We start from the raw sequence: 42,488 nt of genomic DNA, 5'->3' as shown, positions 1-42,488 counted from the left end.
GAAGCCACAAGCGGCAGAAGTTTGAAAGCCACACCCGATGCCCCTGGGTGGGCCAACCATACGCAGGGCTCGCCCTGTCCCGCAGAACAACGTAGGGAATGTTGAGCGCACCGGCAGGCGGCAGAGGCACCTTGCAACAAGGCGCCGGTCGGAGGTTAGGGACGTACGGGTTCCCGAGTTCACGGAGCGCGTGAGCGCGACCAGCGGGGCCCAGGTGCCGACTGGCGCCTGGTCACCGAACCGAGCTCAGTGGCATGACCCTGTAGTACGTCGGCACTGTGATCACCGCGACCGTGACGTGCATCAGGAGCAGCGCCACCACACCGGTCACCTCGCCCTCGCCGAACTGGAAAAAGTCCGGCACGAAGGACAACACGACGACCGACGGGACGAGTCGGCGGAGCAGCCGTTCGGGATCGGGGGAGAACCTGCGGACGAGGGTCCACCCGACGGATCCTCCCAGCACTCCCAGCGCGGTCAGAGAGACGTACGACGAGGGCTCCAACGGGCCGAAGTCGTCCGGTGCACCGAGCGCGTGCGCCAGTACGGCGATCAACGCGTTCACCAGAGAGGACAGCAGGAAGGCGACGAACACACCTCCCGCCACCGTGATCGGACCCCGACGGGAGGGGAGCGTCTCAGAGACACGGGACATGGCAACTCCAAACGGATGCGAGGGACATTGGTCAGTTCTTGGGGCTACTGGTGGCATTCACTTGTTGAAAGAGACGGCGACGTCGACGCCGTCACGCCTGCCGGCTGCACGCCGTGTCGTAGCCACGAGGTAGTGGACGGCAACGGCGAAAACCAGCAGCGCGGTCCAGTCGTTCAGGCGCAGGCCGAGGATGTGGTGGGCCTCGTCCACCCGCAGGTACTCGATCCAGAAGCGACCTGCGCTGTACGCGGCGGCGTACAGCGCGAACGCCCGCCCCCGGTCGAGACGGAAACGGCGATCCGCCCACAGGATCAGGGCGACCACGCCGAGACACCACAACGACTCGTACAGGAACGCCGGGTGATAAGTGGCCAGGTTCGGGGTGTCCTCAGGCCGGTGCGCGGGGTCGATCTCCAGGGCCCAGGGGAGGGCGGTGGCCCGCCCGTAGAGCTCCTGGTTGAACCAGTTGCCCCAGCGGCCGATGGCCTGCCCCAGTGCGATGCCGGGAGCGACGGCGTCGGCGTACGCGGACAGCGGTACGCCGCTACGGCGGCAGCCGATCCAGGCGCCGACGGCACCACCGGCGACGGCGCCCCAGATACCGATACCGCCGTCCCAGATGAACAGGGCGCTGGCCGGATCACCACCCTTGCCGAAGTACGGCTCGCTGGAGGTGATCACGTGGTAGAGGCGGGCGCCGACCACGCCGAAGGGGACCGCCCACAGAGCGACGTCCGTCACGACGGTCCTCTCTCCGCCGCGTGCGGCCCATCGACGGCCACCCAGCCACACGGCGGCTGCGATGCCGAGGATCAGCATGAGTGAGTAGCCGCGCAGCGGCAGCGGGCCCAGGTGGACCTCACTGACGGACGGGCTGGGAATGAAGGCCAGGGTCACGGGTAGTTCCTCACAAGGGGCGGTGGAACAGCAGGCCGTCGGCTGTGGGGCCGATCGTCGCCGCCCGCGCCCTTCCCGCACATCGACCGATCGACGCGTCCTTCGTCCACCGATCGGTGAACCCGCCCCGCTGGTCGGCTGATTCTGCCGCTACGCGGCTGCACCTACTCTGTAGGCCATGGCACTGCAACAGGCGTGGGACCGGCAGCGGTGGAAGAGCATGGGGCAGCACGCCTTCTTCGTCACCGTGCTCGCCCTGTCCGTGCCGGGTGCGCTGGCCGGGGCGAACATGACGACCGGCGCCGCGCTGTCGCGGATCGGCCCGGCAGTGGGGCTCGCCCTTTGGTATGCGTATTGGATCGCGCTGCGCGGTGGCGCCGACCGCCCGCCGCTGCCCTACCTCGTCGGGGCCTTGTCCGGGTGGGCGGTCATGGCCACGGTGGACCCCGCGTTCCTCCCGGTCGCCATGGCGGTACTGAGCCCGTACTGGCTGCGGCGGGCCTGGTGGTCGGCCGGCGGGGTGCTGGTGCTGGGCGCCGCCTGGTCGTGGCAGAGCCTCACCACGGACGGCTCCGTCGACGTGCGGGCGCTCACGGGATGCGTACTTGGTACCGCCGTGGCGGTCACGATCACCTGCTACGTCGCGACCCTCGATCACGAGAGTCACAAGCGGCAGCGGCTCCTCGACGAGCTCACCGCCACCCAGGCCGAACGCGCGGCAGCGGAACGCCAGGCGGGCACCCTGGCCGAACGCCAGCGCCTGGCCCGCGAGGTCCACGACACGCTCACCCAGGGGTTCGCCTCCATCGCCATGCTGCTGGACGCCGCACGCGACGACCTGCCACTCGACTCCCCTGCGGCCCGCCGCGTCGAGCATGCCATGCGCACGGCCCGGGACAACCTCGCAGAGAGCCGCCGCCTAGTGCACGCTCTGCGCCCGGCGCCACTGGACCGCACGCACCTGGCAGAGGCGGTCCGTGAACTCACCGCCCTGCTCGCGGAGGAGACCGGCACCGAGGCCTACACGGTTGTGACCGGCCGCCCGGCCGCCCTGCCTCCCAGTACCGAGGGCGAGTTGCTGCGGGTCGTGCAGGAGGCACTGACCAACGCCCGGCGGCACGCCCGCGCGATGAGTGTCTCGGTCACGCTGTCGTACCTCGGCGACGTCCTGGCGATCGACATCCAGGACGACGGCACCGGGTTCGCACCCGTTGCCCGGCATACGGGCGTTGGCCTGATCACCATGCGGGAGCGCATTGCCGCTTTGCACGGCACGTTCGCGGTCGAAAGCTCCCCGGGCGAGGGTACGACCGTCGCCGTCACGGTGCCACTCCCGGTCGAGCCTTCCGCCTCCGACCCCTCAGCCGTGTCGGGCACCGAGCGGATGGCCCCGGCGTCATGAGGACGTCGGCCGGTCCCACGATCCGAGTCCTCCTCGCCGACGACCACCCCGTGGTCCGTGACGGGCTTGCCGCCATGCTCTCCACCCAGCCCGATCTCACGGTCGTCGGCGAAGCCGCCACCGGCGCCGAGGCACTGCGCCAGACCGCCTCACTCGCACCCGACGTCGTGCTGATGGACCTGCAGATGCCCGGCATGGACGGCACGACCGCGACCGCCGCCATCCGTGCCGCCCACCCCGAGGTGCGGGTACTCGTCCTGACCACCTACGACACGGACGCCGACATCACTGCCGCCGTCGACGCCGGCGCAGTCGGCTACCTGCTCAAGGACACCGGACGACACGAGCTCTGCGAGGCCGTTCGGACCGCGGCTCGGGGAGGCGCCGCACTGTCGCCCACGGTGGCCGCCAAGGTCCTCGCCCATATGCGCGGCGAGCGGGGCGCCGGCTTGTCCGGCAGGGAGCTCGAAATCCTGTCCGCCGTGGCCCGGGGGCAGAGCAACAAACAGATCGCCCGCGCCCTGCGCCTGTCGGAGGCCACTGTCAAGACCCATCTGCTGCACATCTACGCCAAGCTCGACGTCCGCGACCGGACCGCCGCCGTCACCGCCGCACTGGGCAGGGGAATCATCCGCATGGACTGAAGGCCTTACTGAAGGCACAGGGGTGTATGCCTGGCTCCGCACTGGAGGCAGGCGTCCCCATCGCGGCTCGACCGAGGTCGACTCGGAGTGCCTTCAGAGGAGCCACAGCCTGATCGACGCCGCCCTGACCTCGGCCGATTCGGGGCCAAACAGAGGGCGATTGCCTCTGACTGGCTCCGAGCAGCTCGGTCGAATCGGGGCCGAATCAGAGCGGTTTCCTCTGACTGCCTCCGGTCGCCTCTGCAACCCGTCCTAGCAGGTCACAACCGGTCCGATCCCGTAAAGCCGCAGGTCAGAAAGGTGCTCCAGGAATACCCGGCGTATAGCCCGACTCGTCTGCCGCCCTTTATTTCCGCAGGTCAGAGGCCATGTTTTCTCGCTGAACAAACTGTCCGGGTCGAATCGGGGCTGTAAGTATTGTCGTCCCTGTCTGACGCCCGGGGGATAATTCCGGCATTTCGGGCTCCAAATGCAGTCAGAAGTCCGTCGGCAGCGGAAATCGACGCCTCGGATGCATCGGGAGTATTTGTCCGGCGCGTCTCCCCGCTGGCACGCCCTGGCATCGGGCGGCGGCGTGTGTTCCGGGTTCGGCAACAGGCTCGCGTGACGTATCTGTGGTGTCCATGGAAGTTGCACGTGCCACTTCGGCGAAACGCACGCTCGATCGAAGCCGTTCAGGGACCATGGTGGGCCGATCCGAGCAGCTACCCGGGGCAAGCTGGTGCCGGTGGCTGCCCCCAGTCCGCCCCAGGGTGGCACCGAGCACGCTGCCGTCTCAGGCGCTGCTGACCAGACAGGGCACGCCGTGAGGGTCTCCGTCAGCTGCCCGGCGGGCAGGCTCTTGCTGCTGATTGAGATGTGGCGGCGGCACCGCTGGCGCTGAGGTGCGCGCCTTGTGCGGTCGCTGTTACTCCGCGCACTGTTCCCGTAACGTCCGCGCCTGGGCTCGCCGATCACCCCGACCGGATCGAGCTGCACGTTCCTGCCGTCGTACTCGCCGGAGCTGAACCCCGACGAACTGGTCAACGCCGCCCTCAGACGCAGCCTGCCCATGCGCAGCCGGGCCCGCGACCAGGCCCGACTCTCGGGCGGCACATGCCGGTTCTTCCGGGCCGCCGGCGTCGGCCGCACATCGTCCGCGGCTACTTCGGCGGCGCCCACGTCTGCTACGTTCTCGAACAGAACCGATTGGGTTTCGGATCAGTAGGGGCCGTCGTGCAAGAGCCCGGCGACTACGAAACCTGCCCGCATCCGATGCGAGACGCCGCGCAAGGCGCTGCGCGACGGCTGACGCCGCCTGGTCGGTCAGGTCGGCCCGGGCCGCGGACGTCTGGGGAGTCCGCCTGCCGTGTCCCTCGCGGCCCGATACCGGTCAGTCGGCGGTTTGCTCCGAGAGCCCCGCCAGAAAGTCCAGCAGACGTCGGTTGACCTGATCAGGGGCCTCCTCCTGTATCCAGTGCGTCACCCCGGGCAGGATGTCGGCGCCGCGCAGGTCGGTGACGTGGCCGTCCATCAGCGACGGCGGCATGAACTGCAGTACCGGGTCCTTCTCGCCGCCGATGTACAGGGCGGGCTGGTCGACGGTGCGGCCGTCGTAGGGGGCCAGCAGCTCCCAGTTGCGGTCGAAGTTGCGGTACCAGTTCAGCGGTCCGGTCCAGCCGTTCCGCTTCAGCGAGGCGATCAGCGCCTGGTCCTCGGGGGAGGGGGCTCACCGGGCGAGCACCGTCGCCCGCGTATGCCGCGACCAACACCGCGATCACCGTGGACGGCACCAGCAGCGGCCGTACCTTCGACGGTGTCGGAGCGATCAGCGGAGGCGGCGGCAACACGCGCCTGCTGTACGACTACCCGGCCACTCAGCGCGACCAGGTCCTCGACTACCTGTTCAAGCCGGGCTACGGCGCGAACCTGCAGATCCTCAAGGTGGAGATAGGCGGTGACACCAACTCCACCAACGGCGCCGAGGCCAGCCACCAGCACACCAGGGGCACCGTCAACTGCGACGCCGGCTACCAGTGGTGGCTGATGGAGCAGGCCAAGGCCCGTAACCCGGGCATCAAGATCCTCGGCATGCCCTGGGGTGCGCCCGGCTGGATCGGAAACGGCACCTTCCACTCCCAGGACATGATCGACTACTACGTGTCCTGGCTGAACTGCGCCAAGCAGCACAATCTGACGGTCGACTACCTCGGTGGCTGGAACGAGAAGGACTACGTCGCCTCCTGGTACGTGAGCCTGAAGTCGGCCCTGCGGGCGAACGGCTACTCCTCGGTCAAGCTGGTCGGCGGCGACAACTGGGGAGACAACGCCTGGAAGATCGCCACCGACATGAAGAACAACAACGCCCTGTACGACGCCGTGGACATCGCCGGCGGCCACTACACATGCGGTGGCATCTCCGCGATGACGACCTGCTCGTCCACTTCCGATGCCCAGACCCTCGGCAAGCCGATCTGGGCCAGTGAGAACGGATCGCAGGACGCCGAGACCGGTGCTGCGCCGGTGGCCCGCGCCCTCAACCGCGGCTACCTCGACGCCAAGACCACCGCGTACATCAACTGGCCGATCGTCGCGTCCATCTACCAGAACCTCGACTTCGAGACCGTCGGCCTGGTCAACGCCAACCAGCCCTGGTCCGGCAACTACCGCGTGGGCCGCACCGCCTGGGTCATCGCGCAGACGACCCAGTTCACCTCGCCCGGCTGGAAGTACCTCGACACCGCCGGCGGCTACCTGGCGGGCAACCGCGTCAACGGCAGCTACGTCAGCTACGCCGCCCCCGACAAGAGCGCCTGGAGCACTGTCCTGGAGACGACGCAGGCCACCGAGGCGCAGACGGTCAACCTCAAGGTGGCGGGCGGGCTTCCCGGCGGCACCCTGCGGGTGTGGTCCACCGACCTGTCGCAGCCCGGCAAGGACACGCCGAGCATGGTGCGCGGCGCCGACCTGACGGCGACCAACGGAACGTACACGCTCACCCTGCAGCCCGGGCGTGTCTACACGGTGACCACCACCAGCGGGCAACTCCCCGGCACGGTCACCTCCCCCCAGCGCAGCCAGCTCGCGCTGCCGTACTCGGACACCTTCGCCGGCTACAGCGCCGGACGCGAGGCCAAGTACTTCGCCACCATGAACGGCGCGTTCGAGTCGGCCTCCTGCGCCGGCGGGCGCACCGGCCAGTGCCTGCGCCAGATGGCACAGGTCCAGCCGATCAAGTGGACCCATGAGAACAGCACCCAGCCTTACACGATCATGGGCGAGCTGGGCTGGAGCAACTACACGGTCAGTTCGGACGTGCTGCTGGAGAAGAGCGGCAGCGCCGCCGAGATCCTCGGCCGGGTCGGCACCCAGGGCCGTAACAACGGTGGTCTGAACGCCTACCACTTGCGCCTGTCCGACACCGGCGCCTGGTCGGTGCTGAAGACGAGCTGGACCACGAACAACACCTGGATCTGGACCACTTTGGCCAGCGGCACCGTGTCCGCCCCGGGCACGAATACCTGGCACAAGCTGTCCCTCGGCTTCCAAGGCTCCACGATCACCGCCAAGATCGACGGCAACACAGTCGGCACGGTCACCGACAACAGCTTCGGCGGCGGCCTGGCCGGCCTCGGCACCGCCGGGTACTACCCCGTCCAGTACTCCAACCTGTCCATCACCCCCGGAACGATCCCCGACCTCTCCGGCACCTACAAGATCGTCAGCGTGCGGAGCAGCAAGGCGCTCGACGCCTCCGGAGGCGGTACCGCCAACGGCACGCCGATCATTCAGTGGACCGACACCGGCAGCACCAACCAGCAGTGGAGGCTGGCCCGCAACAGCGCCGGCTACTACTCCATCACCGGTGTCGCCGGCAACAAGGCGCTGGACATCCCCTTCGCCACCACCTCGCCCAACACCCAGTTCCAGCTGTGGACCCCCACCGGCCAGCCGAACCAGCAGTGGCAGATCGCCCCGGCCGACAACGGCAACTTCACCATCGAGTCGCGCTTGAACGCCTACAACGTCGCCATCGACGCGAACTCCACCGCCGACGGCGCGGGCATCGTCCAGTGGCCCACCACCGGCGCCACCAACCAGCAGTGGAAGCTGGTGAAGATCAACTGACCCTGACGCTGTGAGCCCCAGGGCGGGGCAGGCCGGACCTCGGCCTGCCCCGCCCTGTTCGCAGGGGGCGACCGAACGGTACAACCAGGACCGTTGGGGTTACTGACGGGCTGGCCGACAGGTGGCCGTCGAAGGTGACGCCGAAGGCGTCAAGCGCGGTCTTCCAGCGGCTGGCCCAGCGGGTCTGCAGCTGCCGGTGAGGTATCGGTGGCAGGCTGCACTCCTTCGGCCGCCGCACGGGCTGCCGTCGCACACCGGCCGGCGTGGGGGCGCGGCAGGCCCTGGGCCGCTTCTCCTGGTGGTGAACCCTTGGGCGGATGACCTCGCCAGTCTGTATACACAAATGTGTGCGGCAGGATCGGCGAGGAGTTCCGTGGCTCGGGCAACCGGTAAGAGTGAGGCGGTCTACGAGCAGCTGAAGAGTGACATCGAGTCGCTGCGGCTGCGGCCGGGGGCCAAGCTGAGCGAGGTCCAGCTGGGCGAGGAGCTGGGTGCTTCGCGGACGCCGGTGCGGGAGGCGATCCGGCGGCTGGCCCGTGAGGGGCTGGTCGATTTCGTGCCGGGGGAGGTGGCCCGGGTGGCCGCGATCTCGTTGGGCGGAGTGCGGGCCCGGTTCGAGTTCCGGATGCTCCTGGAGCCGCGTGCGGCCGCGTCGGTCGCGTCGGCGGGGGCGGCCGACGAGCGCGTGCTGGTGCCGTTCCGTGAACTGCTGGAGCGGCTGGAGGAGTTCGACGCGTCCTTCCGTGCACTGGACGCCGCCGCGCAGGCGCGGTCCTACCAGAAGTTCTACGAGGTGACCGAGGGCTTCGACCAGGCCGTCATCGCCGCCTGCCGCAACCCCTACCTCGCCCGGACGATCCGTGACCTGCGCAGCGAGACCGTACGGCTGGCGTCGAGGAGCTGCGCCGGTTCGACGCCCTTGCCCAGGAAGCCGCTCGCGCCTGCCCGGAGGGCTTCGATGACCAGGTCGTCCTCCTCGAAGGTGGTCAGGACGAGGACCTTGACTCCGGCCAGATCCTCGTCCTGAGCGATCAGCCGCGTGGCCTCGATGCCGTCGACCTCGGGCATCCGGATGTCCATCACCACGACGTCCGCGCGCTCGGACAGGGCCAGCTGGGCCGCCTCCCTCCCGTTGGAGGCCTCCGCGACGACGTCCATGTCGGGCTGTGCGTTGATGAGCAGCCGGAAGGTGCCGCGGAGCAGGGCCTGGTCGTCGGCGAGCAGGACGCGAATGGTCATGGGCGGTGGTTCCTCACGGGGTGTCAGGCAGTTGCGGAAGAGAGCGAGAGCGGCAGCTCGGCGACGACCTGGAAGCCGCCTTCGGGACGCGGGCCGGCGGTGACGGTGCCGCCGATGGCGGTGGCGCGCTCGTGCATGCCGAACAGTCCGTGGCCGCTGCCCGCGCCCTTCGGTGCGCCCGGGCGTCCGTCGTCCGTCACGGTGACCCGGACTGAGTGCACGCCGTAGTCCAGGACCACCGAGGCGCGGGACGCGGACGCGTGCTTGTGCGTGTTGGTGAGGGCTTCCTGGATGATGCGGTAGGCGGTCAGGTCGGTTGCGGGCGCCAGCGGCGAGGGACCGCCCGTGCTGGTCACCGACACGGACAGCCCGCTCGCCTCGAACCCGCCCACGAGGCTGTCGAGATCGGCCAGGCGCGGGATGGTGGCCCGCGATCCCGGCGCGTCGTCGGGCTGACACAACAGGCCGACGGTGGCGCGCAGTTCGTCGAGGGCAGCGCGGCTGTTGTCCTTGATGTGGGCCAGCGCCTCGTACGCCTGCTCGGGGTTGGCGCGCATGAGGTGGTGCGCCACACCGGCCTGGGCGTTGACCAGGTTGATGTGGTGGGCGACGACATCGTGCAGATCGCGCGCGATGCGCACGCGCTCCTCGGTGACCCGGCGCCGGGCCTCCACTTCCTGCATGAGCTCGGCACGCTCCGCGCGTTCCCGGGCCGCCGCGAGGTTCTCCCGGCGGCTGCGCACGGCACGGCCCAGAGCGGTGGCCGCGAGCGCGAAGTCCAACCGCAGCAGACTGGCCCCCGCCACCACGGACTCCGCATGGGTGGCGGCGTGGACACCGGTGATCGCCACGGCCGCGGCCACCCCGACCGTCCACGCGGTGCGTCGGCTGCCGAGGGCGGCGAGGGTGTACAGGGCGATCAGGCTCGCCGTCGGGGGCGGCGCGATGTGCGAGGCGACGGCCATCAGCGTGAGGTCGCCCGCCACCCTGAACAGGGCGACCCCCAGCGGCCAGCGGCTCCGGAAGGCCAGAGGCATGCACGACGGCGCTGTCCACACGACCTCATGCCAACGAGGCTCCTGCCAGCCGTCCTGACCGGCGGCGGTCGCCGCCGCGGCGATCACGACCAGGGGTACCGTGGGCAGGACGTCTGTGATCCGGTCATGACGGGCCAGCCACTGTTGCCACACGATGGGCAGTTCCATTCCCATCGTCCAACCGGGACTTCTACCTCAAGAAGCGGGGCGAGGGCTGCAAGCACGTTCAGGCCGTCATCGCCCTGGCCCGGCGACGGGCCAGCGTCCGGTGCGCTGAACACCCTGATCCGGCTGCTGCCGGACCGCACTCCCGAAGCCGCCCGGCTCGTCGAGTCGCTGCACAGCGTCGGCTTTTCACAGACGTACGTCATGCTCAACATCGGGATCCGGGAATCCGGCGACCGGCTCGACCTGGATCCGGCCAACATTTGGGCCCACGCCGGACCCGACATCGACGACAACATATCCGCGTTCGAGGCCGACCCCGAGCACCGTGCCATGCCGACGTACTTCATCACCTTCCCGTCCGTGAAGGACCCGTCCTGGGAAAGCCTCTATCCGGGACGTACCACCATCGACGTCGCGGGGCTGACCACCTGGTCGTTGTTCGAGCCGTAGGCGGGAAGCGCCTGGATGCGCCGGGGCGCCGACCACGAGCGCCTCAAGGGCAGGCTGGCCGAGGAACTGCTGGGCCAGGTCTTCCACTTCTGTCCCCGACTGGAGGGCCGCATCGACCACACCGAGCTGGCCACGCCGCTCAGCTTCAACCACTTCTTCGGCAGGGAGAGGGGCGACTTCATGTCCTTCGCCCACACCCCGCAACGGTTCGCCCTGCGTGACCTCGGCGCCCACACCCACGTGCCCGGCCTCCTCCTCACCGGCCAGGACGTCGCATTGGCCGGTGTCAGCGGCGCCGTCATGGGCGGCGTCGTCGCCGCCTCCGCAGCCCTGGAGCGCGACGCACTGGAGGACCTCGCAACCGGATGAACGGCGGCCCGTTGAGGGCCATGCCGGGTGCCGTGCAGGTCTGCGGCAGCGTCACCATTACCAGGAAGGACAACATCCTCCGGCTCGCCGACGAACTCGACCCGCGGAACATCCTGGCAGCGGTCGGGGCTCCGGCGGCCGCCGGGCCGGCCGCCGCGGCCCAGCAGGAGCAGGTCCATCGGGGCCGTGTGCCCCGTCCCGGTCGCGGCGCGCCTTGCTTCATTGACGGCGACATCCCCTTCGACTCCGCCCTTCTCACGGGCGCGGCCAGGCCGGGATTCTCGCGTCTCTCCCGGGCGAACCGATCACCTTGGCGACCGTGACCGCAGCCTTCAAGAGCCGTAGCGATCTGCCGGTCGGCGCCCCACTCAGGACACCGAGGGTGTGCTCATGGCCCGTGAAGAACGCTTCCTGCCCCCCGGAGGCGAAGAGCCGGTGCGCGACCTTGTTCGAATACGGCGGCGGAACCCGAAGAGGTAGCAGCCCGCCGCCTGCCCGGCCAGACGCACCGCCCCCCCCCCGAAGTCGACCCCGGCCTCCGCCCCGGCGCGGGGCGACTGCGGCACGAACGCCTTGCAGCGGCGGTTCGTCACGCTGCTCTCCGCGCCCGACAGCGTCATGGCTCGCCTAGGCTGAGCCCGTGACGCGCCCACCAGGTGAGGTGGCCACCCTCAGCGAGGTGGCCGACGTTGTCGCCGCTCAGCGGCTGTCGCTGGCCGAGGCGGCTCTGGAGGCCATGCGGGCGGAGATCCCCCGTTACGCCGCCCTCGCGGACGAAGCGCTGCTGGCCGACGTGGTCGCCCACGTGACGGAGGCGATCGACGCGCTCAGCGTCAGCCTCGCACACGGCAGGCCGGTCACGGACGAGGATGTGGCGTTCGTCCGCCCGCATGCCGCGCGGCGGGCCCGGCAGGGCATGCCCCTCGTGGATTTCATGCACGCGCTGCGCATCGCGCACCGCCTGATGTAGGAGGCGATCGCCGACTGGGCGGTGCGCAGAACCGGTGGGCGTGACGTCGCTCTGGAAGCGGGCGGACTCGTCATGGAACTGATCAACCGGGGCAGTACGGTCGCGGCCCGGGCTTATCTGAACGAGGAACAGTTCCTGGCCTTGGAGGGCGACCGGGTGCGCCGGGACCTGCTCGAAGACCTGATCGCAGGGCGGGAGCCGGCGCCGGGACCACGACTGACCGCGGCCACGAAGGCCGGGCTGCATCCCGACACGCCGTGCGCCGTGATGGTGGCGGCCCCTGTGAGTTCCGTCGGCGACCCCTACGGCTTCCGTTCCGCCGCCTTGCTTCTGGGGCAGGCAGCAGGCGACCCGGCTCGTGCGCTGACCGTGCTGCGGCAAGACGAGATCGTGATCGTGCGGGCGCTGCGCGACAGCGCCGGCACCCTGTCCGGGGAACCCGTGAGGACGGCCTGGCGAACCCTCGCCGACCAGGGGACACGGCTGGCGGTGGGCATCAGCACGCGGTACGACACCGTCATCGACCTGGGAAAGGCGTACCACGAGGCCGTCTCCGCGCTGGGCACTCTTCCAGCGGAGGGTGGCGTCATCTGCCTGTCCGATCTCAGCGTGCTCGACTACCTGACCCTCCGAGCGGACGAAACCGCTGCACGGATCGTGCCGACGGCGCTCCGCACCTTCGTCCCCGAGGACTCCAGGGCGGACGGCACCCTGATCAGGACGGTGGAGGAGTACGCGGCCAACGATCTGAACGTGAAGGCCGCGTCCCAGCGGCTCGGTGTCCACATCAACACGGCACATCACCGTCTGGCTCGTGTCGAGGAACGGACGGGGTGCGACCTGCGCAGGCTCGTCGACCTCCAGGAGCTGCTGATCGCGATCAGACTGTTCGGGGGCGGCTCCGGCACCGTGGCTTCGACCAGTCCCACAAGGAGTGGGGCCCCGTTGTCGGCACGGACGCCCCCGACCTGAGTGCCTTCCGCGCCGCCGGCGGCAAACTGCTCCTCTGGCACGGGCTGGCCGACCAGCTGATCCCTCCCCAGGGAACGACCAGCTACTACCAGCAGGTCACTGCCGCGATGGGCGGCAGGGCCAAGACCGAGCAGTTCGCCCGCCTCTTCACGGCACCGGGCGTGGGCCACTGCCGGGGCGGGTCCGGCGCCGCCCCGGCCGACCCACTGGCGGCCCTGGTGAAGTGGGTCGAACAGGGCAAGGCCCCCACCACGCTGCTCGCCGAGAACGGGTCCATGAGCCGGCCACTGTGCCTGTGGCCGGCCGTCGCCCACTACGACGGACACGGCAGCACGAACGACGCCGCCAACTTCCGCTGCACGGGGCGCCGGTGACGCGCTGAGCGTCTCGGCCGGTGGCAAGCCGCTGGAAGTTGACAAGGAACCCCCAGGTCTCTCACCTGGGGGTTTCATCGTGGAGCCAGTAGAAAACATCGCGTGCTCACCTGGACAGCGCCCTCAGAGCACTCACTTGGACCATGTCCTACGGCCAGGTGGTTGCGGGGATTCCGCTCGTCGCGGTGGTTGAGTGGTTCGCTGGACTCGATGCCATTGCGGGGGATGCGCACGCCATGTGTTGTGTGTTCGCCCCCTTGAATTCGCAGACGCCGATCAGGCCGAGGTAGAGGCCCGCGTCCACTTCATTGGTTGGTTAGGGTGGCAAGTAGGGGCTTGCTGGTGGGGAGTTGGCATCGGGGAGTTGGCATCCGCAGAAGCCGAAGGCCCGACGGGAGGGGGAAGGTGTATCGCATCTGCCGGATGGTCTGCGACGGTGTGCGGGCTTTTCCCTGTCTCGGTCATGAGCGGGGTGTTCGGCTCGACCGCCGGCACGGGAACACCATCTGCCGATCACGGCAAGGCATCGCAGGTCGACCGGACACGGGGGGCGTGTGACCGGCCGGTCGGGGCCCGCGGTGCCGGCCCCATCGCTGCGCGTGTGGCTCGGACTGATGGCGACCCTCGCCGCGTTGGTGGTCGGCGTGCTCGGGGTCCTGTACGCCGGCCACAGCGAGCCCGGCAGGGTGGACAGGTGGATCATCCAGCCGACGGCGGACAGTGTGCGGCCGCCGTGGCGGTACGTCGCTCTGGCCACGGACTTCTTGGGCGAGCCCGCCGGAGCAGCGATGCTGATCGTCGCTGCCGTGACCGGCTGTCTGCTGCTCCGGCGTCCTCGCGCGGCGGTGCTCGTCGTTGGCGGCGCCGCCATGACCGTGGGGACGACGACGCTGCTCAAGCCCCTGGTGGGACGCACCATCCACGGCGACGGCAACCTGTCCTATCCGAGCGGGCACACCGCCTTCCTCACCGCGCTCGCCCTCATCGTGGCGCTGCTCGCGACCGGCCGGCTCGGCCTCGGCAGGACGGCAGGCATGACACTCGTGCTCGCCGCGGCGCTGGTTGCCGGCGCCGCCATGGGCTGGGCACAGGTCGCCCTGGGCGCGCACTATCCGACCGATGTCCTCGGCGGCTGGTGCACCGCGCTGGCGGTGGTACCGGCGACCGCGTGGCTGGTCGACCGGATGGCCGACCGGCTGGTCGATCACCGGATGGCCGACGCCGGTCGGCGGGAGCATCGCTGACGTCACGTCACGTCACGCCAAGCGGCGGAATACGGGCTTCACCGGTCGTCCCCCCAGCCAAGGGGCGGGGTCGGCGGCGTCCAGTGCCTTCCGGTACACCGCACATGCCTGGGCCACCACGTCGACGGTGTGATCGATGTCGGCGTCGCTGAGCGCACTGCTCACCACGAACGACGGGGCCAGCACCCCGCCCGCGAGGAGGCGGCGCAGGAACAGGGTGCGGTACTGCTGCGACGGCTGCCGGTTCTCGTCGAGGGTGGCGAAGACCAGGTTGCTGGCCCGGCCCCGGACGACGATGTGGTCGCCGACGCCCATGCCGGCCGCGGCCTCGCGGACACCGGCGGCCAACCGCTCGCCGAGGGCGTGCAGCCGCGCGGTGATGCCCTCCTCGACGTAGGTGGCCTGCACGGCCATCGCGGCCGCCAGGGAGTGCGTTTCCGCGCCGTGCGTGGTGGACAGCAGGAACACCCGGTCGCCGGAGTGACGCAGCCCGCCCCGCTCCATCAGGTCGCGGCGCCCGGCCAGCGCGGAGACCGCGAACCCGTTGCCCAGCGCCTTGCCGAACGTGGAGAGGTCGGGCACGACGCCGTACAGGCCCTGGGCGCCCGCCTCGGACCAGCGGAAGCCGGTGATCATCTCATCGAAGACCAGTACGCAGCCGTGCCGGTCGGCCAGCTCGCGCAGGCCGGTGAGGTACCCGGGCGGCGGCTCGGTGTGGGTGGCGGGTTCGAGGATCAGGCAGGCGACCTCGTCCTGGTACCGGGTGAGCATCTCCTCCGTGGCGGCCAGATCGCCGTAAGGGAACGTCACGGTGAGCTCGTTGGTCGACTCCGGGATGCCGGCGGACATCGGCGTCGTACCGATGAACCAGTCGTCGACGGAGAAGAACGGATGGTCGGCGCAGAGGGCCACCCGCGGGCGCCCGGTGGCGGCGCGGGCGAGGCGCACCGCGGCGGTGGTGGCGTCGGAGCCGTTCTTCGCGAACTTCACCATCTCGGCGGTCGGCACCGTGGCCAGGAAGCGTTCCGCCGCCTCGACCTCCACGATGGACGGCCGGACGAAGTTGCTGCCGCGGTCGAGCTCGCGTCGCACCGCCTCGGTCACGCGGGGGTGGGCGTGGCCGAGACTGACCGAGCGCAGGCCGGAGCCGTACTCGATATAGCGGTTGCCGTCGACGTCCCATACGTGGGCACCGCGGCCGTGGCTGATGACCGGGGCCAGGTTCTCGGGGTACTGGTCGTCGCCCTTGGCGTAGGTGTGCGCGCCGCCGGGGATCAGGGCGTGCAGCCGCTCGTTCGCGGCCTGCGACCGGGGGAGGAGGAACTCTTCGGTGTCCACGCCGACTTCACCTTTCCTGTTGCTTCAGGACCTCGGCGAGGCTCGGCGCCTCCCGGTCCCGCTGGGACATCGATGTGGCCGGCAGCGGCCAGGGAACGGCGAGCTCCGGGTCGTCGAAGGCGATCGTCACGTCCTCGGCCGGATCGTGCGGGCGGTCGATCCGGTACGAGGTGTCGGCGGTCTCGGTCAGCGCCTGGAAGCCGTGCGCGCACCCCGCCGGGATGTACAGGGTCGCCTGCGTCTCGTCGGACAGCTCGAAGAAGGCCCGGCCCAGGTACGTCGGCGAGTCCGGCCGCAGGTCCACGACGGCGTCGAAGATCCTCCCGTACGAGCACCGCACCAGCTTGGCCTCGCCGGCGCCGGAGCGCAGGTGCAGGCCGCGCAGCACGCCTCGCGCGGAGCGGGACACGCTGTCCTGGACGAAGGCGTTCGGGTCGAGGCCCACCGAGCGGACCACGTCGGCGTCGAAGGTGCGGCAGAAGAAGCCGCGCTCGTCGGCGTACGGCGTCGGCTCGAAGAGGAACGCGCCTGAGATTTCCGGGACTTGGGTCGCTTTCACGGGGCCTCCTGCCGAGCGCGGGCGTGGGCCCGGGCTCGGTCTTGGTCGGTCGTCGGGAACAGGGCCGCAGTCAACTCCGCGAACTGGTCCTGGAGTTGCCGGGTGGCGGTCAGGTTCCGCTCGGTGAGGGTGCGCCGCAGCTGAGCCGATCGCTGCTCCAGCTCCCGGAACTGCTCCAGCAGCCGGTCGGCGTCGACCTCGCGAGCCGGGTGGCAGTAGGTGCCAAGGCCCATCCGATCCATGAGCGCGTCGCTCTTCGCCGCATAGCTGAGTGCGAGCGTCGGTGTGCCGGCCTTCAGCGCGCAGATCAGGTTGTGGTACCGGGTCGCCACCACGGCGTCGGCAGCCGCCGTCTCCTTCATCAGGTCGGCCAGCGAGGCCGGCTCGGCGGCGGTGACCAGCGGTGAGTCCACCGCGTCGAGGATCGCGGCGACCACGGGCGCATCGCACTCGTCGCCGGTGAGCAGCCGGACCTGCCTGCCGTCCTCGACCAGCGTGCGGACGAAGCGGGTTGTCCCGTCGAGGTAGCGCCGGTGGATCTCCTCGGCCCGCGCGCGGTCGTCGTTGCCGCCGTGGAAGTCCATGACACCGACGCAGACCGGGCCCGGCCGGCTCGCGTGCGCGCTCGCCGGCGGCGTCGGCAGGGCGAATGCCAGGTCCGGGTACACCTTGTCGCGCACGGTGTCCACGCCCATCTTCCGCATCGCGTCGCGGGATTGGGTGTCCCGGTACGACCGGTACGTGGCCAGCCGTGCCGACCAGCGCACCAGGGTTCGGGTGGGCCGGTTGCCGATCGGGGCGGCGCCGACGCCGGCCAGCGCGACCCGGGTGCCGAACAGCCGGCCGCTCGCACAGAGCAGGAACAGCGCGTACGGGAAGCCCCACGGCCGCAGCGGCAGCGTGGCCTCCAGGACGCCCATGCCCGGCACGATCACCACGTCGTGCCGGCGCACCCAGGCGGCGGTGCGGAAGACGTCGACGAGTTTGCCCAGGCCCTTACCCGCGATCGCGCCCGCACGTGACGCGGTCCGGTACTCCCCGCGGTACCAGTGCAGCCGCGTCGCGGGGATCCCGTACCGGGTCGTGACGGCCTCGGGCCCGCCGCACAACGCGTCCACTGCCGCCTCCGGATGCTCGGCGCGGAGGTAACCGAGCACGGCTTCGAGCGAACCGTCGTTTCCGAGGTTGCCGGAGCCGAGCAGGCCGAACACCCCGACGCGCACCGGGGTTTCGTCCGCAGGCGTCACGCCTGCCTCCCCTCACGTCCGGCGACGAGGGCGTCGACGGAGACGGTGAGCTTGGCCGGGTCGACCGGGGCTCGGTCCTCGACCCGCTCGCCGGCGCCGGGCCGGACCCGGCTGGTCATCCACGCGGCCAGGTGGCGGTAGCACGCGCGCCGGTCGGCCGGGGACAACGGGGCCCGCCGGACCGCCGAGGCGAAGCCCCAGACGTACTCGGCGAGCAGCCGGGGCGTCGGGTGCAGCGGGCCTGCCCGGCGCGGGTCCAGGTTGACGCACCGGGAGCGCTTGCTGGGGTTCGCCCGCTCGGCGCGGGTGGGGTGGTCGCGGCGGAAGTACAGCAGCTCAGGCACCTGGTGGAAGGGCCCGTGCAGGGTGATCTCGGCGACGAACGTACGGTCCGCGTGGTGGTAGCTGTCGTGCGGCTTCACCCGGCGCAGCACGTCGGCCCGCATCACCCCGTAGAAGTCGTCGCCACCGGGCTCGAACAGCAGACTGCGGAAGCGCTCCGGCGCGTGCGGCGAGTCGGTGGCGAGCCCGTACTCGTACGGGACCTTCACCTGGCCGTCGCCGTCGATGACCGCCTGGTCGGAGTGCGCGAGGATCACGTCCGGCCGCTCGTCAAGGGCCGATACGCAGCGCTGCAGCAGGTCGCGGGCGTACAGGTCGTCGTGCGAGGCCCACTTGAAGAGCTCGCCGCGGCACTCGGTGAACACGTAGTTGTGGTTCGGCGCGGCGCCGATGTTCCGGGGCAGCCGTATGTACCGGATGCGCGAGTCCTGCGCGGCGTACTTGCGGCAGATGCCCTCGGTCCCGTCGGTCGAGGCGTTGTCGGAGATGACCAGCTCGAAGTCCTCGTACGTCTGGCCGAGCAGGGCGTCGAGCGACTCGGCCAGGTACTCCTCGCCGTTGTACACGGGCAGGCCGATGCTCAGCCTGGGTTGGGCGGTCATGAGGTCCTCACTTCGGGGATGGGGTCTTGGTGGTGCTCGCGCAGGGCGGACCGCAGCTGCAGCCACCACACGGCCGAGCCGCTGACGGTCGCGGCGGCGACGCCCCAGGCCGAGCCGACCGTGCCGGCGACGGCCGCCCCGCCGAGGCCGCCGCCGACATAGCAGGCGGAGGCGTACAGCTGGGAGCGCAGGCTGCGCCGGGCCGCGCCGAGCGCGCGCAGCCCGGCCGCCGCACCCGTACCGAGGCCGGCGCCCGCGACGCCGAGAGTGACCGGCACGATGAGCTCCGCGGCGGCGTGCCAGACGCCACCGAGCACGAACTCGCCGAGCCGGTCCGGCATCAGCAGCAGTGCCCCGCCCCAGAGCAGCGCGCCGGCGGCCTGCCCGCCACCCAGCAGGAGGCAGAACGAGCCAAGGCGGTGCGGGGCCTGCCGTAGCACCCGTGCCGCCTCCGGGACGGTGACCAGCGACAGACCCATCAGCACGGCGAGGAACGGGCCGAGCAGCAGCTCGGCGCCCCGCACCGCACCCACCGCGCCGAGCCCGACGATCGCGCCGAGCCCGTACGCCCGCAGCTGGCTCGCGCCGCTGAGGCAGGTGTTCTCGACCAGGTACCGGTAGCCGAGATCGCGCTGCTCGCGAAGCCACCCGCGCGCCCCGGTCACCCGGGCCCGGATGCCGGACTGGAGGTAGCCGTACCCCGCCGCCACCGTGGCGGACGCGCCCCAGGCGAGCACGAAAGCGGCCACGCTGCCCACGCGGGCCGCCACGACCATGGCCGGGACGAGCGCGACGCCCCACACGACATCGTTGACGAACGCCTTCCGCCCGGCGCCGGCGGCGAAGAACGAGAACCGCCAGGCGTCCTGCAGCAGCAGCCCCGGCAGCATGACACCGAGGCAGGCGAACGCGGGCCCCACGCGGCCGCCGAGACCGAGCCCGGCCAGCAGACATGCCGCGCCGATGGCAGCACCGACGCCGAGTGCGGTACCCGACGAGCGGGCCACCGCCCCGCGCCAGGACGCGTCCGACACACCGCTGAAGCGCACCACGAGAGGGTCGGTGGCAAGGCCGCGGGAGACGTTGAGCACCACGCCGTAGGTCACCCAGGCGAGGCTGAACACGCCGAACGCGGTCACCCCCAGCGAGCGGGCCACGTAGATGCCCACCGCGAAGTTGCTGATGCTGGAGGCCGCCTGGTCGGCGAGCCCCCAGGACAGCCGCCCGGCGAGGGCCCGCCGGGCGGATCCGGCCGGCGGCACCGTTGTCTGCGGATTCTCCCCCTCGGTGCTCATCGGCGTCATGCCTTGATCAGTCCGGCGCCGTGCAGGGCGTCGGCCGCGGCGGCGACGGCGCTGAACGGCAGCCCGGACCTCTCGGCGACGTCCAGGAGACTGTGCTCGCCGTCGGAGAGATTGAGCACCCAGAGCATGGCCATCTGGGCCTGCTTGGTGTCGCTGCGGCCGCCGAGCGCGTCGTACAACCCGCGTCGGCCCAGCTGTGGTTCGCCGTACGGGCTGAGGTTGACGTACTGGCGGTTGCGGTCAAGCACGGTGAAGGCCTCGCGGCAGACGGCGAGCGTGTCCGCCATCGCCTGAGGAGAGACGAAGTCCAGGTTGTCCGCCGAGGTGTGGTACTCGGGGTAGCCCGCGTACGGGGTCCTGGTGAGCGAGCCCACGCCGAGGTTGAACCCGGGCGAGCAGAACTGCCGCTCGTCGTAGCCGTACGGAGTGAACTCGGTGACGCGGTGCGGGCGTTCGGAGGCGGCCAGCACGTGCCGCATCACCCGGTCGATCTCCGCGTCGCCGCGCCTGCTCTGCTTGTACGTCAGGCTGCCCGGGTCGCCGGCGCAGGCCAGCACCAGGCCGTGCTTGACCCGTTCCACCCGCTCGGCGTTGCGGGCCAGCCAGGTGATCGCCCCGATGGTGCCGGGCGCGAAGAGGAACCGGTAGGTGTAGTACGGCATCTGCGCCGCCAGCGCCCGGGCCAGGAACGCCGCCACCGCGATGCCGGCCAGGTTGTCGTTGGCCAGCGACGGGTGGCAGACGTGGCAGGAGACGATCACCTCGTCGGGGACCTGCCCGGGGACCACGTGCTCGGCGTAGGTGAGGTGGCCATCGGCGAGCGTGGAGTCGATGCGCACCTCGTACTCGCAGTCCGGCATCGCGTCCAGGGTCTCCTGGGTCAGGCAGAACCCCCATTCCGGCTTGTAGTAGCTGGTGCGGTACGGCACCCAGGACGGGTGGTCCGGCAGGGTGTGCAGGTGCGCGCGCAGCTCGGACAGGGGCATGGTCCTCGACACCGGCACGCTGTAGCCGAGCACGTGCAGACTGGACGCGGCGAAGTCGACGACCCGGTGGCCGTCCGGGTCGGCGATGTACGCGTCCCGGATGTTCCACTCCTGCGGCACGGTCCAGTCGAGCACCTGCGTGCCGGTCGGCACCTCGTGCACCTGCAGCGGGATGTACTCGCCGACGATGTCCAGGGTGGCGCGCACACCGTCGCCGGTGATGCTGCGGCAGAGCGGGTACATCCGCTCCACCAGGGCGTACATCTCGTCGCCGGCAGCCGTCATCGGCTGTTCGCCGGCCGCGGTCATCCGCGCCACCGCAGGGTGTCGTCGACGGCGCCGGCGTCGGACGCCGCGCGCAGCACGGCAAGCCGGGTGAAGCGTCGCTCGAAGTCCTCCTGGGTCAGCCCGTGTTCGCGGTAGGCGTCGGCGAGTTCGAGCGCGCCCTGCTTCACCGTCCACTCGCAGTCGAAGCCGGGTATCGCGGCGCGGAACCGGGAGAAGTCCACCCGGTAGGAGCGCGGATCGGCACCGTTCTCCCCGGTGATCCTCACCTTCGCGCCGGACACCGCCTCGGCGACCTGCTCGGCGATCTCGGCGACCGTGACGTTGTTGATCTCGCTGCCGATGTTGAACGCCCGGTCGTGCACCGCTTCCCGCGGCGCGCTCAGCGCGGCCGTGAAGGCCCGGGCGATGTCGGCGGCGTGCACCAACGGGCGCCAGGGGGTGCCGTCGGAGAGCACCAGCACCTCGCCGGACAGGAGCGCGTGACCCACCAGGTTGTTCAGCACGATGTCGGCGCGCAGCCGGGGTGAGTGGCCGAAGGCGGTGGCGTTGCGCATGAACACCGGGGTGAAGTCGCCGTCGGCCAGGGCGTGCAGGTCGTCCTCCACCCGCACTTTGGACTCCGCGTACGGCGTCACCGGGCGCAGCGGGGCGTCCTCGCCCACCAAGTTCGACAAGTCGGGGTCGCCGGCGGCGCCGTAGACCGAGCAGGTCGACGCGTACAGGAAGCGCCGCACTCCGGCGTCGCGGGCCAGCCGGGCAAGGCGTACGGACGCGTGGTGGTTGATGTCGTAGGTGAGCTCCGGCGCCAGCGATCCCAGCGGGTCGTTGGAGAGCGCGGCCAGGTGGATCACGGCGTCGAACCCGGCCACGTGGTCGGCCGTGATGTCGCGCAGGTCCACCCGGTGCCCCGGCGGATCCGCGGGCGTCGGGCCCAGCACACAGTCGGCGAACAGGCCGGCGTCGAGGCCGACGACCTCGTGTCCGGCGGCGGCGAGGACCGGGGCCATGACGGTGCCCAGGTATCCCTGGTGTCCGGTCAGAAGTACGCGCATGGTTCAACCCCCCAGGTTGAGCGTGAGTTTGGTGACGGCGAACGCCTCGGCGTATCGCTCGTGGCATTCGATGCCGCGGATCCGCGCGAGGCCGAGGAAGGCCTCCCGGTCGTACCAGGGACGGTGCCGCTGCGAGGGGTAGTGCTCCTGCAGCAGCCGCACCTTCTCTTCGGCGATCTCCGTCGACAGCGGCTGGTACGCCGCCGTACGGCCGAGGTCGCCGTCCCACTTGACGATCTCGTAGCCGAGGACGAGGTGGTCGCGGAATGCGGTGGGTATCAGCTGCGCGAGGCCGCGGTGGTCCTGGTGCGCGTCGTCGGTGCGCGGGGCCAGGATCAGGTCCGGGTCGGTCTGCCCGCGCAGTTCCTCGACCGCGGCCTTGGCCTCGTCCCAGTGCACGGGCAGTCGGCCGTCCGGCAGCTTGTGGACGGTCAGGCGCAGGTCGGCGCCCGGGCAGAAGGCGGCGAGCGCGGCCGCCTCCTCCTGCTCGCGCTCGGTGCCGCCGCCGGAGAGCACCAGCGCGTCGACGCGGATACCCGGCCGTGCGTGGCACAGCGTCAGCAGCGTGCCGCCGGCGCCGATGGCGATGTCGTCGCAGTGCGCGCCCACCGCGACGATCCTCTCCGGGCGCCCGGCCCCGAGCCGGATCACGCGCTCACCCCCGCGCCGTCCCGTTCCCACACGGCCCACGGGCGCTCGCCCCGGGCATAGGCGGCGTCGAGCGCGGCCCGCTCTTTCACGGTGTCGGTCGGCTTCCAGAAGCCGCGGTGCTGGTGCGCCACGAGGCGGCCCTGCTTGGCCAGTTGGGCGCAGCCGTCGGCGACCAGGTCCCCGTTCTCCGGTATGTGGTCGAAGACCTCCTGGCGGAGCACGAAGTAGCCGCCGTTCTCCCACAGCGGCAGTTCGCTCACCGCCGTGATGCCGCCCACCAGGCCGTCCTCGCCCAACTCCACGCAGTGGAACGACGACTGCGGCGGCACCACCATCATCGACGCACCGGCGTCGCGCCGGGCGAACCGGTCGATCATCTCCGGCAGTGGGGCGTCGGTGAGGACGTCGGCGTAGTTGGCGAGGAACATCTCGTCGCCGTCCAGGTGGTGGCGCACCCGGCGCAGCCGCTCTCCGATCGGTGACTCGATGCCGGTCTGCGCGAACGTGATCGTCCAGTCCGAGATGTCGGTGGACAGCAGCTCGGTCCGACCGCCTCTCAGCACGAAGTCGTTGGACGTCGTCTCCTCGTAGTTGAGGAAGAAGTCCTTGATGTGGTGGGCCCCGTAGCCGAGGCACAGGATGAACTCCGTGTGCCCGAAGTGCGCGTAGTAGCGCATGACGTGCCAGATCAGCGGCCTGGGGCCGACCATTGCCATCGGCTTGGGCACGTCGTCTGCGGCACCGCTCCGCATCCGCATCCCGTAACCGCCGCAGAACAGAACGACCTTCATGCTGTGACCCTTCAAGACGCGACCTCGACAATGCTCAGTTCCGGGATGGGAAAGACAAGCCGGCCGCCCCAGTCGTGGATGAAGGACAGCTGCTCGACCAGCTCGGTCCGCAGGTTCCACGGGAGGACGAGGACGTAGTCCGGTTTGTCGGCGGCTATCTGCTCGGGCGGCAGGATCGGGATGCGGGTGCCCGGGGTGAACCTGCCGTGCTTGTAGGGGTTGCGGTCGACGGTGTACGGGAGCAGGTCGGGGCGGATGCCGCAGTGGTTGAGCAGGGTGTTGCCCTTGCCCGGGGCGCCGTAGCCGACGACCGTCTCGCCGCGGTCGGCCGCCTCGATGAGGAACCGCAGCAGGTCCCGGCGCACCTTGGCCACCCGGGCGGAGAACTCGGTGTACCCGGACAGCTCCTGCAGCCCGGCGGCCTTCTCCCGGGCCAGTACGTCGGCCACCCGCTGCGTCGGCTCGCCGGCCACCTCGGTCGGCCGGGCCCACAGCCGGATGGAACCGCCGTGCGTGGGCAGCAACTCGACGTCCACGAGCGCGAGTCCGCCGCTCGCCAGCGCCCGGATCGCGGACGCGACCGTGTAGTACTGGAAGTGCTCGTGGTAGATCGTGTCGTACTGGTTCTCCTCGATCAGGGTCAGCAGGTGCTGCACCTCGATGGAGACCCAGCCGTCGTCGGCGACCAGGGCGCGCAGCCCCTGGGTGAACCCGATGACGTCGGGGATGTGCGCGTACACGTTGTTGGCCACGACCAGGTCCGCCGGGCCGTGCTCGGCGCGGACGGCCGCGCCGGTCTCCGGGCTCAGGAACTCCGTGAGCGTGGGCACACCCGCGTCCCGCGCCGCGGCGCCGACGTTCACCGACGGCTCGATGCCGAGGCAGCGGATCCCCCGGTCCACCACGTGCCGCAGCAGATACCCGTCGTTGCTCGCGACCTCGACCACGAAGGCGTCGGAGCCGTCGGTGCCGAGACCCACCCGCTGCACGGCGTCGGCGACGAACGTGCGCGCGTGCTCCACCCAGGAGGTCGAGTACGACGAGAAGTACGCGTACTCCTTGAACGTCTCCTCCGGCGTGATCAACGGCGGGATCTGCGCCAGCCAGCAGTCGGTGCAGACCCGCAGGTGCAGCGGGTACGCCGGTTCCGGCTGGTCGAGTTGGTCCGCGGCGAGAAAGCTCTCACATGGTGGCGTCGCCCCGAGGTCGACGACGCTCGCCATCGCTTCCGAGCCGCAGAGTCGGCATCGTGTCATCTACTGCCCCCCATTGATTCCGTCCGACCCGCGATCGCGGTGCGGTACCCCTCCACCAGGCGCTCAAGGCCGACGGCCGGGCTGAACCCCTGCTCGTAACGGCGCCGGGCCGCCTGGCCCATCTCCCGGCCCAGGGCCGGCTCGGCCGCGATCCGGCGTATGCAGGACGCGAGCGAGGCGGGCTCGCCCGGCCGGTGCAGCAGCCCGGTCACGCCGTCCTCGACGAGCTCGACGAAGGCGCCGTGACCGGCGGCGACGACCGGGACCCCGGCCGCCATCGCCTCCACGACCACCAGGCCGAACGCCTCCAGCCACGTCGACGGGGCCACCACGGCGACCGACCGCGCGATGGCTTTCTGGCACTCCGCCGGGTCCAACAGGCCGACGCAGCGCACGTCGTCCCGGCCCGCCGCCCAGGCGGTCACCTCTCGCTCCAGTGGCCCCGCACCGGCGATCACGAGCGGTACGCCCACACCGCCGCTCGCCGCGATCTCGTCCCACGCGGCCATGAGCAGCCGCACGCCCTTGGCCTCCGCGAGCCGGCCGAGGTAGAGCAGATGCTCGCCGGCGCCTGCTCGGCGGTCATCCGGATCGGGCACGAAGTTGTGCTTCACCGCCAGCCGCTCGGCCGGCATGCCGGCCTGCACGAGGACGTCGCGCTGGGCTGCGGAGATGCAGAAGAACCGCTCCACGCCGGTCCACCACCGCCGCCGGTTGACCGACAGGCTGACCGCGAGCGGCACCGTCGCAAGGCGGGAGTTCCGGTAGCAGCCGTGCCGGACCGCGGGCAGCGGCGCCGCCGATCCGACGCACTCGGTGCACGGCCGGCCGTCCCGCTGCAGTGTGCCGGGCGGGCAGACCTGGGTGTAGTTGTGCAGCGTGGCGACGGCGGGCACGCCGGCGTCGGCGCAGGCGGCCAGCACCGCGGGCGACAGGAGCGGGAAGACGTTGTGGATGTGCACCACGTCCGGCCGCTCGGCCCGAAGCCGGGCCGCGAGCTCCTTGCGGACCCCCGGGTTCCACGGCACGAGCAGCGGCACCGCGGCCTTGCCGAGCAGGGACCGGGCGGCGATGTCGTCGCTGCGCCGCTCGAACACCTCGACCCGGTGGCCGGCCGCTCGCAGCAGCTCGACCTCCTGGTCGACGACCTTGTTCTCGCCGCTCGGCTGCGCCGAGGCGTAGCGGTTGTGCACCACGAGGACGTACATGCTCAGGTCACCTCCGATCTACGGGCCCAGCGCGGGATGTGTCGGTCAGGGACTTCGAGCGTCGCGAGGGGAGCGGCCGCGGCAGGTGCCGCCAGCAGCGAGGCGGCCAGGGCCAGATGCAGCAGATACGGCGAGGCGTCGCCGAGACCGGCCTCGGTGTACGACGCGATGGCGCAGTAGCTGATCAGGAAGATCGCGCAGGCCCTCTGCAGCGACGGTGGCCGCAGCAAGGCGACGCCGCCCAGCACGATGATGATCGCCGCCACCAAGGCGACGCCGATCAGGCCCTGTTCCTGGAAGACGGCCAGCCAGCTGTTGTCGATCGGCAGCCCGCCGAACGACTTGTCGCCCAGGCCCATGCCGAACACCTTCTCCCCGGTCGTCCGGGGCGCTGCCAGCAGGGCGTTCCAGACCTTGGCCCGACCGGTGAGGTTGGCGAAGTTCTCCTGGCTCTGTCCGCGCAGGAACCATGCCTGGAGCGCGGAGGCGAACCCCACCGCGGCCACCGTGGCGCACAGCACCGCCCAGGTGAAGAACCGGCGGGCTGCGGCGCTGGTCAGGATGAGCGAGCCGATCGCCAACGTCAGCCCGATGATCAGGCCGAGCGTGGCCGTCCGGGTATGGGTCAGCGCGAGCAGGACGAGTGACGGCACGATGATGACCGCGGCACTGGTCCTGTCGGTCCGGCGGCCCAGTACGAGCAGCACGGTGAGCCCGATGATCACCGCGGCGTACTGTCCGATCTGCGGCGGGGTGAGCGGCCACAACGCGCCGACAAGGCGTCCGCCGTAGAGCTCGGGCAGGGCCGCGCCCGGTGAGATGGCCAGGCCGGCGGCCACCGACCCGAGCACCGCGAAGTACATCCGGATGTGGTGCCGGACGAACGTCAGGCCGCCGTCCCACCAGCGGCTGAGCAGCCACAGCGTGCCGACGAAGAGAGCCAGCCGGGTGCAGCGGAACACCGCGCCGAACCCGGATTCCAGGTTCGCGCTGGAGATCACGCTCGGCACCAGCAGCAGGGTGAGCAGGAAGACGTAGGCGCTGGCTCGGATGCGCAGCCGGAGATTGACGGCGAGCGCCAGCGCGAACGCGGCGACCAGTGCGCCCATGGTGACCATCTGGATGAGGGAACGGGGCAGCGGGACGATGGTCTTCGCCCCGGCGGAGCCGAGCGTGTTGAGGATCAGCAGCCCCCAGACGATCCCGACGATTCTCGGCGTGCCGGCAGGGCGCGGGCGCGGCTCGGCGCCGGGCTGTGTGCTCATCTCAACCACCGGCCCGTGCGCGGAAGGTGCTGCCCGCGTCCTGCTGGTACGGCGTGCCCTGCCACTTCCCTGACGTGAGCACCCGGCTCGGGTCGTAGGCGACGAACTTCCACGGCCCGAGGTAGACGTTGTCGTGCCAGCGGTTGTGCTGCCGCCGCGTGATCGCCTCGGCCACCTTCTCGCCCTGGTACGGCGACCAGTCCGGATAGGTGCCGTAGTTGGCGAGGACCGCCATGCGGTCGCACTTCTCCGTGCACTTGACGACGGACTTGTCCAGCACGAAGCGGTTGTCGTGGATGTCCACCCGCTGGGTCTTCCACCGGCAGTCGGCGTAGAGCGGGGGCTTGGCGATCGCCGGCTGCGCGCAGCGGTCGGTGTCCCGTACCAGCAAGGTGCAGTCACCGGACGAGGTGTTGGCCGGGCTGTTGCAGAACCGGTCGGCGTTCTCCCACAGGGTGATCCCGGACCAGTTGTTCTCCAGCACGTTCCGGTAGATCTCGATCTTGTCGGTGCGGGCTCGGACCCGTGGTTCGCCGCCGGACTCGGACAGATAGACCGTCGCGAACGGGAAGTTGTCACCGCGCTCGGCTTCTCTGCGGCCCTCGACCCAGTTGTTCCGCCGGATCGTGTTGTTCCGGATGACCGCGTTGTAGCTGGTCTCGTAGATCAGCGCGGCACCGTCGTTCGCTTCGAGCACGTTGTTCTCGATGCGGAAGTCGTTGTTGTTGGTGTCCGCCCACAACCCGGTTCCACGGTTGTCGTGCACCCAGTTGCCGCGTACGTCGGCGCCGTTGACGGCCCAGAACTTGATGCCTCCGGTGCAGCCGCAGCCCTCCCGCCGCCGCTCCCAGTCGTCGGTGTTGTTGCCCACGATCTCGTTGCCCTCGACCACCAGGCCGCTGATACGGCCGCCGGCCTTGTACGCGTTCATGCCGTACTGACCGTTGTCGCGCAGGCAGTTGGCGCGGACCTGCTGGCGGGCACCGGCCATCAGCCCGGCACCGGAGTTGTCCTGGATGGTCGCGTGCTCGATCACCCACCCGTCGGCCGAGTCATGGTTGACCACACCTTCGTCCGGCGGCGCGACGAAACGCTGCACGGTCAGGTGGCGGATGGTGACGTCGCGGGCACTGCCGCCGAACGCGTACTGGTTCTTCTTCCCGCCGTCGAACACCGCGCCCGGCGCACCGAGGTAGCGGTTTCCCTCCTTGGGGATGACCTGGGCGTACCGGTCCGGGTCGAGCCTGTGCTTGCCCGGTCGAAGCCAGAACGTGGTGTTCGGAGGGTTGCTCTTGGTCTTCGCTACCAGGTCACCGACCACCGCGGGGTCGACGGTCACCGCGCCCGCCGGCGCCTTCGCCGGCCCGGCCGCGGGCTTGGCGCACACCCGGGCCACGGGCGTGGACGACGGCGCGGCGGTCGGCTTGGCCCCGGCGTCCGACGTGCTCGTACTCTCACAGCCGGTCGCCGCCAGCAGGGTCAGCGCCAGCGGTGCCGCCGCCAACGCCCAGTGCCGCATCTTGCTCCCCACGCGCCCCCCCTGGGGGTGCTGTGAAAGCCCCGCACAGCACCCACGGCGCCCGGCACGCACCCTCGCCGCACCGGCCAAAGACCCAAGTAGCTCCTCCCCCACTCTCGGCTTCGCTCGAGCGGGGGGACCCCCATCGAGGGTCTTCGTCCGGCACGCCGAGGGCACGCACCGGCAGTGACACCAGCCGCTGCCGCGGCGGGCGCGGGCACCGCACAGGACTTTCACAGCACCCCCAAGCCGTGAAACCTGAGCACGGTGGTGAAGCCCTCCGCGCCGTCGGCGAAGCCGGTGCCGACCAGCGTGGTGGTGGGTTCCTTGCGCCCGAATCCGGCGGAGTACCAGCCCAGCGGAGGGTCACTCTCGCCGCGATGCGCCCGCCAGGACAGCTGCCCCGGCAGGTCGAGCACCGCGGAGCGGTCCTCGCCGTCCCGGGTCCAGGTGAGCTGTGCCCGGTTGTCCACCAGGTCCGCGGTGATCGCCGGGCCGAGGTGGAACGCCAGCTGCACGGCCCGGCGCGGGCCGCGCACCTCGTCGACCACCCTCAGCTCCTGGCTCGCGGCCGTCAGTTCCACCCGGCGGCGGTGCACGGAGTCCTGGTAGCCGTCGTGCTCGGCACACCAGCGGGCCACCCCCTCGCCGGAGGTGTCCATGGCCAGGACGCGGCTGCGGGCATGCCGGGTCCACAGGAACGGGCCGCCGGAGACGGACTGGTCCCTGCCGTCCAGCTGCAGGGTGTTGTGGCCGAGGGTCGACCGGAAGTACTGCCTCCACTCGGGCTGCCCGTGATAGCAGTACGTCCCCGGGTCGGCGAGCACATCGACACCGTCGTGCCGGACCTCCACGGACAGCGCGTCCGCGTGGGCGTGCGCGGCGATGGACAGGAAGCCGTGGGGGCCGCCGTCGCAGCGGCACCAGATCTTCTCCGGGCCGCGGAGGATGGTGAGCCCCGCGTCGGCGAAGTGGGCCGGTCGGCTCGCCGGGCGGGACACGGCCGGCGCAGCGCCCTCATGCGCGTACGGCCTGATGAGCGCGGCCAGCAGTGGGGTGCGCACATCGGTGCCGGTCACTGCCGGCCACCAGGCGAGCCGGCCGAACACGGCGTCCCCGGTGGCCAGCAGCGAGGCCCAGCGGTCGGTGCCCGCGCCGTCCACGACCAGACCGTGCCCGTCGTCCGCATCCCCCTGACGCGGCGGCCGTAGCCGGTTGTCCACAATGGCAGCGAGCGCGTCGGTCATGCGCAGCAGAACCAGCCGGATGGACGCGGGGACCGCCACGCCGGCGGCATCTGCCTCGGCCACCGCGGCCAGGCCGAGCTCCAGCACCAGTCCGTGATACTCGGTGGCCAGCTCGCGGTTGAGGCCGGAGCCGAAGGTGTTGCCGCGCAGATGCCGCTCCAGCGACCGCAGCGCGTCGGCTCGCCAATGCGCCGAGGAGGGGAACCAGCCGAACGCGCAGGCCGCGGCGAACTGCCCGGCGGCCTCGGCGATGACGTGGTTGTTCGCCGAAGAGCCCCGGCTGGGGAAGGCGGCCAGCCAGCGCTGGTGGTGCCAGATCTGGTTCAGCGCCACCGGGTTGTCCTCGAACAGCCCGGCCGCGCCCGGCCAGCCGTCGAGCAGCCGGCGTATCCACACCCAGGACAGCAGCCGGATGCCCAGCTCGATGCCGCTGATCCAGTGCACGCCGCGCAGCGGCGGGTTGGCCGCCCACCACGACCGCAGGTGCTCGGCCACCCGTTCGGCGTACCGCTCGTTCCCGGTGATCGCGTAGGCGGCGGCGAGCACGGTCAGGTACTGATGCCGGGACAGCTCCCAGATCTGCTTGATGTCCCCGACCGCGTCCTCGTTGCGGTACGGCACGTCGAAGGCGTAGCCCCACGGAGCCCGGCGCCCGGTCTTCGGGTCGCACCACCAGTCCGGGTCGGCCAGGTCGTCGCGGACCACCCCGAAGTACTCGGCGTGCCCGTACATCAGCCGGTCCGCCTCGGCGATGAGGCGTTTCGCGGCGTCCGGGGGTATCGCGGCGACGGTCCCGGCGGGCAGGACCGCGGTGAACCGGGCGCCGGTCACGCTCGGGCAGGTGGGCCGCGCCGTCCGCCACCGCCGCCTGCGCACCGCGTCGCTCACCCGGCCCGTGACCTCCCGCGGTCCCATCCGGGACAGCCGCCGCAGGTACCAGCCCGCGCTCATGGTCATCGCGCCCCCGCCAACGTCACCAGGGCACCGGCCGCCAGACCGGTCTGCACGGCGAGGGTGGCCGTCGTGGTGGCGACCAGCGACTGAAGCGGCACCGGCATCGGCCCGCCGGTCCGTACGGCCTTGATGAACGCGGCCAGTTCGGCGTTCTGGCCCTTGTCGCGGGCCTTGGGCAGCCGCGAACTGACCCACCGCTTGCGGCCGACCCCTCCGTCTACAAACAGCGAGGCACGGACGAAGTCGTCGAGCCGCAGCGCCTTGCCGTCCGCCACCAGGTCCAGCGTTTCCTTGGGGAAGCCGGCCGGGCCGGTGGTGACGTAGCTGATGGTGGCGGTGGACCCGTCCGGGTAGCGCAGTACGACCTGAAGGTCGTCGTTGCCGGATGTGGCGACCGCGTACACCGAGACCGGGTCGGCATCGAGCAGCCAGCTCGCCGTGTCGATGAAGTGCCCGCCCTCGCCGGCGAACCGCGAGCCCTCGGTGCCCTGTTGGAGGTACCAGCTGCCGTGCTGCAGTCGGCCCGCGTTGACCAGGTAGCGGAGGTTCGCCGGACCGGTCCGGGCGCCGAACCGCTTCCTGGCCTCCTGCAGCAGCGGCGCGAACCGGCGGTTGAAGCCGACCTGCAGCCGGTCGTTGCCGGACTCCTCCACCGCTGCGAGCACGCCGGTCAGTTCGTCCTCGGTGAGCGCCAGTGGCTTCTCCACGAACACGGTCTTGCCGGCCAGCAGCGCCCTGCGGGTCAGTTCGGCGTGCGAGCTGTGCCGGGTGACGACGAACACCGCGTCGATGGACTTGTCGCCGAGTACGGCGTCGAGGTCGGTGGTCGCCTCGGCGAAGCCGAACTTCCGCTGCGCGTTGGCCGCGGACAGCGCCGTCGTGGTGACGACGGTCGACAACTCGACGCCGTCGCGCTGTGCCAGGTGCGGCAGCAGCATCGACGTCGCGTAGTTTCCCGCGCCGACGAACGCAAGGCGCACCGGCGTCTTGGCGGCCCGGACCGGACCCCGCTTCACGTTCACGGCGGGCACGGCCACCGCCGTGGCCGCCACTCCCTCCGATTCCCCCGCCTGTTCGGGGTACCGGAACAGCACGGCCACGGCCTTCAGATCGCCGTCCTTCAGGCGCTGGTACGTCTCGACGGCGTCATCGAAGTCGGCGACGTGGGAGACCAAGGGCTCCACGTCGACGCTGCCGCGGGCGACGAGGTCGAGGAAGCACGCCAGGTTGCGGCGCTCGGTCCAGCGCACGTAGCCGATCGGGTAGTCGCGCCCCTCCAGCTCGTACGACGGGTCGTAGCGCCCGGGCCCGTACGAACGGGAGAACCGGACGTCGAGCTCTTTCTCGTAGTACGCGTTCCACGGCAGGTCCAGGCGGCACTTGCCGATGTCGACGACCCGGCCGCGGTCCCGGCAGAGCCGGGCGGCCAGCTCGACGGGCTGGTTGCTGCCGCCGCCGGCGGCCAGGTACACCTGGTCCACGCCGTGACCGCCGGTGAGTTCGGCGACGGCGGTTTCCACGGCCGCGGACGCGGGATCGCCGCAGGCCGCGGCGCCCAGGCGCTCGGCGAGTTCGCAGCGCACCGGGTCGGGGTCGACGCCGACGACGCGGACTCCCGAGGCGGCGAGGAGCTGCACCACCAGCTGCCCGATCAGCCCGAGGCCGATGACCAGCGCCACTTCGCCAAGCCGTGACTCGCCTTGGCGGACGCCCTGCATCGCGATCGACCCGACGGTGCCGAAGGCCGCGTGCCGTGGCGCGAGGCCGTCCGGCACCGGGGCGTAGAGGTTCTTCGGCACCCAGTTCAGCTCGGCGTGCAAGGCGTGCTCGTTGCCGGCGCAGGCCACGAGGTCGCCGACCTTCACATCGTCGATCCCGGCGCCGACCTGCTCGACCACCCCGCACAGCGAGTAGCCCAGCGGCGTGTAGGAGTCCAGCTTGCCGATCACCTTGCGGTAGGTGGCGGGCACCCCGTTGGTGGCCACGCTCTGCATGACCTTGGCCACCTGGTCGGGGCGGGAGCGGGCCTTGCCCAGCATCGACATGCCGGCCTCGGACACCTTCATGAGCTCGGTCCCGGTGGAGATCAGCGAGAACGCGCTGCGGACCAGCACACCGCCCGGCTTGCACCCCGGCACCGGCACGTCGAGCACCGCCAGCTCGCCGCTCTTGTAGTTCTGTACAACCTGTTTCACCCGAACTCCTCTGAAATTCCTAAGCCGTTGACCGAGTGCTCTGCCCGGACCCAGAGGTCGCGTCGCGATACCAGTACTCGAGGGTCAGCACATGCCACAGATGCTTGGAGAAGTCCCGCTGACCGGCGGCGTCCTCGGCGACCATCCGCGCCAGCGCGTCGCGGCGCAGGAACCCGGAGCGGACGAGCTCGCCGTCGTTGACCACCTCGCGCACCAGCGGTGCCAGATCCCGGCTCATCCAGGCGCGCAGCGGGGCGCTGAACAGGCCCTTGGGCCGGTAGACGATCTCCCGGGGCAGGACCGAGGTGGCCGCCTCCTTCAGGACGGCCTTGCCCTGCCGTCCGACGATCTTGCGGTCGCCGGGCACGGCGAACGCCGCCCTGACCACCTCGACATCCACATACGGCACCCGCACCTCGGTCGACGCGGCCATGCTCGACCGGTCCGTGTACGTGAGGTTCAGGCCCGGCAGGAACATCCGGGCGTCGGTCAGGCACATGCGGTTGACGAAGTCGTCGAGGTCGTTGTCCTGGTAGGTGTCCGCATGCTCGGTCAGTACGTCGTCGACCGTCCCGGCCAGGTCCGGATCGAGCAGGGCGACCAGCTCCTCCTGGTCGTACATGGTGTAGCTGCGCCGGAACGCGGTCTCCTCCGGCAGATCGGCGAAGGAGAGGAACCGCTTCGCGAAGCGCACCGACCGGTACCCGCGCCGGGCCGTGGCGACCGGCAGCCGGTCAACAGTCGCGGACACGCCGCGCCGCAGGGGCCGGGGCACGCGCTGGTAGCGCAGCGCGAGCAGGTTGGCCAGGTGCTTGCGGTACCCGGCGAACAGCTCGTCGGCGCCCATCCCCGAGAGCATCACCTTGACCCCGGCCTCCCGGGCGGCCGAGCAGATCAGGAACGTGTTGATCGCGGCGGGGTCGCCGATCGGCTCGTCCAGGTGGTACGTCATCTGCGGCAGCAGGTCGAGCACGTTCGGGGCGATCTCGATCTCGTGCAGGTCGACGCCGAACCGCTCGGCCACCTGCCGGGCATAGCGCAGGTCGTCCGGCATCGCCTCGAACTTGGCGTCCTCGGCGCGGAATCCGATCGTGTAAGCGGAGATCCCGGGCTGGTGGCGGGCCGCCAGCGCGGTCAGGTAGCTGGAGTCGAGGCCGCCGGAGAGGAAGGTCGCCACGGGTACGTCGGAGAGCAGGTGCTGCCGGGTCGACTCCTCGACGATGGCGGCCAAGTCCGGCTGCTCGCCGCTCCGGGCCCGCTCGCGCCCCTCGGCGGCGACGTCCTTCAGGTGCCAGTACCGGCCGCGCTCCACCCGGCCGTCGGGCCGGCATCTCAGCCAGCTCCCCGGCGGCAGCTTCTCCGCTTCACGGAACGCGCACCGTGAGTCCGGCACCCAGTAGTACAGCAGCGAGGCCACCAGCGCCGCGTGGTCCACCTCCAGCGACCCGCCCCCGCCGGTCGCGGCGGCGAGCGCCTTGAGCTCGGAGGCGAACACCAGGCCCTCACCGCGCCGGAGCAGGAACAGCGGCTTGATGCCCAACTGATCGCGGGCCAGCACCAGTTCACCGGTGCGCTCGTCGAAGATCCCGAACGCGAACATGCCGCGCAGCCGGGGCAGGCAGTCCGTGCCCCAGCGCCGCCAGGCCTCAAGGAGCACCTCGGTGTCGGAGGTGCCGCGGAAGCGCACCCCGGCGGCCGCCAGCTCGGCGCGCAGCTCGGGCGCGTTGTACAGCTCGCCGTTGTACGTCAGGACGAGGCTGTCCTTGACCATCGGCTGGGCGCCGGTCTCGGACAGGTCGATGATGGCCAGCCGTCGGTGCCCGAGCTGCACTTCGCCGTCACCGACGGGGTAGCCGTACCGGCCCGCTCCGTCCGGACCGCGGTGGGCGAGGGTTTCGGTGAGCCGGTCGGTCACCAGCTTCCCGTCCGGCCATCGGTAAGTGCCTGCGATGCCACACATGTCCTACCGCGCCTCCTGGTCGCTGTCCGGGACTCGTGCGGCCCACATCGGCAGCCGCTCCGTCCGCAGTTGGCCCTCCCCCACTGCCTGAACGGCGTGGGCGGTACCCCCACCGTTCTGCCGGGCCGGCCGCTCGCTGTGGCCCCGCAGCGCGGTGTGCAGCCCGTCCCACAGCGTGCCGTCGGTCCGGTCACGTGGATCGGGGTCGATCAGCACCACACCGATCACCGGAATGCGCTGGTCCGCGAGCTGCCGCGCCACGGTGTGCAGCCATGCGGCGCTGCCGTGCCCGGCACGCACGACGAGCACGGTCTGCGTGCCGAGGTACTGGAGATCGGTCCACGCAGTGCCGGGCGCCACCGAGCCGACGCCGAGCCGGCGCTCCTGAGGCGACACGGCAGCGGCACGCTCGCCACTGACCACGGTCGGGTCTCCTGGCTTCGGGCGGCGGACTGAGAGCTGCGAGCCGGGCAGACCGTCGACGACGACCACTGGGCCCTCTGGAGCCAGTGCCCGGGCGACGTCCAGAGCGATCACGCTCGTACTGCGCGCACAGCCCAGTTCCAGCAGCGACACCGGTTCCGCGGAGCCGCGCACGGTGCGGGCAAGGCTCGCGGTGAGCCGTTCGCGTGCCACCCGGGTCCGTCGGCGCTGCCACAGCTTGCCCGACCGGCGGGGCAGTTCCGCGATGACCGAGGCGCCCAGGTCTGCCGCGATGTCCCGGCGCAGCACGGGGCGGTCCGCCACCACCGTGCCGACCGCGGCCAGCGCGAGCCCGAGGAAGAGCCCGAGGACGAGTCCGATTCCGGCGTCCGTGACCGCGGCCTTGGGCAGGGAGTGCCGAACCGCGCGCGGGGCGTCCACGATCTGCGTGCCGGCGATGACCTCGGGCGTGCCGGTGCGCGCCTCCGCGGCGCGCTGGTCGAAGTCGGCGATCCGGGAGTTGAGTTCGGCCCGGCGGGCGAAGAGCGTCTCGGTGCTCGCCGACGCTTTCGGGTCGCTGTCCGCGGAGCGGTCCCCGATCGCCTCGTTGACCTGGGCGAGCTCTTCGCGCATGCGGTCACGCTGGTCGAGCAGGGCCTTGGACTCGGCCTTCGCGGCTTCCTGCATCCGCCTCACATGGTCCGCGACGAACGCATCGGCCAGCGCCTTGGCCCGGGCCACCGCTTCCGCGTAGCTGTCTCCGGTCACATCGATCTGCAGCAGGTTGTTGGTCAGGCCGGTGCCCCGGTAGTCCCGCATGAAGTTCTCGGGTTTTTCCGGGGACTTGAGGGCCTGCAGGGCCTTGCCGGCGACCCGCGTGGTCTGCAGCAACTCGACGTCGGTGCGGATCAGCGTTCCGGTGTCGTTCGGCTGGTCCTCCTTGTGCGCGACCAGCACCTTGGTCACCGCGCTCGGCGGCGGCGGCAACAGGACCGCCACCGCCGCGCCGACCAGCAGGCCGAGCAGCGCCATGGCGTACCAGAGGCGGCGGCGCCTGCGCACCGCCACCACCAGCGCCTGCAGGTCGAGGAGCGGAACGGCCGCCGACGACTCGGAAGTTGTGCTCGATGTCACGCTGAACCTCCCGTCGCGTGGCCGCGCACCGCGAGCGCCGGAGCGGCGTCATCCGGAAGCCGGCCGGCCGACCGCGTGGGGCGGGCCTGGACCAGGCCGGCGACGACGATGCCGACGACCTCATGCCTGCCGTCCGCACATGCCTCGGCGATGCCGGCCAGCTCCTCCGCGGTCCAGCTGCCCGCGCTGAGGACGACCAGGGCACCGGACTCGGTGTCGCGGTCCGGCACCGTCGGCCGGTCCACCGAAACCTCCACCACCCGCAGCAGCGGATCGCTCTTGGCCTCGGCGACGAGCTGCCCGGCGGCCCGGCGGGCGACCTCGTCGCCGTCCGGTACGACGACCATCAGCCGCCGGGGGGCGGGCAGTTGCTCCCGGAGGCGGGCGCACACCCGCCGGTAGCGGATCCGCCTGCCGGCCTCGTCGCCGGACTTCTGCGGGGCCGGTAGGTCCCACCGGGTGTCGACGCCGAGGAGTCGGCGGATCAAGGCTCGTGGGCCCCCGCCTTCCGGCCGGTGCGCGCGCCGTTCATCAGGTACGTCGACGGTGCCGAGGAGCGTCGAGCCCAGCGCCGCGGCGATCTCCGGTTCGGTGCGCAGTCGGCGATTCATCCGTGCGGCGACGAGATGGCCGAGGACCGCGAGCAGGAAGAACAGCACCGCCCCGGCGACGATGAGCTGCATCCTCGTGGGCGGCGCCTCGCCGGTCGGCCGGGCGGCCGGACCCATGACGACCATGCCGACCTTGTTGGTCGCCGGGTCGGCCTCGTCCAATTTCTTCATGGCCTCTTCCAGCGAGGTGCGCAGGTTCTCCAACGCGGTGCGGGCCTGGACGCTCTCCACGGATTGCCCTGGATCAGCGGCCTTGGCCAGGTCGGTGATGCGGCGGTTGGTCTCCTCGACCTTCTTCCGCAGTGCCTCGGCACCCGTAGCCGCTCCGGCGTCGGTGCCGCCGCCCGCGATCCGCGCGGCGAATGTCACGAACTCCTTGGCCAGCCGGTCGGAGAGCTGCTGCGCGCGCTTCGGGGTGTCGGCCGTACCGGAGATCTTGATGATGTTCCCGTCGGCGGCCTTGGCGCTCACGCGGTCCCGCAGATCGGTGCCGCTGACGCCGGACCAGTTCAGAGCGGCGGCCGCGCGGTCGACCACCGTCGAACTGGTCGCGATGTCCACCTGGGTCAGCAGCTCGCGCTCCTCCCACTGCCCCGGCAGCAGTACCGATGCCGACGCCGTGTACCGCGGCGGGAACACCACCACCGAGGTGCCGTAGCCGACAAGTGCGCCCACCACGGCGAGGACGGCGAGAAGCCGCCACCGCCGACGGAGTATCCGCCCGATAGTGACGAGGCGGATCGTGTCATCGCTCAACTGCGCGGCCTCTTCCCTGTTCGGACCGGGCGGCCCGCCGACACCGGAGCGTGGTCACGGCAGGCAGCGGCATAGGCGGCGAGCAGCGACGCTTGCGAGTTGCGCCAGGAGAGCGGCCCGCTGATCCGCTCCTGGCCGATCTTGCCCATCCGGGCCCGCTTCTCCGGATCGTCCATCAGCAGCGTGATGAGCCCCGCGAATTCGGCCTCGTCGTTGGCGGGCGCGTAGACGGCGGCGTCACCGGCGGAGACGCGCGCCTCCTTCAGGTCGAACGAGACGATCGGCCGGCCCATCGCCATGTACTCCAGGACCTTGTTCATGGTCGACACGTCGTTGAGCGGATTGCGCGGGTCGGGGGAGAGGCATACGTCCGCGGTGGACAGGTAGCGCACGAGGTCGGCGTCCGGAATGCGCCCGGTGAACTGCACCTGCTCGGAGAGCCCGAGTTGCCGGGACAGCTCCACCATCGCGTCGAAGGCGTCGCCGGAGCCGACGAACACCGCGTGCCAGTCGGTCCGCCCGAACTCGTCGCGCAGCTTGGCGAGGGCGCGCAAGGCGTAGTCGACGCCGTCCTGCGGGCCCATGACGCCGAGGTAGCACAGCAGATGAGGCTTGCCGCGCTTCAACTCCGGCTCGGGCGGCACCGGTTGGAACCGCTCGATCGCGGGCGCGCTCCGCACCACGAAAACGTCCTTTGGCCGCCGACCGCCACGGCGCACCGCGACGTCCCGGTAGCTCTCGTTCGTGGCGAGCACGATGTCCGCGGCCCGGTAGGTCCGCCGTTCCAGCGCGCACACGGCGCGGTAGAGCAGGTCCTTGCCGCGGTCGAACCGGGAGAGGTACAGCTCGGGTACCAGGTCGTGCTGGTCGAAGACGAACCGCGCACCGCGCCGCTTCAGCCACAGCGCCGGCAGGAACAGCAGGTCGGGCGGGTTGCAGGCGTGGACCACGTCGACCGGGCCGACCTTGCGGGCGAGACGGGTCGTGTGCCACAACGCCGTTCCGTACTCCTTCAGGTAGCCGGCCGGTCCTCCGGTGGCCGCGCGCAACGGGTAGCGGTGGATCCACACCCCGTCGATCTCGGCCTCCGCCTCCGTGTCCCGCTTGCTGCCCTGCGGGCAGATGACGTGCACGTCCCAGCCCGCGTCGCGCAGCGTCGTGCACTCCTGCCACACCCGCCGGTCGAACGGCACCGACAGGTTCTCCACCAGGATCAGCGCGCGCCGGCCCGACCCGTCACCGCCGGCCGTGTCACTGAAAGACGTGTTACCAAGCAAGGCCTATGTACCCCGGTTCGGCCCGGCGCGTCTCGGCGTCGGGAAGGCGGATGAGGTCGACGATCACCGGGGCGCCGCCATGGGGCAGCGCCGACAGCACGGCCGGATCCCTGGTCCCGACCAGGCACACTTCGGCGTGCTCCAGCACCTCGTCGACGGAGTCCGCGAGCAGCTGCGCGAGGTGCGGCAGCCGGGTCTCGATGTACTCGCGGTTCGCGCCGATCAGCCGGGAGAGGCTCACGTTGGCGTCGTGGATCTTCAGGTCGTAACCCTTGCCGAAGAGCCTCTCCGCCAGCTCGACGAGCGGGCTCTCGCGGAGGTCGTCGGTGCCGGGTTTGAAGGACAGCCCGAACATTCCCACCCGGCGCTTGCCGGTGCGCTCGACCAGCTCCACCGCGCGCTGCAGATGGTCGGAGTTGGAGGGCAGCACGTGGGCGAGGATGGGCACCGAGACGTCGGCCCGCTGCGCCGCGTGGACCAGGCTGCGCAGGTCCTTGGGCAGACAGGAGCCACCGAAGGCGAAGCCGGGCCGCAGGTAGGCGGGGCTGATGTTCAGCTTGCGGTCGGCCAGGAACACGTCCATCACCTGGTGCGAGTCCACCCCGAGCGCCTGGCACACGGCGCCCAGTTCGTTCGCGAAGCCGATCTTGAGGCCGTGGAACGCGTTGTCCGCGTACTTGATCGCCTCGGCCGTCGGGACCGGCACCCGGAACACCTCGCCGGGCAAGCCGTCGTACAGCGCCATCACCGCGTCGCCGCTTGCCGCGTCGAGCTCGCCGATGACGGTCTTGGGCGGGTCGAAGAAGTCCCGCACGCTCGTGCCCTCGCGCAGGAACTCCGGGTTGACCGCGACCCCGACGTCCACCCCGGCCGTGCCGCCGACGTACTTCTCCAGGATCGGCACCAGCAGATTCAGGCAGGTGCCCGGGAGCATGGTGCTGCGGAACACGACAGTGTGCCGTCCCCCCTGCTTGGCCCCCTCGGCCAGCGCGGCGCCGATCTGCTCGGTGACCCGCTCCAAGTACGTGGTGCACAGGCTGCCGTTGGGCTCCGACGGCGTGCCCACGCAGATCAGCGATATCTCGCTGTCCATGATCGCCTCGCGCACGTCGACGGTGGCGCGTAATGCTCCGGTCCGCACGACGTCGGCGATGAGCTCGCCGATCCGCTCCTCGACCACCGGGGCCAAGCCGCTGTTGACCAGGTCGACCTTCACCTGGTTCACGTCCACCCCGATGACCTCATGACCCATGCTGGCCAGGCACGCGGCCGACACACAGCCCACGTAGCCGAGCCCGAAAACGCTGACTCTCATGACGCGTTCCTCCCCCCAGGCAGGCCCTTGTGGCCTGCGGTCCACGCGCCGGCTGAGCGACGCCCCCCGAGCATCAGTAGGCCCCCTGTCCGTGGAGCACCGCACGCAGCGTCTTCCACAAGATCACTGTGTCCAGGGCGAGCGACCAGTCCTCCACGTACCGCAGGTCGAGGCGGACCGCCTCCTCCCACGGCAGGTCGCTGCGTCCGCTGATCTGCCACAGGCCGGTGAGCCCGGGCTTGACCAACAGCCGCCGCCGGATGTCCGGGTCGTACGCGGCGCACTCCTCCGGCAACGGAGGCCGCGGACCGACGAGCGACATCGATCCGGTGAGTACGTTGAAGAGCTGCGGGAGCTCGTCGAGCGAGTACCGGCGCAGCACCGCCCCCACCCGGGTCACCCGCGGGTCCCGGCGGAGCTTGAACAGCAGCCCTGCACCCTCGTTGCGGTCGGCCAGCTCGGCACGTGCCCCGTGGGCCCCGGCGACCATGGTGCGGAACTTGAGAATGGTGAACTCGCGGCCGTCCTTGCCGACCCTGCGCTGGCGGTAGAACACCCCGCCCCGGCTGTCCGCCAGCACGAGCAGCCCGACGAACACCATCAGCGGCGCGAACAGCACCAGCAGGACCGCCGCGCCCATCCGGTCGACGACCCCTTTGATCACCCGGCGGCCCCCGGTGAAGGTCGGCATGCTGACGCGCAGCAGCGGTATCCCGAGCACCGCGTCGACGTGCAGCCGCGGGCCGGCCACCTCCATCAGCACGGGGGCCACGACCATCTCGGCGTCGCTGCCTTCGAGGTTCCAGGCCAGCCGCTGCAGCCGGTCCGGTGACCAGTGCGGGTCCGGGGTGACCGCGACGACACGGTAGCCGTCGTGGCGGACGAACTTGGCGACGTCCGTCAGCCGGCCGACGACCGGCACTCCGTCCAGTCGGTCACCGTCGAGCCCGCGACCGTCCGTCGTGCACACTCCGTCCACCCGCCATCCGATGTGCGGGAACTTGCGGGTTCGGGTGATCAGGTCGCGCACGGTGTCCGGGCTCCCGGCAGCGAGCACCGGTCTCAGGCACCGCCCTTCCTTGCGCTGTTTGTGCAGCCCGAGGCGGAGCAGATACCGCGCGGTCATGGTGACGAGCGCGATCGCGGGGATCGCGACGAAGATCCAGAGCTTGATGTTGCGCGAGGTGAGAGCGATCCCGCCGAGTGCCAGTACGACGGTCGCCGTGAACAGTGAGCGTCCGAGCCGGCGGAATTCCTCGGCACCCTGGCCGAGCACGGCCGGAGACCACGCCCGGCTCACCGCAAGCGCTCCCAGCACCAGCAGCTCGGTGCCGAATGCGAGAATTCCCCATTTCTCATGCCAGTTGGCCGCGTCCCGGGCCCCGAAGAATTCACCGATCGCCGCCACCACGAAGGCGGTGACCACCGTGTCGCTGATGATCACGGTACGGCGGTACCGCTGCTCCCAGTCGCTCGCGGGCCGGCTGATCTCCCCGTTCGCCGGACGCCCGCGCTCCGACGGAAACGGGCTGACTAATCCCCCCTGCCGCACAGAACCCCCCAGGTCCCCAATGGCTCGACGTGTTCGCCCAACACGGTTCCTCCCCCCGGGAGGCCCCCGCCCCTCCGCACTGTCACTCCCCTCGGGAGGCCCCCGCCCCCCGCGCCGCACTGTTCCTC

At 70.8% G+C, this 42,488-nt stretch carries 34 protein-coding genes and 2 pseudogenes; 10 read left to right on the top strand and 26 right to left on the bottom strand.

All coding sequences use genetic code 11. From position 1 onward, the window contains the following. Nucleotides 1-232: 232 nt before the first annotated feature. Both ADL12_RS18565 and lgt read right to left on the bottom strand, forming a co-directional pair. Nucleotides 233-655 carry a DUF6069 family protein gene (locus tag ADL12_RS18565; RefSeq protein WP_062703779.1) on the bottom strand — a complete coding sequence of 141 codons (423 nt, stop codon included), beginning with the start codon at nucleotides 653-655 and terminating at the stop codon, nucleotides 233-235. 57 nt (nucleotides 656-712) lie between these two features. After that, nucleotides 713-1,552: a prolipoprotein diacylglyceryl transferase gene (lgt, locus tag ADL12_RS18560; protein WP_062703778.1), complete on the bottom strand. Its 840-nt coding sequence runs from the start codon at nucleotides 1,550-1,552 to the stop codon at nucleotides 713-715. A gap of 178 nt (nucleotides 1,553-1,730) precedes the next feature. Between lgt and ADL12_RS18555 the strand changes: the two genes are divergently transcribed. Together ADL12_RS18555 and ADL12_RS18550 are read left to right on the top strand one after the other, a co-directional pair. Next, entirely contained in the window at nucleotides 1,731-2,954 is a 1,224-nt protein-coding gene (locus ADL12_RS18555) for a sensor histidine kinase (RefSeq protein ID WP_107119955.1), read from the top strand. Further along, nucleotides 2,951-3,598 carry a response regulator gene (locus ADL12_RS18550; RefSeq protein ID WP_062703776.1) on the top strand — a complete coding sequence of 216 codons (648 nt, stop codon included), beginning with the start codon at nucleotides 2,951-2,953 and terminating at the stop codon, nucleotides 3,596-3,598. The genes ADL12_RS18555 and ADL12_RS18550 overlap by 4 nt, the downstream gene beginning before the upstream one ends. Nucleotides 3,599-4,970: 1,372 nt before the next feature. Here ADL12_RS18550 and ADL12_RS54030 read toward each other — a convergent pair. Then, complete coding sequence (locus tag ADL12_RS54030; protein ID WP_159053192.1) at nucleotides 4,971-5,126, bottom strand: alpha/beta fold hydrolase; 156 nt, start codon at nucleotides 5,124-5,126, stop codon at nucleotides 4,971-4,973. Nucleotides 5,127-5,359: 233 nt separating this feature from the next. Between ADL12_RS54030 and ADL12_RS18545 the strand changes: the two genes are divergently transcribed. Further along, complete coding sequence (locus tag ADL12_RS18545; RefSeq protein WP_244187937.1) at nucleotides 5,360-7,705, top strand: RICIN domain-containing protein; 2,346 nt, start codon at nucleotides 5,360-5,362, stop codon at nucleotides 7,703-7,705. A gap of 343 nt (nucleotides 7,706-8,048) precedes the next feature. After that, nucleotides 8,049-8,546 (top strand): annotated as a pseudogene (locus ADL12_RS50525) (GntR family transcriptional regulator); the annotation flags it as partial. Nucleotides 8,547-8,578: 32 nt separating this feature from the next. On the opposite strand, the pseudogene ADL12_RS18540 reads toward ADL12_RS50525, so the two are convergent. Then, a pseudogene (locus ADL12_RS18540) lies at nucleotides 8,579-8,944 on the bottom strand (response regulator); the annotation flags it as partial. A 23-nt stretch (nucleotides 8,945-8,967) separates the two neighbouring features. Next, on the bottom strand, nucleotides 8,968-10,149 hold the full coding sequence (locus ADL12_RS18535; protein ID WP_062703774.1) for a sensor histidine kinase: 1,182 nt from the start codon (nucleotides 10,147-10,149) through the stop codon (nucleotides 8,968-8,970). A 201-nt stretch (nucleotides 10,150-10,350) separates the two neighbouring features. Here ADL12_RS18535 and ADL12_RS56505 point away from each other — a divergent pair, with 201 nt between their 5' ends. From ADL12_RS56505 to ADL12_RS18510, 6 genes are all read left to right on the top strand, one after another. Then, entirely contained in the window at nucleotides 10,351-10,599 is a 249-nt protein-coding gene (locus tag ADL12_RS56505; protein WP_244187936.1) for a hypothetical protein, read from the top strand. Nucleotides 10,600-10,614: 15 nt separating this feature from the next. Beyond that, entirely contained in the window at nucleotides 10,615-10,968 is a 354-nt protein-coding gene (locus ADL12_RS56500; RefSeq protein ID WP_244187935.1) for a phytoene desaturase family protein, read from the top strand. A 640-nt stretch (nucleotides 10,969-11,608) separates the two neighbouring features. Beyond that, nucleotides 11,609-11,938: an RsbRD N-terminal domain-containing protein gene (locus ADL12_RS55595; RefSeq protein ID WP_208614563.1), complete on the top strand. Its 330-nt coding sequence runs from the start codon at nucleotides 11,609-11,611 to the stop codon at nucleotides 11,936-11,938. Nucleotides 11,939-12,010: 72 nt separating this feature from the next. Beyond that, on the top strand, nucleotides 12,011-12,910 hold the full coding sequence (locus ADL12_RS18520; protein WP_063806683.1) for a PucR family transcriptional regulator: 900 nt from the start codon (nucleotides 12,011-12,013) through the stop codon (nucleotides 12,908-12,910). Further along, entirely contained in the window at nucleotides 12,907-13,284 is a 378-nt protein-coding gene (locus tag ADL12_RS54990) for a tannase/feruloyl esterase family alpha/beta hydrolase (RefSeq protein WP_244187938.1), read from the top strand. Before ADL12_RS18520 ends, ADL12_RS54990 begins: the two co-directional genes overlap by 4 nt. Nucleotides 13,285-13,838: 554 nt before the next feature. Next, nucleotides 13,839-14,528 carry a phosphatase PAP2 family protein gene (locus tag ADL12_RS18510; RefSeq protein WP_062703771.1) on the top strand — a complete coding sequence of 230 codons (690 nt, stop codon included), beginning with the start codon at nucleotides 13,839-13,841 and terminating at the stop codon, nucleotides 14,526-14,528. A gap of 12 nt (nucleotides 14,529-14,540) precedes the next feature. Here ADL12_RS18510 and ADL12_RS18505 read toward each other — a convergent pair whose 3' ends face one another. The 21 genes from ADL12_RS18505 to ADL12_RS18405 all read right to left on the bottom strand — a co-directional run bounded on the left by ADL12_RS18505 (nucleotide 14,541) and on the right by ADL12_RS18405 (nucleotide 42,360). After that, the gene (locus ADL12_RS18505; RefSeq protein ID WP_062703770.1) at nucleotides 14,541-15,866 is read right to left on the bottom strand and encodes a glutamate-1-semialdehyde 2,1-aminomutase; all 1,326 of its coding nucleotides are present in this window, start codon (nucleotides 15,864-15,866) and stop codon (nucleotides 14,541-14,543) included. 7 nt (nucleotides 15,867-15,873) lie between these two features. Next, nucleotides 15,874-16,425: a dTDP-4-dehydrorhamnose 3,5-epimerase family protein gene (locus ADL12_RS18500; RefSeq protein ID WP_062703769.1), complete on the bottom strand. Its 552-nt coding sequence runs from the start codon at nucleotides 16,423-16,425 to the stop codon at nucleotides 15,874-15,876. Then, nucleotides 16,422-17,672 carry a polysaccharide pyruvyl transferase family protein gene (locus ADL12_RS18495; protein WP_062703768.1) on the bottom strand — a complete coding sequence of 417 codons (1,251 nt, stop codon included), beginning with the start codon at nucleotides 17,670-17,672 and terminating at the stop codon, nucleotides 16,422-16,424. The genes ADL12_RS18500 and ADL12_RS18495 overlap by 4 nt, the downstream gene beginning before the upstream one ends. Beyond that, complete coding sequence (locus tag ADL12_RS18490) at nucleotides 17,669-18,616, bottom strand: glycosyltransferase family 2 protein (protein ID WP_062703767.1); 948 nt, start codon at nucleotides 18,614-18,616, stop codon at nucleotides 17,669-17,671. Before ADL12_RS18490 ends, ADL12_RS18495 begins: the two co-directional genes overlap by 4 nt. Further along, nucleotides 18,613-19,920 (bottom strand): MATE family efflux transporter, encoded by a 1,308-nt coding sequence (locus ADL12_RS18485; RefSeq protein ID WP_425265112.1) that lies wholly within the window; start codon nucleotides 19,918-19,920, stop codon nucleotides 18,613-18,615. The genes ADL12_RS18490 and ADL12_RS18485 overlap by 4 nt, the downstream gene beginning before the upstream one ends. After that, nucleotides 19,917-21,191: a DUF4910 domain-containing protein gene (locus ADL12_RS18480; RefSeq protein ID WP_062703780.1), complete on the bottom strand. Its 1,275-nt coding sequence runs from the start codon at nucleotides 21,189-21,191 to the stop codon at nucleotides 19,917-19,919. The genes ADL12_RS18485 and ADL12_RS18480 overlap by 4 nt, the downstream gene beginning before the upstream one ends. 20 nt (nucleotides 21,192-21,211) lie before the next feature. Next, nucleotides 21,212-22,246 carry an NAD-dependent epimerase/dehydratase family protein gene (locus tag ADL12_RS18475; RefSeq protein WP_062703765.1) on the bottom strand — a complete coding sequence of 345 codons (1,035 nt, stop codon included), beginning with the start codon at nucleotides 22,244-22,246 and terminating at the stop codon, nucleotides 21,212-21,214. Between the two features lie 3 nt (nucleotides 22,247-22,249). Further along, on the bottom strand, nucleotides 22,250-22,897 hold the full coding sequence (locus ADL12_RS18470; protein WP_062703764.1) for a PIG-L deacetylase family protein: 648 nt from the start codon (nucleotides 22,895-22,897) through the stop codon (nucleotides 22,250-22,252). After that, entirely contained in the window at nucleotides 22,894-23,688 is a 795-nt protein-coding gene (locus tag ADL12_RS18465; RefSeq protein ID WP_062703763.1) for a glycosyltransferase family protein, read from the bottom strand. Before ADL12_RS18465 ends, ADL12_RS18470 begins: the two co-directional genes overlap by 4 nt. Nucleotides 23,689-23,699: 11 nt before the next feature. Beyond that, entirely contained in the window at nucleotides 23,700-24,944 is a 1,245-nt protein-coding gene (locus ADL12_RS18460) for a class I SAM-dependent methyltransferase (protein ID WP_062703762.1), read from the bottom strand. Then, on the bottom strand, nucleotides 24,941-26,152 hold the full coding sequence (locus ADL12_RS18455) for a glycosyltransferase (RefSeq protein WP_062703761.1): 1,212 nt from the start codon (nucleotides 26,150-26,152) through the stop codon (nucleotides 24,941-24,943). Before ADL12_RS18455 ends, ADL12_RS18460 begins: the two co-directional genes overlap by 4 nt. Before the next feature lie 2 nt (nucleotides 26,153-26,154). Next, complete coding sequence (locus tag ADL12_RS18450; protein WP_062703760.1) at nucleotides 26,155-27,417, bottom strand: hypothetical protein; 1,263 nt, start codon at nucleotides 27,415-27,417, stop codon at nucleotides 26,155-26,157. 1 nt (nucleotide 27,418) lies between these two features. After that, on the bottom strand, nucleotides 27,419-28,948 hold the full coding sequence (locus ADL12_RS18445; protein WP_062703759.1) for a right-handed parallel beta-helix repeat-containing protein: 1,530 nt from the start codon (nucleotides 28,946-28,948) through the stop codon (nucleotides 27,419-27,421). Nucleotides 28,949-29,169: 221 nt separating this feature from the next. Further along, nucleotides 29,170-31,140 (bottom strand): heparinase II/III family protein, encoded by a 1,971-nt coding sequence (locus tag ADL12_RS18440; protein WP_062703758.1) that lies wholly within the window; start codon nucleotides 31,138-31,140, stop codon nucleotides 29,170-29,172. Further along, entirely contained in the window at nucleotides 31,137-33,332 is a 2,196-nt protein-coding gene (locus ADL12_RS18435; protein ID WP_062703757.1) for a bi-domain-containing oxidoreductase, read from the bottom strand. The genes ADL12_RS18440 and ADL12_RS18435 overlap by 4 nt, the downstream gene beginning before the upstream one ends. A 19-nt stretch (nucleotides 33,333-33,351) precedes the next feature. Next, nucleotides 33,352-35,292 (bottom strand): asparagine synthase (glutamine-hydrolyzing), encoded by a 1,941-nt coding sequence (gene asnB / locus ADL12_RS18430; RefSeq protein ID WP_062703756.1) that lies wholly within the window; start codon nucleotides 35,290-35,292, stop codon nucleotides 33,352-33,354. 3 nt (nucleotides 35,293-35,295) lie between these two features. Continuing rightward, nucleotides 35,296-36,849 (bottom strand): Wzz/FepE/Etk N-terminal domain-containing protein, encoded by a 1,554-nt coding sequence (locus ADL12_RS18425; protein WP_062703755.1) that lies wholly within the window; start codon nucleotides 36,847-36,849, stop codon nucleotides 35,296-35,298. Further along, the gene (locus tag ADL12_RS18420) at nucleotides 36,846-38,216 is read right to left on the bottom strand and encodes a Wzz/FepE/Etk N-terminal domain-containing protein (RefSeq protein ID WP_062703754.1); all 1,371 of its coding nucleotides are present in this window, start codon (nucleotides 38,214-38,216) and stop codon (nucleotides 36,846-36,848) included. The genes ADL12_RS18425 and ADL12_RS18420 overlap by 4 nt, the downstream gene beginning before the upstream one ends. After that, nucleotides 38,213-39,493, bottom strand: a complete 1,281-nt coding sequence (locus ADL12_RS18415) for a glycosyltransferase family 4 protein (protein WP_062703753.1) — start codon at nucleotides 39,491-39,493, stop codon at nucleotides 38,213-38,215. The genes ADL12_RS18420 and ADL12_RS18415 overlap by 4 nt, the downstream gene beginning before the upstream one ends. Further along, entirely contained in the window at nucleotides 39,483-40,808 is a 1,326-nt protein-coding gene (locus ADL12_RS18410) for a nucleotide sugar dehydrogenase (RefSeq protein ID WP_062703752.1), read from the bottom strand. Before ADL12_RS18410 ends, ADL12_RS18415 begins: the two co-directional genes overlap by 11 nt. Before the next feature lie 73 nt (nucleotides 40,809-40,881). Next, a complete protein-coding gene (locus tag ADL12_RS18405) occupies nucleotides 40,882-42,360 on the bottom strand; it encodes a sugar transferase (protein ID WP_079052117.1) in 1,479 nt (492 codons plus the stop codon). Nucleotides 42,361-42,488: the final 128 nt, after the last annotated feature.

This window comes from Streptomyces regalis, from assembly GCF_001509475.1.
In the GTDB taxonomy this organism is placed as follows: domain Bacteria; phylum Actinomycetota; class Actinomycetes; order Streptomycetales; family Streptomycetaceae; genus Streptomyces; species Streptomyces regalis.
The sequence above is the reverse complement of the archived record's forward strand: the minus strand, read 5'-3'. Positions and strand labels throughout refer to the sequence as shown.

Bases quoted from the DNA above. Each gene is read 5' to 3' on its own strand.
- ADL12_RS18565 (WP_062703779.1), bottom strand. From the start codon at position 655: ATGTCCCGTGTCTCTGAGACGCTCCCCTCCCGTCGGGGTCCGATCACG.
- ADL12_RS18555 (WP_107119955.1), top strand. From the start codon at position 1,731: ATGGCACTGCAACAGGCGTGGGACCGGCAGCGGTGGAAGAGCATGGGG.
- ADL12_RS18550 (WP_062703776.1), top strand. From the start codon at position 2,951: ATGAGGACGTCGGCCGGTCCCACGATCCGAGTCCTCCTCGCCGACGAC.
- ADL12_RS54030 (WP_159053192.1), bottom strand. From the start codon at position 5,126: ATGCCGCCGTCGCTGATGGACGGCCACGTCACCGACCTGCGCGGCGCC.
- ADL12_RS18535 (WP_062703774.1), bottom strand. From the start codon at position 10,149: ATGGAACTGCCCATCGTGTGGCAACAGTGGCTGGCCCGTCATGACCGG.
- ADL12_RS56505 (WP_244187936.1), top strand. From the start codon at position 10,351: ATGCTCAACATCGGGATCCGGGAATCCGGCGACCGGCTCGACCTGGAT.
- ADL12_RS56500 (WP_244187935.1), top strand. From the start codon at position 10,615: ATGCGCCGGGGCGCCGACCACGAGCGCCTCAAGGGCAGGCTGGCCGAG.
- ADL12_RS18520 (WP_063806683.1), top strand. From the start codon at position 12,011: ATGGAACTGATCAACCGGGGCAGTACGGTCGCGGCCCGGGCTTATCTG.
- ADL12_RS18490 (WP_062703767.1), bottom strand. From the start codon at position 18,616: ATGACCGCCCAACCCAGGCTGAGCATCGGCCTGCCCGTGTACAACGGC.
- ADL12_RS18485 (WP_425265112.1), bottom strand. From the start codon at position 19,920: ATGACGCCGATGAGCACCGAGGGGGAGAATCCGCAGACAACGGTGCCG.
- ADL12_RS18480 (WP_062703780.1), bottom strand. From the start codon at position 21,191: ATGACGGCTGCCGGCGACGAGATGTACGCCCTGGTGGAGCGGATGTAC.
- ADL12_RS18475 (WP_062703765.1), bottom strand. From the start codon at position 22,246: ATGCGCGTACTTCTGACCGGACACCAGGGATACCTGGGCACCGTCATG.
- ADL12_RS18465 (WP_062703763.1), bottom strand. From the start codon at position 23,688: ATGAAGGTCGTTCTGTTCTGCGGCGGTTACGGGATGCGGATGCGGAGC.
- ADL12_RS18460 (WP_062703762.1), bottom strand. From the start codon at position 24,944: ATGACACGATGCCGACTCTGCGGCTCGGAAGCGATGGCGAGCGTCGTC.
- ADL12_RS18455 (WP_062703761.1), bottom strand. From the start codon at position 26,152: ATGTACGTCCTCGTGGTGCACAACCGCTACGCCTCGGCGCAGCCGAGC.
- ADL12_RS18450 (WP_062703760.1), bottom strand. From the start codon at position 27,417: ATGAGCACACAGCCCGGCGCCGAGCCGCGCCCGCGCCCTGCCGGCACG.
- ADL12_RS18440 (WP_062703758.1), bottom strand. From the start codon at position 31,140: ATGACCATGAGCGCGGGCTGGTACCTGCGGCGGCTGTCCCGGATGGGA.
- asnB (WP_062703756.1), bottom strand. From the start codon at position 35,292: ATGTGTGGCATCGCAGGCACTTACCGATGGCCGGACGGGAAGCTGGTG.
- ADL12_RS18410 (WP_062703752.1), bottom strand. From the start codon at position 40,808: ATGAGAGTCAGCGTTTTCGGGCTCGGCTACGTGGGCTGTGTGTCGGCC.